Source organism: Salinarimonas soli (assembly GCF_008386575.1).
Classification (GTDB): Bacteria; Pseudomonadota; Alphaproteobacteria; order Rhizobiales; family Beijerinckiaceae; genus Salinarimonas_A; species Salinarimonas_A soli.
The window spans coordinates 1-56332 of the sequence record NZ_VUOA01000030.1 but is presented as its reverse complement, the minus strand read 5'-3'; the positions used below and the strand labels follow the sequence as shown (position 1 = coordinate 56332).

Below are 56332 nucleotides of genomic sequence, written 5' to 3'. Positions count from 1 at the left end.
GTCTGCGGCCTCGGAGCGACCCGCCATCGCGAGTTCGCCTGCGCCTCGGGCGAGATGTCGGCCCCTGCCTTCACGGCCTTTCTCGCTCAGACACTCGGCGCTGCGGCGGCTCATGCCGCTGATGGCGCGATCGCCTTCGTGTGCATGGACTGGCGGCACATGGGTGAGCTGCTGGCCGCAGGCAGCCAGGTCTTCTCCGAGCTCAAGAACCTGTGCGTGTGGAACAAGACCAACGGCGGCATGGGCACATTCTACCGCTCCAAGCACGAGCTGGTGTTCGTCTACAAGGTCGGCACGGCGCCCCACACCAACACCTTCGGCTTGGGCGACACGGGGCGGTACCGCACGAACGTGTGGGACTATGCTGGGGTGAACACCTTCCGAGCCGAGCGCGAGGCGGAGCTTGCCATGCACCCGACCGTCAAGCCCGTGGCGCTGGTGGCGGACGCGATTAAGGACTGCTCGCTGCGAGGCGAGATCGTGCTCGATCCGTTCGCGGGTTCGGGCACGACCCTGATTGCGGCCGAGCGGACGGGGCGATCAGCTCGAGTCGTAGAGCTTGACGCCGCGTACTGCGACGGGATCGTGCGCCGGTTCGAGCACCTCACGGGCAAGGCTGCGCGGCTTGCGGGCACGGGTCTCACCGTCGAGGAGGTCGAGGCGGAGCGCTCGACGGCTGATGAGGTCGCAATCGAGCGGGAGGATGCACGATGAGCCGGTCTCGTAAGGCTGATGCCTCGGGCACGTATGAGGTCGGATACGGCAAGCCGCCGCAGCACACCCGGTTCCAAAAGGGACGCTCCGGCAACCCGAAGGGCCGACGCCGGACAGAAGCGGTGGGCGATGTTCTGGAGCAGGAGCTCGGCCGTCTCATCGACGTGCGCCAGGGTGACCGCTCGGTGCAGCTCACGGCGCTTCAGGCCCTAGTGCGAACCACGATCGCATCAGCGCTGAAGGGCAACGCGCCGGCCCAGCGTGCCTTTCTCAAGCTGATCCAGGACCGCGCACGGGAGGAGCAGGTTGCGCAGGCTCAGTTTGTTCAGAGCGCGGTGGCGTTCCAGGTCGAGGCTGAGGCCGAACGTGAACGGCGGGAGGCACGCGGCGAAGCTGGGCCAAGCCCCGTCGACGCGAGCTTGGTACGGGTGGACCTTGCGACGGGTGAGGTGGAAATCGACCCTAAGCTGTTGGTACGGCGACCAGCCGAGTCCTGAGGATCAGCATCGCGACTGCCGACGAGCACGGATCGCCCATGCTCGCCACAACTCTGGAGTCAACCTATGCCCCATTACCGCTCTGGCCCTGTCTTTGTTCACGGGAGACGCCCTGCATCCCTTCGCAAGCAGGCCAGACGGCCTGTGACAGCACGAGGCAGGCTCGCCATTCTGGCTCAAACAGCTCTGCTACGGGCGCTCACCGCGCGACTCACTGCAGGCGACCTACAAGTCTCTCAGCAACCGGCACAATCTGAAAAGCGCACTGTCTACGACTTTTCGGATGAAGAGTTATTCGCGATCCTTGCTAAACAGCGGGATGGAGGTGCATAGCATTCAGCACGGCCCTTCGCCGAAGCGCCCTGCCAGACCTTCCGACCGTTTGCCTGGCAGACTGCTCTCCAGTCCCAGCCTAGGCTAGTGAAGCAGCTTGGTTCATCTTGAGCCAGTAAGCCTCGATGCGTTCGACCATCGCCAGGAGAGCCTCGGGTTTGGCCGGCTTCACCAGGTAAGAATTGGCGCCGAGATCATAAGCCCGCCCCAGGTCAGTGTCCTCTTGCGATGACGTCAGGATCACTACGGGAACACGTTTAAGTGTCGGATGCCTCTTCAGCCAATCCAAAACCTCGAAGCCGGAGCTTCGGGGCAGCTTGAGATCAAGGAGTACGACAGCAGGAAAAGAGGGTCGGGCCTCCTCGGCTAATCCCTTCAATGCGGTGAGAGCCTGGTCGCCATCCTCGGCAAACCGGATCTCGGCGGCAACCTTCGCCTTCCTGAACGCTCGTGAGAGAAGTTCACGATCGTCCGCGTTATCCTCGACGATGAGGACCAGTTTCTCGTCGCTGTCCATCCGATCACTCCTCACCTGCGCGCCCAAGTTCGATCCAAAAGCTGCTGCCTTGCCCTGGCGTAGAGTTCACCCCGGAGCGCCCACCCATCCGATCCAGGCTGCGGCGCACGATGGCGAGGCCGATACCGGTACCCGGGTAGGTCTCGGCCCCGTGGAGGCGTTCGAACGGGCGGAAGATCCGCTCCTGATGCTCGAGATCGATCCCAATTCCGTTGTCTTCGACGTGCAGCCGCACCATTGAACCATGCCGCTCGGCTCGGATGCGCACCTTAGGCTTCGCGCCAGACGCCGTGAACTTTATGGCGTTGAGAATAAGGTTCTCGACGGCTTGGCCTAGGATGGCAGCGTGTGCGGTCACCTCGGCCAGAGGTCGTTCCACGTGGACCTCTGCTCCTGCCTCGGCAAGGCGCTCAGCCGATCGTGCGAGCACACCATCGACGACGCTTTCGAGCGATACGGGGCGCAGGCGCACCTCCTCTCGGGCAAGGCGGCTGTAAGACAGGATGTCCTGGATCAGCTCCTCCATCTGGGAGGCTGCCGCGCCGATGCGCTGGGTGAACCGTTGCCCCTCCTTAGGGAGAAGTGACCCGTAATCCTCACTGAGGGCGTCAGCATAGCCGTGCATCGCGCGTAGAGGCGCTCGCAGGTCGTGCGAGATCGTATAGGCATAGGCATCGAGTTCGCGGTTCGCTTCCGTGAGTTGAAGGGTTCGCTCCTCTACTTGATGCTCCAGGTCACGCCGGAACCCTCGCTCAGCTGCAAACAGCTTGGCGTGAGTTTTCTGGCGTGCAAACCACAGCGCTGCAATGACTGCGCTACCGAGCGCAAGGAGAACCGTCAGACCGGCGTAGCGCGTCGCCCATGTGGCCCGGCTCTCGAGGGCTCCCGTCCGCGCCACCAGCCTCGCCCGCTCGGATTGCTCGAAGGCCTGAACCCTCGTGGCGATCTCCTCCATCAGCCGCTGACCCTCGTCGGTGCGCACGACCCTGAGCGCGGCGTCGAAACTCTGTCCGCGAAGCTCCACAGTGCGTGCGAGTTCCCCGAACTTGGCTTCGATGAGCGGCCGCATCTCGGCAAGGCGCTGTCGCTGATCCGGCGCGCGCACCAGGGTGTCGAGGTCCGTGAGGGTCGACCAGACGCGCGTCACGGCTTCCTCATAGGGCGCGAGATAACGCCGCTCGCCCGTCAGGATGTAGCCGCGTTGACCGGTCTCAGCGGCGGTGACCTCTGCCCTGACCTGCGCGATGTGCCGGAGAACGGTGTTAGTCTCGAAAGCGAGCAATCGACTTTCGGTCAGGCGTGAGAGGCTGAGGTTCAACAGCAAGGCGGCCGCAGTCAGGAGGGCCGCAGTCACCACAAGCGCTCCGGGGCCGACCAGCGCACGCCAGGGGGCCTGGCCAGGGAACCGGTCGCGGTCCTCGCCATTGGGGGTGACGGGCCGGGGGTTCTCTGTTCTACCCTGCGCCTGGTCCAAACCGGTGATCCCTGGTTACCGCGATGGGCAGATTGGCCCCTTGCACCGTGTCGTCAACATGGAACCCCGCCGCATCCTCCTCGTCGACGACGATCCTGACATTCGTGACCTCGTACATCGAACCATCGGGCATGAGTTCCCGGCGGCGGAGATCCGCGAGGCCACCGACGAGGGAAGCCTGAACGGTGCCCTGGCTGGGTGGGTTCCCGATGTTCTGATCACCGACTTCGATCTTCGCTGGTCCGACGGCCTCAAGGTCTTCGAGTGGGTCAAGGCGGCGGCGCCGGCGTGCTGCACCGTGATGTTCACGGGAACGGGTGACGAGGATCTTGCCGTACGGGCCATGAAGCAAGGCTTCGACGACTACATCGTCAAGCGCTCCAGCCAGCTGCGGCGCCTGGCGGCAAGCGTGCGCATCGCTTATGACCGGCACCGCGAGCGCCGGGAGCTCACCGAGAACCGCGATCTCGTCCTCAAGGAGCTCTACCACCGCCTGCACAACAACCTTCAGATCGTCGTGAGCCTCATGCGCATGACGGAGAAGGCGATGATGGATCTCGAGGCCCGCCAGCAGCTTGCGGATCTCAGGCGACGGATCCAGGCTCTGACGGCATTGCAGGAGGAGTTCTACCGCTCGCAGGACTTCCGGCGGGTTGATTTCGAAGCCTTCCTTGAGGGCTTGGCTAGAAACCTCGTTGGCTTGGCTGGGGGACGTATTGGGCTTACAACGGAGATCGCGTCTACACATTTGACAGTCGATGTGGCAGCGCCACTCGGGCTCATCGCGAACGAACTCATCACGAACGTTCTCAAACACGCCTTCCCGGAGAGCGCTACTGGCAATCTCCTCGTCAGTTTGGAGCAGCAGGCTGGCGAACTCGTTCTCACGATCAAGGATGATGGCGAAGGAAGCCGCGGCAAGCAGTCCTCGGGCGGTGGCCTCGGCGCACGCCTGATCGAGCGGCTGGCCGAGCAGATTGGTGCAGGGGTCGAGATGAATTTGAGCGATGCAGGAGTGACATGCACGGTGCGGCTTCCCTCATGACTCGCTCACTTCGCGTCCTCGTCGTCGAGGATGAGGCGCTCGTCGCAGATTACGTGGCCGACATCATCGAGGATGCAGGCCACACCGTTGCTGGCGTCGCCGCGACGGGCGAGAAGGCCATCGAGCTGCTAGAGAGCGCCTCGATCGACCTCGCCGTTCTCGACATCACGCTTCGCGGGCCGATGACCGGCATCGACGTCGCTTCGACCGCTCGTGCATGCGGAGTGCCGCACCTATTTATCACCGGCTCAGGCGATCCTTCTACGCGCGCCGCGGCCGAAGAAACTCAGCCTCTCGGGTTTCTGCTCAAGCCGTTCAGCGGCGAACGATTGATTGAAGTCCTCATGGCGGTGATAACCTCGGGGCACGAACCATTATGATACCGCCTAACGCATCCAGCTCCAGGTTCCTCGGCGGTGCTGGCGAATGCTCTGGGATCTATGGCACAGGTCGCAAGCGCCTCAGCTTCTTGCAGCGAATACCCAGGTGAGCTCCCTCTGAATTTACCTCCATTGATTAATGCCAAGTGTTGATTTTCACAACCCGGGCCCTGTCAGTTGGACGTATGCGGGTTTGTCAATGGCGACCATCATTTTCGTGATCAACTCTAGGGCAACCTGTTAACTCCTCGGGTTCAAGACTCCTGAACATCCGCCGGGATTGGGAACGTCCGTGTCCGAGCGCCTCCTCGTAGACTTCGCCGAGATCGCATCCGATTGGTTCTGGGAGATGGATGCTGACCTGCGCTTCTCCTATTTTTCGGCCCGCATCAAAGAGGTCACCGGCGTTGACCCCGAGCATGCCATTGGGAGAAGCCGCTTTGATGTCGCCGCGAATGCCGAGGATCGCGCTTTCTGGCGGTCCCATTTCGATGACCTGCTCGCTCGTCGCGCGTTCCGCGACTTCGTCTACCCGTACCAGAGCAGCGACGGCCGGACGCTCTGGTTCAAGATCTCGGGCCAACCGGTTTTTGCCCCCCTCACAGGTGCCTTCCTGGGCTATCGAGGGGTCGGCTCGGACATCACTCTAGAGCATGAGACCCGGACTGAGCTGGAGCGGACCATCGGGGCCCTGAATGCCACGAACCGCGCTTACGTCAGCGTCAATGCCGAGCACAAACGCCAGCATGCCCGCCTTCTGGAGCAGGAAACGGCTCTTCGAGACCAGACGGCTCTCCTCGAGGCAACCCTGTCCAATATGGATCAGGGTCTCATGATGTTCGATGCCGGCGGCCGGGTACTCGTTTACAATCAGCGCGTCCTCGACTTACTCGGGTTGCCCGAGGACCTCATGGCATCCAAGCCGACCTTTGCTACCATCGCCGAATTCCAGCACCGCTCCGGCAGTTTCCGAGCCGACGACGCCTTCAGCCAACACCTCGGCACGGCAGGGTTGGAGGCGGTGCAGTACGGCTCGTACGAGCGCACGTGCCCGGATGGAACGGTGCTGGAGGTCCGCACCGTGAGGCTACCCGGTGGTGGCGCCGTCCGCACCTACACCGACGTGACCACGCGCAAAAGGCAGGAACTCGCCCTGCGGGAGCGCGAGGACGAACTCACGACGCAGAACCTGCGTTTCGATGCGGCACTCAGCAACATGCCCCATGGGCTTTGCCTCTTCGATGCTGGGGGGCATCTCATCCTGTGCAATGCCGCCTACGCCCGCATGTACCGGCTTCCCGAGGCGCTGACGCGCCCGGGGACGCAGGTGCAGGACATCCTGGCGTTCCGGCGCTCGATCGCGAATGCGCCCGTCGACGCCGAGACCTATGTCGAGCAGCATGTGGCAGGCGCATTGGCGGGCACTGCCCAGAGCTTCAAGGCGACGCTTCAGGATGGCCGCATCGTCCAAGTCACCTACAACCCGATGGCGATTGGTGGATATGTTGCGACCCATGAGGACGTCACCGAAGCGATCCTGGCGGAGGCCCGGATCGCACACATGGCTCGTCACGATGCGCTCACCGGACTACCGAATCGCACTCTGCTCAGGGAGCGCATGGAGGAGGGACTTGCGCGGGTGCGACGCGGCCAGGGCCTTGCCGTTCTCTGCCTCGACCTGGATCATTTCAAGGCCGTGAACGATACGCTCGGCCATCCTGTCGGCGACTTGCTGCTCAGGGCAGCGACCAAGCGGATCAAGGAATGCGTTCGCGAGACGGACACGGTCGCTCGCCTCGGCGGTGACGAGTTCACGATCCTGCAGGCGATCGACCGCCCGGAGCAGGCCGGGTTACTGGCCCGGCGCATTATAGAAGTCCTGCGTGCTCCCTTTGGCATCGAGGGCCACCAAGTGGTGATCGGGACGAGCGTCGGTGTGACATGCGCTCCGAGTGACGGGCTTGATCCCGACGTCCTGCTCAAGAATGCCGACATGGCACTCTACCGCGCGAAGGCAGACGGGCGGGGAGCCTGTCGCTTCTTCGAGCCTGCGATGGACGCGCGCTTGCAGGAGCGGCGGCGGTTGGAACTGGATCTCCGGCGCGCCCTCGCTGCCTCGGAATTCGAGCTTTACTACCAACCGCTGGTAAACGCGCAGAGCAGCGAGATCATCGGGTTCGAGGCCCTCCTGCGCTGGAATCATCCCGAGCGAGGCCAAGTGCCGCCGGCCGAGTTCATTCCGCTCGCTGAGGAGATCGGCCTTATCATCCCCTTGGGCGAGTGGGTGCTTCGAGACGCGTGTCGGGAGGCGGCGGCTTGGCCCAGAAAACTGAAAGTTGCCGTGAATCTCTCACCAGTTCAGTTCAGAAGCCCCACCCTCCTTCATACCGCTGTATCGGCCCTCGGGATGTCCGGTCTGTCGCCGCACCGGCTAGAGCTCGAGATCACGGAGTCAGTGCTGCTGCACGATAGCGCAGCCACCCTGGCGCTCCTGCACCAGCTCCGTGCGCTCGGGGTCCGGATCGCGATGGACGACTTCGGGACGGGCTACTCGTCCCTGAGCTACCTTCGCTCATTCCCGTTCGACAAGATCAAGATCGACCGCTCGTTCGTGCGCGAACTCGGTGAGAAGTCGGACTGCCTAGCGATTGTGAAAGCCGTCGCTGGACTTGGCGCCAGTCTTGGCATCACCACGACAGCCGAGGGTGTGGAGACACCCGAGCAACTGGATCGCGTTCGCGAGCAGGGGTGCACGGAAGTGCAGGGCTACTTGTTCAGTCGCCCGCGACCGGCAAGCGAGGTACGGGCACTGATCGACTCAAGATCCACTTGGGTCGGCCAAGCCGCACGAGGTTCAGACCGACAGGGCACTCTTTAGTGAGGCGGACTGAGAGCATGGCTTGGTGCCACAATCGGGACTGACACGCGGAACACAGTACCGCGGCCGACTACGGACTTCACGCTGACCTCGTGACCGAGCATCGTCGCGGTCTGACGGACGATCGCCAGCCCCATGCCGAGCCCGTCCGACTCCTCCGGGTTGAGCTGATGGAACGCGTCGAACACACGTTCCAACTTGCCCGGCGCGATCCCGATACCTGTGTCCCACACCTCGATCAGCACTGCGCTGCCGCGGCGTCGGCACCCGACGAGGATGCGCCCACCGGAGAGTGTGTACTTGATCCCATTGCCGATCAGATTGCGCATAATCGACGCAAGCATGGCCGGATCAGTAAACCCGCACAGCGAGGTCGGGGCCAGCTTCAGCCTCATCGCTTTCAGCTGGAGGTGCGGCTCCCACTCGGCGACAACTTCCGCGATGAATGGTTGCAAAGCCACCCTCTGCCATCTCGGCGCTCCGCCTCCTAACCGAGCAGTTTGGACGAGTTGATCGAGGTCGGAGCCAAGCTTGTCACATGCGTTGAGAGCAGTTCTGACGAGCGCTGCGTGAAGCTTATTCAGAACTTTTGGCTGAGCGACCTCAAGCGCGAGGCTTATGGTTTGCAGCGGTTGCTTCAGATCGTGTCCTGCAACAGCCATGAGACGGGCGCGATCCACGCTGACCCGTTCGACTTCGGCCAGATTACGACGCAGTTCAAACAGCGCCATGGTTTGATGTGCGAGAGCCATGAGCGCTTCACCTTGCTCGGGACTCAAACGGCTTACTTTGTCGTCGAGGACGCAGAGAGTTCCGAGCGGATAGCCGTCCGAGGTTTCGAGGATGGCACCAGCATAGAAGCGTAGGCGGGGCCCGCCGGTTACGAGCGGGTTGCATGCAAAACGAGCATCCCGAGTTGCATCCGGTACCACAACGAGCCCCGATTGGAGGATTGCATGAGCACATATAGACACGTCGAGCGGTGTCTCGCGGACGCCCAAACCGACCTCTGCCTTGAACCACTGCCGTCGTTCGTCGATTAGGTTTATGACTGCGATGGGCGCGTCACAAATGTGTGCTGCCAAGCGGGTAATATTGTCAAAAACGGCTTCTTCTGGGGTGTCTAGGATCCCGTAGCGACGCAACGCAGCCAGACGTTGCTCCTCGTTTGCAGCGAGTGGTGCTTTCATTGCAGCAAATCATCCCGCGGGGCGGCTTCGAGCAGCCGTCCTCGTAGCATAACTGCAGCAGGTAGGCGGGGAAAGACGCGCGTGAAAGCCAATAGGCGGTCGCGAGTCAGCATTCCAGAACACGGGATAGGGTTAAGCCCCTAGGCCGACCATGTGGAGTTCTCTCCGTTCAACAACAAAGCGAGATGCTAGGTTTCAGAACTTCTATGAGGCTTACGACGAACCTGAGAGCCTGTTCAAGAGGATCCGATGCGCACCGGCAACCTCGATAATCGCAAGATCAAGCTGTCGCCGCGCCCTTAGATGGTCAACGCGGAGCACGTCGATTGCCTCGTCAAAAGCACGCGACTGAATCGGAAAGACGCCGGCCTCCTGCATCTCACTCCTGAGCGCAGCGCCTGTCGCGGCAGCCGCCTCGAGCGCTTCGCCCGCCTTGATAAGCTTCGCGCGCGCAGCCGCGAGCTCAAGGATCAGCTCATGATGTGCGGGAGACTTGCTCGTCACGAGCGCGACGAGAGCCCGCCTCTCGTCGACGATCGTAGGGTCGTGTGCGATGTTCGTCATCACGCGGCCCGGATACCAGAGAGGAAGCTCGACACCTCGCGGCTCAGGTTTGCGGCATTGCGCGACAGTTCGCCCGCCGCGGACAATACCTGCGTGGCGGCGCTGCCGGCCTGGGTAGCCGCCTGCTGAACCTGCCCGATGTTGTGTGTGACGTGCTCCGTCCCCTGGGCAGCCTGTGCGACGTTGCGGGCGATCTCCTGAGTGGCGACTTGCTGCTCCTCGACCGCCGCGGCGACGCTCACCGCGACATGATGCATGCTCTCGATGGACGAAGTGATCGCGCGGATCGCGTCCACCGCCTCGTTCGTGGCGCTTTGAATGTGGCCGATCTGCCCGGAAATCTCGTCCGTCGCGCGCCCGGTTTGGCTTGCGAGTTCCTTGACTTCGGCTGCAACCACGGCAAAACCCCGGCCCGCTTCGCCGGCTCGCGCGGCCTCGATTGTTGCGTTCAACGCCAGAAGGTTTGTCTGCCCGGCGATGTCGCTGATCAGCTTCACCACATCACCGATCTTCTGCGCACTCGTGGCAAGAGCTTGGACGGTTTGATTCGTCCGCCGCGCGTCTTCGACGGCGCGAGATGCAGCGCTCGTCGTCTGGGTGACCTGTGATCCGATTTCTCCTGCCGACGAGGCAAGTTCCTCGGTGGCAGTCGCAACAGCCTGGACATTCGCAGCAGTCTCCTGAGCCGACGCGGCCACCATCCCGGACTGCTGGTTGGTTTGTTCAGCCGTCGAGGACATCGAGCGCGCTGTCGCCTCCATTTCGCTCGCGGCAGCAGTGAGGTGCTCGACGAGGCCGCCCACCTTCGTCTCGAAGCTGTTGGCAAGCTCCGCCATCGCCCGGCGTTTCTCGGCAGCGGCGCGAACTTCGAGAGCTTTGGCTTCCTCCGCAAGCGCGAGGCGCTCGATCGCGTTCTGCTTGAACACCTCGACGGCTTTCGCCATGGCTCCCACTTCGTCCCGACGCTCGAGACCGTGAACCTCGACGGTAGTGTCGTTGTTGGCCAGACGATCCATGATCCGCGTCGTGCGGCTGATCGGGACCGCGATGCCGCGATACAGCGAGTAGCCGGCGAGGACGGCAAGGAGCAGCATGCCGATCAGGCTCGCAACACTGGTCGTATACGAAGATGTGAATGCGGCTTGTGCCTCTGCCTCACGCCTTTTGAGCAGATCGGCTTCAACGTTCTTGATCTCGGCAGCCTTGGCCCGGATTGCATCCATCGCGGCCTTACCGGCGCCGGACACTTCCATAGCGCGGGCCTGCTCGCGGCCGGCCTGGCTCGCCATAAGGGCGATCTCTTTTTCAGCCACGTCCTTGCGCCAGGAGACCGCATGACGGTTGAGCTCGGCCAAGCGCTCCTGCTGGGCCGGGTTGTCGGCCGTCAGGCGCTTGACCTTCGAAAACGCCGTGTCATACGCCTCCGTCCCCGCGCGGAAGGGAGCAAGGAACCGCTCCTCGCCAGACAGAAGGTAGCCGCGAAGGCCGGTCTCCTGATCCACCATGGCGGCGCCGATCTGGCTCATGCCGTCGAGAACGTCGTGCGTATGCGCCGTCCACTTGTTGGTATTCTCGATGAAGGTCAGGTTTCTGTAATTCAGCGTCGTCGCGATCCCGACGACAACGACGAGCGCCGTAAAGGCTGCAATCAGTTTCTTTGCGATCGAAAGATTCGTGAAAAAGGACATCGTAGCCTCGTGACGACGGGGGATTTTTGCTGGCGGCTGGTCTCGCCCGCAGATGAGACAAGCGACCTTGCGCCGGCATACGAGAACACAGACATCGTTAAGAAGACATTATTTCCCTCGAAGCATCGCTCATAAAATGCGCTCGTTGAGAGATGCTGAAAGGGTGGGCAGCGGCCTGAGCGTCGAACGGTCTCAGGCGGCCAGTGATGTGCAATAGACGGCGCTGGTGCTTCACCTGCTAGGAAGGATCTTGGCAACGAGACCAGCGGTCAGGATCCGATCGCCATTCTCGTCCCGCACTGTCACCAGCAAGCTCTGCTCGTCGCCGGCGGACAGGAGATCAGAGGCAATGTGGCGAAGTGCATCGACCGCCCGCGTACGAGCGGCTTGAGCGTCAGCCAGATCATGCCCGCTATCGTCTGTGTTGATGTGATCACCGTCAGCAATATCGAAGTAGAATCGTGCCACTTCACAGCTCCTCTCACCCGAAACCAACGCTATACCGCCCGCGCAATCCGCATAATGGTTTCCGCTGACGCGAGGTGGACGACGAGACGCACCCTCGGTCTTAACGCCGGATGACTGCCGGAGGTTGGGCCCCCGTCACTACTGGGCGATAGCGAGGCGACTCCGTAAATCCTTCAGCATCATGCGGCGCGATCGCCGCCCGCCATCAGCCTTCGAGCTCCCAGGCGGTCAACAAAAGGGTTGCTCGGGGCAGCTCCCGAGACGCCCTCAGGTGAGAATGGCTTGCATCAAGTGCAGGTCAAATCAACCACGCGCTTCACGCAGCTAACCGGTACCCTGCATCTGCTAGCCGAGCGCATAGAGCCTCGATTTCAGCGTCGTCAGGAGCGCGCCCGTCATTGAGCTCGACAAACTCTCGCGGCAGTGACCCGAGGTTTTCCTGAAGGAAGCGGAGGGCAGTCAGCAGGGCATCGATCTCAGACCCAGCGACCATGATGTTGACCATGAGAAAACTCCGTTTCGGTGACGGCATCGCCTCGCGGTTGAGCTCCGCGTAGGGAAGCCGGCAGTTCACCATTCTCCTCTTGATAATTCGTTTACCACTCGAAGTCGGCCTGCCGATCGACTGCGCCACTCTGCGTGTGCGAGAGGCTAGCCTGTGACAATCGTGTGAGCGCGTTCACAACCGTTCCGCTTCCCAAATCACCGGGAGCCGTGTGCCTGCTACCTGACGTATGGGCAACGAGAGTGCCATGAGGATCCTGCTCGTCGAGGACGACTTCCTGGTTCGGGACACGATCGCATACGATTTGCGGGAGCGCGGCTATGTGGTGATTGAGGCCGAGAGCGGTGACGAAGCCCTCCTCATCTGCCGAGGCGCGGAGTTCGACGTGCTCGTGACCGACATCCGGATGCCGGGTAAGCTGAACGGGTGGGACTTGGCGGAGTCCTGCCGCGAGAGCCGGCCAAATCTGCCAGTAATTTACACGACCGGCTATTCCGATGTGCCATCGCGCCATGTTCCTGGAAGCCGGTACTTCGGCAAACCGTACCAACTTGAAGCTGTCGCCAACGCGATCGTCGAGCTGACGTCACGGAGGTAACCCCGCGCCTTGAACAACCCGTGATGTCGGCAGGCAGGTGTTCCCGACGCTTAGCCGCAGCGGAACGCCAGGGCCGCCGGTTCCATCGCGCTCAAGCGGCACGGCTTGCCGAGGAGGTACCCCTGTCCTCTCTCCACGCCTAAGCTCTGGAGCGTCCGCAGTTCCTCGACAGTCTCGATCCCCTCCGCCACGATGCTGGAGTTGGTCTCACGAGCAAAGTGGATCATCGCGCTCGCCAGGGCGCGTCGCGCACTGTCCCCGTCGATGCCGCGCGTCAGGCTCATATCCATCTTGATCGCATCCGCTGCGACCTGAACAATTTGCTGCAGGCCTGAATAACCGGCGCCCGCATCATCGATTGCAATCTTGACGCCGTGGCCGCGCAAGGGGGCGAGCGCACGGTGAAACGCTGCATAGTCGCCGATCGGGGCGTGCTCCGTCACCTCGAGGGTCGTGCGGTTGAGATATTCCGGGTCGAGCACCTCGTGTAGCCGACCGCTGACGATGAGTTCTGGCGAGGCGTTGAGCGACATGTCGACCCCGGGCGGCAGCTCGCCAAAGCAAGCAACGGCAGCCCTGATCGCACCAAGCTCGAACTCGACGCCCAGACCGACATCCGCCGCATCCTGGAACCACTTGTCGGGGGACCGGTATGGGTCGGACTGCACGCGGCATAGCGCCTCAACAGCGACCGTTCGCATCGAGGCGAGATCAATGATGGGCTGGAACACCATTTCGTATCGACCGAGCCCGATGACACGCTCAACCGCGTCGCGTTTGGCCGAACGGGCCCTTCGATCCTCGATTTCCGTGTGGACTTGCTTTGTTGCGAGCCCGGCGAACACCCGCATTGTTTCCAGGTCACGCTGGTTGAGAGTGGGGTTTGGGCGCGGGCTCAAGCAGCAAAACATCCCGAATGGCTGGCCATCCGGCATTCTGATGGGAATGCTGACATGTGAGCCGATCGGCACCGCGTCGGTGATCGGCATAGCTCGTGCGAACGGCTCTAACGACGTGTCGGGGATGAGCTCCGGTAATCGGCCCTCGACGATATGGTTGCAGTAGATGTCGTCGAGGTCGTGGCTGTCGCCGACCTTGATGAGGTGCTCGAGACCCGGCGCGTCGACGCGCCGGAAGACCGACCTGCCGTCAACGAACTCTGAGAAGTAGGCAATTTCCATACCCAGATGCATCCGGATCGCGGTAAGTGCCTCCTGAATGATGTCGCCGGAGTCGGCACGCTCGATCGGCAATTTCTGTAAGATTTCAATCAAGGACGTCATGGCGCAAACCTGTTCGGACTGGGAGAGCTTGGGAAGGCGCCCCCTAACGAATGATGAATTAGGTGGTCTGAACTCAGCGACGGGGCTCCACTGAGACCGTGTGCCGCAGAATGCTTCCGGTCGAAGTGGGTTCGAATGAGTGACGGGCGGCGCACCGCTTGTTAGCGGCAGAGAGCCTCGATCGAAAAGAAGGTGATCTAAGCGCGCAGGAAGTGCTGGACTGTTCGCGAGAGCAGAGCGTGTGTGGTGTCGGACGACGCACGTAGGAAGATGCCATGCCCCAGCCAAATCGTCTCTGCCCCTGGCTACTTAATTGTTGTCAGACAGATCCGTCACGGCTCGGGGCGCTAGGGCAGCACGCTACCCCGGCTGCAAGACGGGGCTCGGCTGCTGCCGCCCGTTACCAAGTTCCGCACAAGCGCGACGGCTAACGCCCACTACTCACCCACATACACCTGACGCTCCGCCCCGTGCCGCTCACGCGCTCGGGGCTTGGGCCAGTGACAGCGCCAGCCGTCGCTAAGCTCAAGGATCCTGCCATGACTGCCTTAACCCCGCTCACCGACACACAGCTCCTGCTGCTCTCGCGCGCCTCCCAGCGTGATGACGGCCTGCTGGTCCCCGTCGACACCCTACGCGGCGGGGCTGCCCGAAGGGTCGCCTCCAAGCTGCTCATCGCGGAACTCGTGGCAGAGGTGCCGGTCGGGCCTGATAACCCGCACTGGTTCCGGGACGAGGTCGCAGGCCGCTGGGTCGGGCTGAAAGTGACCCCGGCCGGATTGCGCGCTATCGGCATAGAGGCCGCCGGGCCCGATGGCGCTGAGGCGAGCCTCACCCCGGAGCCGATCATCCCCTCTATCCCCCGGCAACCCCGCCAGTCAGCATCGCCTCGCGAGGGCACGAAACGTGCTCTGGTCATTGGGCTCCTGGAGCGACCTGCGGGCGCGACCCTCGATGAGCTCGTCGCGGCCACAGGCTGGCTGCCGCATACCACCCGCGCAGCTCTGACCGGCCTGCGTCAGAAAGGGCTCACCCTGGCCAAGAGCCGCAACGAGGCGAGCTGCACCGCATACCGGATCATCTCCGACGTCCCCTCGCCGGAACCGGCCACCACGGCTGCCGACACCCATGCCGAGGAGGTATGACGATTATGCGCGCCACAGGTCTACCGGCACCAGGGCCAAACGCAGCAGGCGGCGAGTCCTCGACCAACGAGATTATAGCGGCCGAGGTGTCCGCCCTCGGCGACCTCGACCTGCATGCCCTGCGGGTCCGCTGGCGCAAGCTGTTCCGCAAGGAGGCACCGGGCCACCTGACCCGCTCACTGCTCCTTCGTATCCTGGCCTACCGGGTCCAGGCGAACGCCTTCGGTGATCTCGACCGAGAGACACTACGCTTCCTCGACCGCATCGCACGCGGGCGCCGGGCTGGCGAGGCTACTCCCGTCCCACCGGTGGCCGAGACCCGGACCCTCAAAGCAGGCTCCCAGCTCGTGCGCGAGCACGATGGCGTCATGCATCGGGTCACGGTGGTGGAGGGCGGCTACGCCTGGGAGGGCACTACCTACGGGAGCCTGTCCGAGGTGGCCCGTGCGATCACCGGCACACGCTGGAACGGCCCGCGCTTCTTTGGCCTGCGCGACAGGCCCACTCGCACCAAGGCGGGAGGTGCGGCATGAAGGCCCACGCCCCACCCCAGCTCCGCTGCGCCATCTACACCCGCGTCTCGACCGACCATGGGCTCGAGCAGGAGTTCAACTCGCTCGACAACCAGCGCGAAGCAGCTGAAGCCTACGTCAAGAGCCAGTCGCATGAGGGCTGGCGCTGCCTGCCCGAGCGCTATGACGATGGCGGGTTCTCGGGCGGCACGATCGACAGGCCTGCCATGCAGCGTCTCTTGGCTGACATCCGGGCCCGGCGTATCGACGTGGTGGTGGTCTACAAGGTGGACCGCCTCACCCGTTCGCTGGCCGACTTCGCCAAGCTCGTCGAGCTGTTCGACGCGCATGGCGTGAGCTTCGTGTCGGTGACTCAGGCCTTCAACACGACCAACAGCATGGGGCGGCTGACCCTCAACGTGCTGCTCTCGTTCGCGCAGTTCGAGCGCGAGGTCACGGGCGAGCGCATCCGCGACAAGATCGCGGCCAGCAAGAAGAAGGGCATCTGGATGGGTGGGCATATCCCGCTCGGCTACAGGGTCGAGGCGCGCAAGCTCCTGATCGAGAGGAGCGAGGCTGCGACGGTGCGGCTCATCTTCGAGCGCTACCTTGCGCTTGGCTCCCTGCCGGCGCTGCAGCGCGAGCTGCGCGAGCGAGGCGTCCTGACCCGCCCACGTTCCAGAGCGTCAGGAGCGACGGTCGGCGGCGTGCCGTTCACCAACGGCCCGCTCGCGCATGTGCTGCGCAATCGTGTCTACGTTGGGGAGATCAACCACAAGAGCCACAGCCACAAGGGCGAGCACGAGGCGATCGTCTCGCAGGCGCTGTTCGAGGCGGTGCAGGAGAGGCTTGGCGACAACCTCAACGGCAAGCGAGGTAGGGCGCTGGCGTCGGAGGCGATCCTGATCGGCCGGGTGTTCGACGACCGGGGCAATCGGATGACGCCGACGCACGCGAACAAGGGCGGCGTTCGCTACCGCTACTATGCTTCCTGCGTGCTCGCGCAGGGGCGCAAGGAGGACGCTGGCTCGGTCGCGCGGGTTTCAGCGCCGGATATCGAGGCGCTGGTCCTCACGGCCCTGAGGCAACGCCCGGGAGCCCTCGCCCTCTCGGATCGGGAACTGATCGACACTCACGTTGAGCGAGTCATCATCGGGGAGGGCGCGATTGAGATCGACTTGGCGGACGGCTCAGACCAGCTACGCCTTTCTTGGACCCGTCCTGCGCCAGTTCGCAAACGCCAGATCATCACGTTTAACACGGGAGAGGGACGACCGCGTCCGATCCGGGCCGAGGCGCGCGAGCGGCTGGTGGGCGCGATTGCAACGGCGCGGGCTTGGCTCGCCGAGATTATAGACGGGAGTGCCGAGAGCACGGCGATCATCGCAGAACGGGAGCAGCTGAGCGAGCGCTCGGTGCGGATGACCTTAGGGCTGGCATTCCTGGCGCCGGACATCGTCCGGGCTGCGGTGGAGGGGAGGCTCCCGCGAGGGGCGGGTCTGTCGAGCATGGTTGAGATGCCGACGCTGTGGAGCGAGCAGGAGCGGATGATGGCTGAGCACTGATGACCCAGCGGGTCTGTTCGGGAGGGCTGCTCCTGACCCGTTCTTCTCCTTCGGCACGTCGGTGTCGGGGTAATCTGATTAGCCCCGAAGGACCGAGGTTGGCCGAAACCTGCCTAGCTGCTTCGGAGCGCGTCGGGCGTGGAAGCCGACCTTGCTGCGGGGCCCGTCCCGACCCTACTCGGAGCTTCGGGATGTACTGTTCTAGTGCACTGACGCGGTCGGGTGATTCACAGATTGGGTGAGGCGTGCGAGTCTGGGGAATGGCCCAGACCTCGAGCATCCTGCTCAGCGCGGCTGATCACGAGCGCCTCCTTTCCATCATCGCCGACCGCAACCGCCCGCAGAAGCACGTCGAGCGCGCTCGCATCATCCTGCACGCCGCCGACTACCTGCCGGTGCTGGAAGTCGGCAAGCGAGCGGGCGTGAGCCGCCCATCTGTGTGGCGTTGGCAACAGCGCTTTGCCGAGGAGGGGGTCGCGGCCTGCTGCACGACAAGACGCGCCCGCCAGGCCGCGCCTCCACGCTCCCGGACTAGGTTGCCCGCGTGCTGGCCATCACCTGCTCCGAGCCACCGGGCGGGGTCACGCACTGGAGCGGGCGCGCAGTGGCGGCTCTGGTCGGGCTCTCCTTGCGCACCGTCCAGCGGATCTGGGACGCTCACCGCCTGCAGCCGCACCGGGTGCGCACCTTCAAGCGCTCCAGCGACCCCGCCTTTGCCGAGAAGGTGGAGGACATCGTCGGGCTCTACATGAGCCCGCCCGCGCATGCCGTCGTGCTGTCCATTGACGAGAAGTCCCAGATCCAGGCGCTCAGCCGCACGAGACCCGGCACGCTCGTGAAGCTCGGCCGGCCTGCGACCATGACCCACGACTATGAGCGCCACGGCACCACGACGCTCTTTGCAGCGCTCAACGTGCTGGACGGGACGGTGCTGGGCCGCTGCATGCACCAGCACCAACACCAGCACCAGGAGCTTATCCGCTTTCTGAATTCCGTCGAGGGGAGCGTGCCAGCCGGCAAGGTGATCCACGCCATTCTGGACAACTATGCCGTTCACAAGCACCCGCGGGTGCGGGCTTGGCTCTCGCTCCATCCCCGTTGGGTGTTCCACTTCACCCCAACGTCCGCGTCCTGGATCAACGCCGTCGAGGGCTTCTTCCCGGCCCTGAACCGGCGGCGGCTGAAGCGGGGGCGCGGGTCCAGCCCGTAAAGTACGGGTTCTCTGTCAGCTGAGTTCCATTTGTTGTCAGAACGCGCGAATGAGAGTAAATTTCTCTGCTGCACGTCTCAATTTGCGCGCAGGCCAACATCTGTCGCACCTTCTTGGGAGCGCACAATGCCTCGTGTTCGGACAACGCGACCTAGCGACTGCTCCGCCGCGCCGGCCGTGCTTGCGGCGAGGCTCGCGATTGCCGTTGCGGCAACCCTCACCGTTTTGGCTTGCGGGTCCGCTGCCGCGCAGGCACCGATGATTAGGCCCGAGTCAGGTCCGTGGTCGGCTGGGGAGGGATTCCAGTTTGAGGAAGAGCCGAAGAAGACACGACGTGCGGCGAGTGGCATCGCTTGTCCATCAGCCGCGACGCGTGCGCGCACGTGTCTGTTTGTGTTCGACGAAGGCACGGAGGCGCGTTTCGGTATCCTCAGCGAGGGCAAGCTCACCCCAGACAGTGAGCGGGTTATGTTGATCTCAGAGGACGGCGAACTAGATGCTGAGGGCGCCGCTCTCGACGGTGACGTGTTCTACGTCATCGGCTCCCACTCCGCGAAGCGCGGAAATTGCAAGAGCAACGCTGACAGTCGCCACGTGATCAGGTTTCGACGCGACCCCGCCACCGGGCGTGGCGCTCGCGAAATTAGCGGGCAGCTCGCTGGCTATGCCTTTACCGGCAACCTGTGGAGTCTTATGGCTAAGCAGCCTGAGCTTGCGGCGTACGTGGGCGAACGCAAGTGCCTCGGGACGGAACCGCCCGACGACGAGCCTCAACTAAGGGGACAACGTGGAGCGAACATTGAGGCCGTCGCTGCTCTGGCCGGGCGGCTTTTCTTCGGGTTCCGAGGCCCAGCCATGGGCAGCCGCGCTCCGGTCTTGGCAGTTGACGCGGCGGGCCTGTTCGACGGTGGTCCAACAAACGAAAAAGTCACTATGCTTCATGTAGGACCACGGCGCGGCATCCGTGACATGCAGATTGTAAAGGACGGCCTCCTTGTTCTAGCGGGTCCCGACGATGACAAAAGCAGCGCGGGCGCGGGCTGGATCATCAGCTTGTGGGATGGATCCACAACTGCGGAGGGCACGGGGCAACCGCGCGAGCTCGCGCGGCTGAACCTCGACGGCCTCGTCCGAGATAAGTGTGACAAGGAGATTAAACCGGAGGCATTGACTGTTCTCGAGGAGACAGCCAGCCACTACCTCGTAGTAGTCCTGTCCGATGGAATGTGTGACGGGGGACCGTTGCTGTATTGGGTCCCGCGCTGAGGCGATCGCAGGCCACGGCTCACTTCCAGGTCCGACGCACCGGTACTGCGCGGAGCTCCGGGCCATCCCGGCGAGGTTGTCGGTTGCGCTCGCGATTGCAGCGAAACGAAACGCATTCACGCAGCCGGCGGCGGCTCCCGCTCAAGGCATGTAAGAGGATGCGTACCCGGCTCGCCCGTGATGTTCTGGGCATCGGTTCTCAGAGCACCCAAATTGCGCTCAATCACCGGCGCTGTGCTGCCAGCAGTCCGGGCGGAGTGTGGCAAGGCGGGCGGCGCTGGGGTCTTGCTGGAGAGGACGTGTTGTGAAACGCTCTCGTTTGTCGAATGAGCACGCGGCCTCGCGCACAGAAATTGCTGCTCGTATCGGCTTTGGGATGATCGGCTTGGGCGTCGCTATAGCTAGCTACGCTAAGTGCGCGGGTATGCGGCGTCAGCTTGGAGGCTTGACCATGTCGTTCAAAGACGACCCCATTCTGTCTACGGCCCCGCTGCCTCCCCCCGCTCAGATCCCGGTCATGGGCAGTCCTTTGAAGCGGGACATCGCCACGACGTACAATCGCGTCGGCGGTCTCATGTCAGCGCTCGCCACGAAAGCTGGCATTCCTGTCGAGGGCGCGCTCGCAGTGTGGCAGGCTGAGAGCGGCGGGTTTCCCTATACCCAAGGCCGGCCGGTGCTGCGCTTCGAGAACCACGTCTTCTTCGACGAATGGGGAGACAACAACGCCGGCGCGTTCGATCAGCATTTCCAGTTTGGAGGTCGCGCCGGCGTCCCGGGCAAGCGGTGGCAAAATCACCGCTGGCGACCCAGCCCAGGCGGTGCGTGGCAAACTTTTCATGGCAGCCAGGCGAAGGAATACAATGTCTTCCAATTCGCGCAGACCCTCGCCGGCGGCCCCGAGCCGGGGTGCCAGGCCGTGAGCTGCGGGGGTCCGCAGATCCTGGGCAGGAATCACGCCGTCGTCGGCTATGCCTCCGCTAAGGCCCTGTTCGACGCCATGGCATTGTCGGAAAGGTGGGAGGTTTGCGCGTTTTTCGATTTCTGCAGGTCGAAGCACATCATTGACGAAATTAAGAATGAGGATTGGGAAGGTTTTGCATACTACTACAATGGCGCCGGGAACTCCGTAGTCTACGGCCAAAAAATCGAGAACTACTACAACGCGGCACTCGATATGAACATTCCTGCACCGGGGGTGGCCGTTCTGGGGCTCGCCCTAGCCCCGGGCCCTGTCGCACCGCCCGCTCCACAGGCGTTGATGCCAGATGCCGGCGCGTCGGCAGCTGTAACACCCACTGCAGCGCCCGCCGCCTTTGCTGCTATGAACAACGATGATGTTATTGAGCGTGGCGATAAAGGGGCAGAGGTTAGTGCCCTGCAAAAGCGGCTCAGTGAGTTTGGGTATTACAAAGGAGCATTGGACGGCCTCTTCGGGGGTGGGACCGAGATTGCCGTGATGGACTTTCAACGGGACGCATTGATTCATGTAGACGGCCGGGCAGGCCCAGAAACCCTCGCAAAACTATCTTCCTGGACACTTTCCACGGCTGCCGATGCGAAGACACAGGGCCGGGCAGACGTGGTCTACAAAAACCAACACTCCATCCGGAATCGGCCGTGCACTGCTAATCTGGAAATGAAGTTGTCAACCGCAGTTTACGACGTGTACGGGCCTGGGTGCCAGGCGCAAATCTATAGTGGCGGACAACCGAGAAAGGGTATGCCTGGCAAACGCACTGGAAGCATCAGGCATGATGATTATGGTGAGGGTGGTCGCGCACTGGATGCCTGGATCATCAATGAAGAGGGTCGACGCCTCACAGGTCCAGAACTTGGCAAGCTCGGGCAATACTGGCTCGCTCTGAAGTATGGTGGCTGTGGTCTTGAAATGGCCGTTGGAGGCATTCATCTCGATGAGTGGGAGACACCTCCACTCGGTGGCGGAATGTACTGGACCTACCCCTATCTGAACTCCCAAGCCTGGGGAGATAAAGTGCGAAGAATGCTAGCCGACGGAAGTAAGGGCTCTAAACCGAAATTCTACAAGTTATGAGACAGTGAGTGCCGAAGGCACCTTCGGCGCGCTGAGTCTTGGGCAAATATCACCCTCGGGCTGTCCTAAGGGGTTCTCGCGCGCTCCCATTGCGAACGTCCGCTTTCGAGAACTGCGTCCAGCACTAGGGATGGCAGCCATCGGCGCAGACCGGACCGGACGCTCATGGCCGAGTGCGGGCCGGCAGCTTTCGGCATGTGCACGGCGGAAGCGGACGTTCCTCTCAAATGTCTCAAGGTCGTGATCTGGCCAGAAGCGTTTCATCTACTTGTACGCGGATCACTGGCGAAGTACGCTGCGTAGTGGCGACGCTCTCCTCGGGCACGTGCCTCTTGTCGCTCATCTCACTCTTCCACAAGCAGGCGCCTTTACATAAGCAGCGCCTCCCCTACGGGACAGGTCAGAGTGCGTTGCAGAGCGGGGCTGGCGGATTGCAGCGTTACCGGCGGCGCGCCCTGACCTGCGGCAGCTGTCCCAGTTGGTCTACGCAGAAACACGCCCGGTCGTTTCGGCGAGGTTGCAACGGAAATAGCTTTGAAACAACTTTTCGCTGGGGTGCCCTGGGCAATCACAGCCAACGGGCTGGACGAGCGAGCGAGCGAGACGAAGGGAAGGCTGGGCAGCCCGTGGTTGGTCATTCCCTTGGCGGCGTATCTTGTTACGATTGGCAAGGCAGGACTGCGCGCCGGCTTTCATGCTCCGTGGACTTGACGATCGGTCACTGCGAGGACCGCCTAATTCCTCGATCGCAAGTTTATCGAAAACAACGGGCATTCCAAAAGAGGTTGAGTGGGGGAAGGCGAGATGACGGGGTCCACGGTCGGTAGGTATAGGCTGACGCGTCGAATAATCAACGGAGATCAAAAGAAGGGCATACCTGATCTTTGGAGGGCGGAAGATCTCGGCGATATCTATTATGCCAAACTTTGGAATAGGCATTCAGAAGAGAATTTTGCCATTCAGGCGCTTTGGAACAGGGAAATTCGTGGTCTCATGCGGCTGCAGAGCTATCCCGGAGCTTCGGAGCTGTTCGTGAAGCTCCACGATCTCGACTCCGACGATCGTTACTATTACGCGATCCTGGACGGCGGCAGACGGCAGACCCTGTCGGAGATGCTGCAGAACCGCGGCAACTATCATTGGCTGCGCAACCTGTCCGAGGTCGGGCGTCGGCGTCCGTTGTGGGAAGGGCTGCTCCGCACGGCGGAGGCCCTGGCCATCCTACATCGCGAGGGCACGCTCCACCGCTCGCTGTCTCCTGCATCCGTGTTCGCAAGCCCGGATGGACAAGGCGAGTTCCGACTGAGCGGCTTCGAATGGTCCCTGCGTTTGGCTGGATCGGATGGGGGCGTGACGAAGGTCGTGCGTAAGGGGCAGATCCTGGCCCCCGAGCTTGAAAGGCCGGACGGCGAGTACTCGACTGCGACCGACTGGTACGATTTCGGTCTCGTTGCCGCTGAGCTTTTTGGGGCGCCGATCGCTACCGTCAAGAAAAGAGCAGCTTTGCCAAGCCTTATCAGTAATCTAACCAACCTTCGGGAAAGCGAGAGAGCGATAATCTGGCGACTGCTCGACAGTGATCAGGAGCAGCGTTTGGTGGACGCCGAAGAGATTGAGCAAACGCTGAGGCAGATCATCCGTGATCTTGGGACCGTAACGGCCGGATCGAGCAGGGATCTGGTTATCGCCGTCCGCCTGGGTCCGGAACGAGATCTCGCACGAACCATCGAGGTTGTCTCGGAGGGGCAGGCCAAAGCAAGCGACCCAATCGCCCAGCGGGACTGGATCCGGAGGGATCTTCAAGGCGACATCCGCGTGGTCGGTCGCAGCAAGCCGTGGCCGCATTACGTTCTCAGCGGCGACAAGCTTCAGTATCGGGTGCGCAACTGGTCAGTCGACAACTTGAACACTTGGGAAATCGGGTATTGCGATGGGATTGAAAGGACACCTCGGGTCAGCTCCGATGATCAACTCTTCAGCTCCGCACAGCGCAAGCTCGACATTCAGCTTTTTCCAAATGTCAGAAAGAACATTCGAACCGTTCGGGATCGAGCCGCGCACTGGGACAAGATATTCCCGTTGAGAAACGAAAAGGTCGAGCTCCCTGATAATCTGCGAACTGTTCACGAATTTTTTCGGATCACGCAGCAGCTCGATACTGTGCTGACCGTCGCCCAGATCTGCGCTGTCGATATCCTGGAGATCGATGTTGGCGTCAATGACACCACGGTTATGGTGACGCCTGCGCATGAGCCCGAACGCGTGGAACTGGCCCGCTTCGTCAATCTCGCTCCGCCTGCCGAGCAGGTTCAAGACTGGTTCAAGCTGGGCGCGGAAGCCGTCGTCGTCGATGACGAGGAGGACCCGGAGCAGGACCGGTATACGTTTCTGGAGCGGCGGACCATTGGCAGCGACACATCGACGATCTGGAGGTTCGTGAAGGCGGAGCAGCATCCCAGCGGTCCACGCTACCACTTCCGGACCCAGGGCACGGCCATCATACGCGAGGGTAGGGCCTACCTCGCCAGGAATCATGGAGGAACGCTCGCCCAGATCCGACGCCGGCACAAGGCCATCGAGGACATGCGGCTCTTCGAGGGCCTCCTGCGCCTGATCGCGTCCCCTCGCGAGGTCACGCGTGCGAATACCGATGTACTTCCGCTCGCGAGGGCCGACATCCCGCTGGACAACTCCAAGCTGAAAGCCCTCCAGCGACTATGGCAGACCCAGCCCTTGTTCGCCATCCAGGGACCACCTGGCACGGGCAAGACGACCCTCATCGCCGCCTTTGCTGATCGCCTCTTCAACGCCGACTCGAGTGCCCAGGTCCTCGTCACGGCTCATTCCCACCACACCGTCGACGACGTGCGCGAGAAGCTCTCGAAGCTGTTCGTCGACCATGACAACCATCACCGCCCCATTGTCCTTCGGCTTGGGGCAGACGGGAGCGATGCCGACGGTCCCGAGAGGGTTACGGATAGCCTCCTGGCGCAACTGCAGAACAGCGAACTCGCGCGACGCTCCCCTGACTACCTGCAGGACAGGTTGGCGGCAGCGGTTAATGCCGAGGGCAGCCGAACTGTGGAAGCCGATACCGACATCCGTACGATGCAGGTGCTGGTCCAGGATGCAGCCAACCTGACCTTCTCGACGCTCAATTCATCGGATCTCGCCGACTTGGCAGGGCGTGGCCGACGTTTCGACTGGTCGATCATCGAGGAAGCAGGAAAGGCGCACGGCTTCGACATGGCTACAGCGCTTCAAGAGAGCCATCGGCTTCTCCTCATCGGGGATCACGAGCAGCTTCCACCGTTCAACGTCCGGCGCTTCACTGATCTCCTCGGCGATCCGCTGAAAGTCCAGAAGGCCATCCAGGCAGGCGCGCAATTCGCGCCTGGGCTGGTCGACCCGTCGCTGGTGACCGATGACGACGCCCGCGAGCCCTTCGTCGATCGCTGCGCCAACTGGGCCGGCATGGTCAAGCTTTTTGAGACCATCTTCACGCGAAGCGCGATCGGCGGGTTTGAGGGCTCGCCGGCGGCGGTTCTCACCGACCAGCATCGCATGCATCCCGACATCGCAGAGCTGGTTGGGAAGGTCTTCTATCCTGACGAGATTGGCGGCACGATCCTGCGCTCTCCGCCGGAAACCCACCAGCGCTTTGAGGCTCCCGCACCCTTCACGATCCCTACGATGTCCTGGTTGCCGCAGCAGCGGGTCGTCTGGTGCGACGTTCCGTGGGAGCGCAAGGAGGAGTTCGCAGAAGGCGAGATTGATGGCCTCTTCATCTCGCGCCCTGAGGCCAAGTTGGTGGGCGAGGTGCTCGAGCATATTCGTCCGCGTGGCAGCGAGCGATGCGAGCTGCAGATCCTGTCGCCATACAACAGTCAGCTCGACGCGATCAGGAATGTCATCCACCGCGCACGTTCGGCCGGCAGGCTCGGGCACATGTTCCAACCGCCCTTCGACCTCGGCTCCGGAAAAAGGATGGGGGCAACCGTCGACGAGTTTCAGGGATCCGAAGCTGACGTCGTCATCGTCAGCCTGGTACGAAACAATGCTCTCGTTCCGTGGAAGAGCGTCGGATTTTTGAAAGAGAAAAACCGGATGAACGTGCTGCTGAGCCGCGCGAAACACAAACTCATCATTGTTGGTAGCTGGGATTTTTTCGAATCAAGGTGCAATGCTACGACAAGCGACTATGAGGAGCACGCCTACATTGGGCGGATGATGAAGCAGATGAGCTCAGCTCAGAAGGCAGGAATATTGTCAGTTGTTAGGTCGCCGAAATGAAGTACCTCTATGTTCCTCTGTACCGCATGGCCGTCAGTTACGTTTACAGCTTCGGCCGTCGTTGGAGCGTCATCGAGCACATGTTGCTGGTCGAAAGCACCGCAGCCAAACACTCCGCTATGGAACTCGCGAAACTAGCCGATGTGCCGCACCGGCTCGTCGTGGAGGCGCTTATCAACCTGCTCCGGGCGAACTGGGTCGAGGTTCGCAGCGAGAACGAAAAAATCTATTTCGCAGCCACTCCGGCCGGTCGGCGCCGCGCCAAGGAGAAGAGCTTACCCGAGCGATTGCAAAGGGACACTAAGTGGGACTCCGTGTGCGTCGACAGACTCACCGGCCACTGGATGCGCGCCGACGACCTCGATCTGGTCTACGAGCGGAACTTGCCCGCCGACGCCGTCAAGCTACCAGCCCTGATCCACACGTTCGAGCCGAACGACGCAGCGCTCCGCGATCTTTTCCGTCTAAACCTCGACGAAAGCTTAGAGCCCACGGCGCCGCAGTTCCGGACCCCCTCCCTGCCCTACGCTCGCGTGGGCATCGCGTTTGGGGAGGTTCAGGCCGGTCTTCCCTCAAGCGCACCGCTCGGGTTGCGAGACGTCCTCGTGCGGCACGCGTCCGGGATCACGGACGAGGGCGGGGCGACCTACGCGCCTTCGTCGCCGATCATGCAAGGGACGGCGCGAGACGAGCTGTCCGCCGACGATATTATCGTCGGCGGCCCGGCCCACCTCGAGTTGGTCCGGAACGCGCTGGAGCGCGCCAAGTCAACCGTCGTGATCCACTCGTGCTTTCTCGGTGCGGACACTCTGCGGCTATTGCTTCCCGACCTGGAGCGTGCGGCAAAGCGCAAAATAGGTATCGAGCTGCTCTGGGGCCTTCATGTCGATCCCGAGGCCGGACGGCCGCCCAGGAAGTTCTCGGACGTGGCCGCGGTGCTCGCCGAACTCCCACCCGGCGCGCGGGGAAGGGTACGGCTGTCCCCGCTTTCGTCCGGCTCCCACGCCAAGGTGTTGATCTACGACGACCGGTACACCGGGGCGTGGACCACGGTCGTCGGCAGCTGCAACTTCCTATCGTCCGAGTTCGACTGGGTCGAGGTTTCACTTAGGACGCGCAGCCCGCTGTTCGCCTCCAAGGTCGTGAGCCGCTTGCTGTCCCATCAGCTTCCCGCCGTCGGAAACTGGACCGGGACGGCTCGCCGCCTCAACGCGATCTGGTCCGAACTCAAGCATAGGGTACGAGCCCAGCCCGAGACTGGCCGTTACGGGATATCCCTCGTCGTCGACCACGATCACTACGCATGCGTGACGCTCGCGCGGGACCGCGCCGCGCGAGACATCGTGATCGCATGCGACCTCTATGGCCTGTCCGCGGAGACGTCGGTGCTCGTGCCCATGGAAACCGCTGCGGCGCGGGGCATCGACGTGCAACTCGAGTATACGCGCCCGAGCAGATTCCTACTGGAGGAGGGGCAGGAGCCCTCGCCAGCGGAAATTGGGAAGCGCCGCCTCAAGCTGAGGCGCGTCGAAGACGTCCACGCCAAGTACATCGGATGGGACGAGGACAATATCGTCATCTCCAGCTTCAATTGGATGGCGACCGCACTCGACGCGAGGCGGTCACGCGCCGCTGAGATCGGCGCGTTCGTCAATGGACCCGGCATCCGTTCTATGCTGGCCGCGAAGCTGCATGGGCAGCCTATCGTTGACCACGGTCAGGATGATGGCCCCGAGGGTCGGACGAGACCCAGCTGACTGGCCATCGACTGCCACTCGAGCGAGAGATCTGGATTCATTCGCTTAAACATGCGAGTGGAGAGTGAAAGGCCGGCTTGAGCCTTGCTCATCTCGTAGCTCACGAGCGCTGCGACCACGCGCGCCTGGAAGGTCGGGCTGGCAGCATCCTGGGTCACCTGGATGAGCGAATAGAGCTCGATGTGCAGCCGCTCGACTGTCGATCGCAGCCATTCCATGCGCACCCAACGGGATACCAGCTGCTCGCTGAAAAGTACTTGTGCCGCAATTGCCATGAGATCCAGATCCGTCGCCCGATACAGCACGGCCCAGAGCCAGATGGATAGGTATAGAACTATGCGGGATCGCTCGAAATACAACATCCTGCTCACTATCGCTTTGGTGAACAGGGTGTTCTCCAAGACCGAGGCGCCGATGCGCAGAAACGGGTCGCCGACGGGCGTGTTGTAGTATCCCTTGGAAGGTGAGGGTACGAGAGGGACGGAGAACGCGTTCGACATGAAGTCGGCAACCCGCATAGCATGCGCGCGAGCAGCAAAGTACGTACGAACGGTGATGCCGCTCAGGAAAAAGCCGACCACTAAAAGGGCAAAGGTCGCTTGAGCGGCTTGATAAATTTTGGGAGAGACGACCTTATCAATCTGAAGAACAGCAACTGATAAGGCGGCTGCCAGGTAGAACATGGCATCCGAGAGATTTTCGGCATTTCTCAGCGGGTTGTAGTATTCCGGGCCGATCGGATCTTTGCGGATCAAGGTCAGTCTCCGTTTGGTGGCATGCTACGCAGGATAGATGGGTCGGCCGTTGCTGCTTGATCGCCGACGAGGGCGACGTGTGACAGTGAGGCGTGAGCTCGCAACGATCAAGCCGAACCCGATGCTGCGGCCCGCCGTCGACGGCGCGGCCCACGGATCGCGTTCGTACCAGCGCGTGGGGTGCGCTGCTCGCCCCGGCTGCGGATCGGCCCAAGGTTTTGACGGCGATCGGCGCGGAGCGCCTGAACGGGTTAAGTGCGATAGAGTCAAAGCGGCACGCCTGTCGCCAACTCAGCGCCAGTCTCGAGCGCGGAAAAAGTCGACCTTGCACATTCGACTCGGAATGTCCGCTATCCGGAAAAGGCTTACCAGTTTCAATGACAGGGATGGGCGCGGAACGGACGTTTTTGGCCGGAAACGGCCCGGCTGCTTCTGGGTAGGGCCAAAGCGAAGCGGGCCTTCATGAGGTGGAGGGCGATCTTGTTGACGGGTTGCCCTACACTCTTGCAACGTTCTCTATGTGTTCCCACTTGGGTGGGCTGTTTGCAGGTTTGGGGCATCGGATGAGGCAGCTTGAGGTCGAGAACCAACTCCGCGACGTGGTCAGCCGGATCGTCGTTCAGGTCGAGCTGGCGACCAGCCAGGGGCGGACTGATATGAATCTGGCGCTGGAGGATGCCTTTATCCCCATTTTGAAGTCGGTCTACAATCTCCCGCACCTCGTCAATCTGAATCGCAAGCAGAAGAACTTCCCCGGAATCGACCTCGGTGACGACCACGACCGCGTGGCGTTCCAGGTAACGTCGACAACGACGCTCGAGAAGGTGAAGTCCACCGTCCGGCAGTTCATGGACCGGGCCTACTACAACACGTTCGACGAACTCTTCATCCTCATGTTCTCAAGAAAGCAGTCGTCCTATAGTCAGGCATCGGTCAACGAGCTCCTGACCGACCAGTTCGCCTTTAATTGCAAGAAGCACATCATCGATCTCAGTGACCTGCTCGGTCAAGTGTCCGGCCTGCGGCTCGCGGCTCAGGAACGAGTGTTGTCCGAGTTCCAGCGCATCCTGGGCGAGGTTGATGCTCACGTCAGTTTCAGCTCGGAGGGCATCGCTGCGCCAAGTGCGATCACGTCTAACCTTCAGCAAATTCGGCTTCCCGAGGCCGTTTACGTGGCGGAACTGACGATTGATGACAAGGCCGTAATCGCAAAGGCGAAGGCGGAACTCAGCTACAAGGGTATGGCTCGAGGCCGGAAGTCGGTTGTCAAGATGGCGCTGCTCTTGAACAGCGTGGAGACAGACGCGTGGGTTTGCTATGACAACAAGCTCTTCTCGTTCCATGACATCGAGCGATGCGGCCTTATCAGCGTGGTCGACAGAGGCTCCGTGGAGCGGCTGGAGGTTTCGGATCTAGCCGGCTCCCCCGAACTGGACAACGTGAACATCCTAAAGCAGCTTCTCTCCGCGCAAACGCGCGAGCGGCTCAAACAGCACCGTGTGCGTATGCACGCGAAGGAAGGATTTTTTTTCTTCGGGCCCACTTCGGAAGGGCAGTTAGAGCGTAAGGAGACTTGGGTTGGCAAGAAGACCGCGATCCGTCGCGTTTACGAGGTCAGGCATCAGCGCAAGGACCCGTCCAAGGTCGCCCATCACCAGCATCTGTCGTTCGACCTGACATTCACGAAGCTGGGGGATGCTTGGTACGCGCAGATCGTGCCGGGCTGGTTTTACTCCTACAACGGCTACGTCAAGTCGAACTGGCACGACGATCTCCTGTCGCAGCAGAAGCGCCTCGAGCACAATTCCAGTGTCCGAAACACCGTCCGCTTCATCGCGTATTTCCTGTCCAGCGCCACCAAAGGCGACGATAAGGATGACGGGCTCCGCTTCCTGTCCCTCGTCGAGTTCGATGCGCGGGAAATCGACGAGGCGGAGCCGGACGACGACGAGGACCTTACCCGTCTGGCGGAAGGAAGCGCGGCATGAAGGTCACAACGCTCGCCGAGCCACTGCTGGAGTTTGGAACGGGCACGCACATCTGTCCTCGCACCGGGATCGAGCACCTGGGCGTTTACGACAAGCGGGACGAGCTACGTCGGACCGAACTACGAATTGGCGTGGTCGGCCGCGGGGAGGGCGTCGATCTTCTCGACGATTGGCTGGAGAAGTGCCAGAACGGGATCGAGCGTAAGCAGGAGTCCAAGCTGCTAAATCTCTTCCGCGGCTTCGGCGGCATCAACCAGCAATATGGCTTCCTGACTAGGCTCATAAATTCTCCGCAATATACTCGAACCCTGAAAAAGTCGGAGATCTCAGCAATCGTACAGCTCGCGTCCCGCCCGGAGCGGGTTGAGCGAGCTGTCGAGCTCTACTACGAACAGATCCGCTTCCTCGCCGAGAACAGATCTGTTGACGTGATCGTCTGCGTCATGCCCAACGAGATGTTCGAATCGGTTACAACTTCGGCGAGCGACGACGATCCGGAAGAGAGCGAGCTCGAGCACAACTTCAGGCGCATTCTGAAGGCCAAGTGCATGCACCTCGGCACCCCACTGCAGTTGGTGCAAGAGAGGACCATCCTCATCACCAAGCAAGCGGGCGACCAGCAAGACCCGGCCACAAAGGCGTGGAATTTTTGCACGGCGCTCTACTACAAAGGTAACAGAACGATCCCGTGGCGGCTCGTCGAGGATACGGCGAAGCTGCGGTCGTGTTATATCGGCGTAGGTTTCTACAAAAGTCGTGACGGGGAGACGGTGTCTTCAAGCTTGGCCCAAGTTTTCGACGAGTTCGGGCACGGGATCATCCTTCGCGGTACGCCGGTGTCGATCGACAAGAAGAACCGTCACCCGTACTTGAGCGAGGATCAGGCCTACGAACTTCTGCGCGACGCTCTGGACGAGTACGACCGTGCTCTCGAGCACATGCCGGCACGGATCGTGATCCACAAGTCTAGCCACTTTCGGGAGAGTGAACGGAAGGGATTCCTACGAGCGCTCAACGAAAAGGGCATCCGCTCGAAGGACTTTGTTGCGATTACAAGTACCGACATAAGGCTGTTCAGTGACAAAGACTATCCACCCAAGCGAGGAACGCTTCTAACGATCTCCGAAACCGAGGGCGTGCTATACACGCGCGGCACGGTGGATTTCTACAAGACATATCCCGGCATGTACGTACCCAACCCGCTGAAGATTACAGTGTACGAGCAAGACTCGTCGATCGAGAGCCTGTGCGTTGAGGTTCTTGGGTTGACGAAGATGAATTGGAATAACACGCAAATGGACGGCCGGCTACCGATCACGCTGGAATGCGCCAGCAAAATTGGAGACATCATGAAATATGTCAGCCCAACGGAAAAGCCGCAGGTTAGCTACAGCTTTTACATGTAGAAATTTCGCGAGCTCAGCGGTACCGCTGGAGTTGCAGCCGATGGCACTGCCTTCGTTTGCACTATCAGCTCCCCGGCAATCGTTAAGAATTGCGGAGGTCCCCGGGGCCGAACGTCTGTGGCGGCTGCTGAACATAAACTCACGGCAGCTTCTAAGGATCGGCGGCTTCGTCGTTGAACGGCAACGATGGGCGCGAAGCCGGAGGTCCGCTTCTCGGCTAAAACCTTTGGTCTGCCGCTGGCGCCAAGCGGGCGCCTGAGTTCGACGGAGCCGAATCGCTCCACAGCATCACAATCGCTGCAAACCAGTCTCCGCCGATAGCAAAGCGGGTGTGCGGAAACGCGAGCGTAATGAAGGGAGACAGAGGCTCAAAGTCTCCGCTGAGTCTGTTAGACCGCTCGCAATGGAGACGGCCTAGCGGGAGAACGGGAGTAGCTAAGTGACTGTGAACTCGCGTCTTTTAACTGCAGCGGCAGAAGGAGCGGTTCGCAGCAAAGCGTTTGGTGGAGCCAGGCGGAATCGAACCGCCGACCTCTTGAATGCCATTCAAGCGCTCTCCCAACTGAGCTATGGCCCCACTCTGTGCCCCGGGCTTGGGGACCCGGGGAAGTCGTCCGCCGCAGCGGTGGCGCCTCTGTAGCGACCCTTGATCCGGAGATCAAGCCTCTTCGTCGTCCTCGATGTCGCCGTCGATCAGATCGGAGACGTCGTCGTCGCCCTCCTCCTCTTCCTCGAGGAAGGTGTCGTCGGGGCCCTCGTCCTCGACGTCGAGCACGTCGTCGCCCGTGGTCTCGGCGCCGGTCTCGGCCGCCTCGGCGTCCTCCAGGGACACGAGCTCGACATCGCCCGTCGCCGCCTCGGGCTCGTCGTCGACGACGGGGGCGGGACGGCGGGCCGCCACGGCCGCGGGGATGCGGCCCATGGGGAGCGCCGCGGCCTGGTAGACCGTGCCGCATTTCGGGCACACGATCGGATCCCGGCCGAGGTCGTAGAATTTCGCGCCGCAGCTCATGCACTGCCGCTTCAAGCCGAGTTCCGGTCTGGCCACGGATCCACCTTATCGACTGAATTTTCGGGGTCGCTCCCGTTAGTCGCGAGGCGCGCCCTTGTCAAACGGGATTTGGCACGCTCTCCGCTCCGGGGCAGCCGCAGGCGCGAGGCGCTTTCCCCGTTTCCGCGCGCAGGACTCCGTCGGATCCGCACCGACCCGGGATCCGGTCCGGCTGTGCTCGGCCCCGTCGGCGGGACGGGGGCGCCTGGCCGTCGATATGAGATCGCCCCGGCCCAGCCCCGTGACGCCCCGGACCCGGCGTGCTAACGACCCGCCGCAGCCGAAAAACCACCCGAGCCCTCCGATGTCCTCGCCCCATCCCGATCCCCTCCCCGTGGCCGCCGCCCCGTCGGGCCCCTTGAGCGGGCGCCTCAGGGTGCCGGGCGACAAGTCGATCTCGCACCGGGCGATGATCTTCGGGCTCCTCGCCATCGGCGAGACGCGGGTCGAGGGCCTCCTGGAGGGCGACGACGTGCTGCGCACCGCCGCCGCCTGCCGGGCGCTCGGCGCCGCGATCGACCGCGAGGCGCCCGGGCGCTGGCGGGTGCGGGGCGTGGGCATCGGCGGCCTCGTCGCCCCCGACGGCGTGCTCGATTTCGGCAATGCCGGCACGGGCTCGCGCCTCATGATGGGCGTCGCCGGCAGCCACCCGATCGAGGCGACGTTCGACGGCGACGCGAGCCTGCGCAAGCGCCCCATGCGCCGCATCCTCGATCCGCTCGCCCGCATGGGCACGGTCGTGGTGGCGCAGGCCGAGGGCGGGCGCGTGCCCCTCACCCTGCGCGGGCCCGCCGAGACGATCCCGATCGCCTACGAGCCCCCCGCGGCCTCGGCCCAGATCAAGTCGGCGGTCCTGCTCGCGGGGCTCAACGCCCCGGGCCTCACCACCGTGGTGGAGCGCGAGGCGACGCGCGACCACACCGAGCGCATGCTGCGCCATTTCGGGGCGAGCGTCGTCGTCGAGCCCCACGGCGAGGACGGGCGCCGCATCACCCTCCAGGGCCAGCCCACCTTGCGCGGCGCCCCCGTGATCGTGCCCTCCGACCCGTCCTCGGCGGCGTTCCCCATCGTGGCGGCGCTCCTCGTTCCGGGCTCGGAGGTGGTGGTGGAGGGCGTGATGATGAACCCGCTGCGCACGGGCCTCGTCACCACGCTTCTCGAGATGGGCGCCGAGATCGAGCGGGTGAACGAGCGCGACGAGGGCGGCGAGAGCGTGGCGGACCTGAGGGTGCGGGCAAGCCGGCTGCGCGGCGTCGACGTGCCCGCGGCCCGCGCCCCCGCCATGATCGACGAGTATCCCATCCTCGCGGTCGCCGCCGCCTTCGCGGAGGGCACCACCCGCATGCGCGGGCTGCACGAGCTGCGCGTGAAGGAATCCGACCGCCTCGCCGCCGTCGCGGCGGGCCTCGCGGCGGCGGGCATCCGCCACCAGATCGAGGGGGACGACCTCCTGGTGCATGGCGACGGCACGGCGCCGCGGGGCGGGGGCGTGGCGGCGACCCATCTCGACCACCGCATCGCCATGGCCTTCCTGGTGCTGGGGCTTGCGGCCCGCGACGGGATGGGGGTCGACGACGGCGCCATGATCGCGACGAGCTTTCCCACCTTCCTTCCCCTCATGCGGTCGCTCGGCGCCCGCTTCTCGGGCGAGGGCGCATGATCATCGCCATCGACGGGCCCGCGGCCTCCGGCAAGGGCACCCTCGCCAAGCGGCTCGCCGCCCATTACGGCCGGCCGCATCTCGACACGGGCCTGCTCTATCGCGGCGTGGCGCGGGTGCTCCTCGACCGGGGCGAGCCGCTCGACGATCCCGCCCTCGCGGCCGCCGTGGCCGGCGCCCTCGACATGGGGGCGCTCGACGAATCGCGGCTTCGCGGGCGCGAGATGGGCGAGGCCGCCTCCCTCGTCTCCGCCTTCCCGGCCGTGCGCGGGGCGCTCCTCGATCTGCAGCGGCGCTTCGCCGGCCAGCCCGGCGGCGCCGTGCTCGACGGGCGCGACATCGGCTCGGTCGTCTGCCCGGACGCGCACGCCAAGCTCTTCGTCACGGCCTCGCCGGAGGAGCGCGCGGCGCGCCGCCACCGGGAGCTCGCCTCCCGCGGCGATCCCACCCCCTACGAGGCGGTGCTCGCCGACATCCGCCGCCGCGACGAGCGCGACTCGACGCGCAGCACCGCCCCCCTGGTGGTGCCCCCCGGCGGCCGGGTCCTCGACACCACGGCGCTCGACCCCGACGGCGCCTTCGCGGCGGCGGTGGCCCTCGTCGACGCGTCGCTTGCGGGCTCCTGACCCGGCGGAACCCGATTCCATCGAGGCGGTTCTCTCACGGCTCTCCGGAGAGACCGCCATGCTTCCACGCCTCGCCGCCTGCGCGTTGCTCGGCCTTGCCCTCCATGCGGCTCCCGCGCGGGCCGAGACGGAGGTGGACGTGGCCCTCGTCCTCGCCGTCGACATCTCCTATTCCATGGATCAGGACGAGCAGGTCCTCCAGCGCCAGGGCTTCATCGACGCCCTGCGCTCGCCCCTGGTGCACGACGCGATCCGCCGCGGTATGCTGGGGCGCATCGCGGTGGTCTATGCCGAGTGGGCCGGCACCTGGGATCAGCGGGTGGTCGTCCCCTGGTCGGTGATCGACGGCCCCGAGGCCGCCATGGCCTTCGCCGACAAGCTCATGGAGGAGCCCACCCGCCGCGCCACCCGCACCTCGATCTCGGGCGCCATCGACATGGGGGTGGGGCTCCTGCGCGACAGCGGGATGACCGCGATGCGCCAGGTGATCGACATCTCCGGCGACGGGCCCAACAACCAGGGCCGCCCCGTGACGGAGGCCCGCGACGAGGCGGTGGCCCAGGGCATCACCATCAACGGCCTGCCGATCATGCTCAAGCAGCCCGGCTACCTCGACATCGCCGACCTCGACGCCTATTTCCGCGCCTGCGTGATCGGGGGCGTCGGCGCCTTCGTGGTCCCGGCCCGGGACAAGGGGCAGTTCCCCGAGGCGATCAAGACGAAGATCGTCATGGAAGTCTCGGGCCTGACGCCGCCCGAGCCGCTGATCCGCTTCGCCGCCGCGCCCTCCCCGCCCGATTGCCGCTCGGGCGAGAGCCAGTGGCGCGGGGGCTCGGGGAACTGAGGGGCCGGAGACCGGGAGCCTAGTCCCGGCGCCACTCGCCCTCGCCGCCGACATCGGCGAAGCCCCATTCCTTCACGTCGATCTCGTAGTCGATGCGGGAGAACATCCGGCCGCGGCACACCTTCATGTCCGGGGGCGGCATCTCGAGCTGGGCGGTGAGGCGGTCGCGCAGCTCGTCCATCACCCAGCGGGGGACATGGTCGCGCTCGGAGGGGTAGATCCAGCGGAAGTTCAGGAGGTGCATGAGCAGCACCTCCCAGTGCACCTCCATGTAGGCGAGCAGCCGCTGCCAGTCGATCTGGTCGTGGGCCTTGAGGATTGTGTGGGCCACGTCCGCGCCGTCGTAGCGGTGGCGCAGCTGGATGAAGCATTTCGACCAGACGAGCTCGGTGGGCCCCACGATCCGCACGGGGGTGCCGAACACCTCGATCTGGCGCGCATGCTCGAACCAGGCGTCCGAGACCGGCATGGTGCCGTTCGAGGAGGCGAAGATCACGTCGAAGAAGTGCTTGCCCTTGTGGACCTTGCCGAGCCAGCGCTCGTCCTCCACGGAGATCGCGTGGCCCGTGCTCTTGAAGTGCGCGAGGATCCGCGGGTAGTCCCCCGCCTTGCAGAAGATGTCGAGGTCCTTGGTCTCGCGGGTGATGCCCGTATAGGCCGAGAGCGCGTAGGTGCCCGCGAGCAGGAACGGGATGTTGAGGCCCGACAATTCCCGCAGCGCCTCCGCGTAGAAGCCCTCCGCGGTGGGATCCTTGAGGGTGGGCTCGGCCGCGGCCTCGAAGACCGGGACGCTGGTGGCCAGGGGGCTCTGGGGAGGGGCGGTCGCCATCGTCTCGTGCTCTGGGGAGACCGGCATGCGGTCGTGAGGCCACAACCGGGACCGGCGCGCCAAAGTTCCGCCCGAAGCCTGGCCTCGCGGAGCCGGGCCGGATGTGGCCGGAACGGGGCATCTTCGATCCTTCGACCGATTGCAGCCCTTCGCCGCATGCGCTACACGCGGATCAACGTAGTCGAGGACACCAGGACATGGCTGCCATGGCGCAGATCGACCCAGGCCCCCAGGGGACCTACCACCCGGACATGGACGAGAAGACCCACGAGGCCACCTATAACGGCTTCACCCATTTCACGATGATCGCGACGACGGTGGTGCTGTGCCACGTGCTGGTGCTCGCCATCGGCGGCATCAAGGGCGGCTGGACGACCTCCATCGTGGGCGTGATCATGAGCCTCGCCGCGGGCGCGGTCGGCGCGCTCGTGCCCTCGATCGGCTGGCGGGCCCCCGCCGCGGTCGCGGCGCTCCTCGTCGTCCTCCTCATCCTCTACTGACCTCCCCGCCCGCCGGCTCCCCTGCGGGGGCGCCGGGGGTCCCCTCCGCCCCGCCGCAGAAGGGTCGTCCGGCATGCGCATCGCCGTCCCCGCCGAAACCGACACCCAGGAGTCGCGTGTCGCCGCGACCCCGGAGACCGTGAAGAAGCTCGTGGGGCTCGGCGCGACGGTCGCGGTCCAGGCCGGCGCCGGCCTCGCCTCGGGCGTGCTCGACGCCGACTACGAGGCGGCCGGCGCGGCGGTGGCGAAAAGCGCCGAGGAAGCGGTCAAGGACGCGGACGTGGTGCTCGGCGTGCGCCGTCCCGACCCCGCGACCCTGAAGGGCGTGAAGCCCGGCGCCCTCGTCGTCGCGATGATGGACCCTTACGGCAACGAGGCGGCCCTCCAGGGCCTCGCCTCCACCGGGGTCACGGCGGTCGCCATGGAGCTGATGCCCCGCATCACCCGGGCCCAGGTGATGGACGTGCTCTCGAGCCAGGCGAACCTCGCGGGTTACCGCGCCGTGATCGACGCCTCGTCCGAATATGGCCGCGCCTTCCCGATGATGATGACGGCGGCCGGCACCGTGCCGGCGGCGCGGGTCTTCGTCATGGGCGCGGGCGTGGCGGGCCTCCAAGCCATCGCCACGGCCCGGCGTCTCGGCGCCGTGGTGTCGGCCACCGACGTGCGCCCCGCCGCCAAGGAGCAGGTCGCCTCGCTCGGGGGCAAGTTCGTCGCCGTCGAGGACGAGGAGTTCCGGCAGGCCGAGACCACGGCGGGCTACGCCAAGGCGATGTCGGCCGAGTACCAGGCCAAGCAGGCTGCCCTCGTGGCCTCCCACATCGCCAAGCAGGACATCATCATCACCACGGCGCTCATCCCGGGCCGCCCCGCCCCCCGCCTCGTCACCCGCGAGATGGTGGAATCCATGAAGCCCGGCTCCGTGATCGTCGACCTCGCTGTGGAGCGCGGCGGCAACGTCGAGCTTGCCAAGCCCGGCGAGACGGTGGTCCACAACGGCGTGAAGATCGTGGGCAACCTCAACGTGCCCGGCCGCATCGCGGCCTCGGCATCGAGCCTCTACGCCAAGAACCTCTACGCCTTCCTCGAGACGCTCATCGACAAGGGCACCAAGGCGCTAGCCGTGAACCACGATGACGAGCTCGTGAAGGCCACCTGCCTCACCCGCGACGGCGCGATCGTCCACCCGAACTTCAAGCCCGCCGCCTGACGGCCGCAACGGGGAGTCCCATGGCGAGCACCACCATCAGCAACGCGGTCACCACCCTCACGCCCGAGCAGGCGCTCGCGGCGGCGCGGGCCCAGGCCGAGGCCGCCCGCATCGCGGCGGACAATGCCCAGGCCTATGCCGACGCGGTCGCGGCCTCGCTCGCCGCGGCGACCGGCGGCGCCGTCGATCCCACGGTCTTCCGCCTCGCGATCTTCGTGCTCGCGATCTTCGTGGGCTATTACGTGGTCTGGCAGGTCACGCCGGCGCTCCACACCCCGCTCATGTCGGTCACCAACGCGATCTCCTCCGTGATCGTGGTGGGCGCGCTGCTGGCGGTGGGCGTCGCAACGCTCGACACGGGCGACGCGGGCGCGGCCTGGGCCGCCCGCATCTTCGGCTTCATCGCCCTGGTGCTCGCCAGCGTGAACATCTTCGGCGGCTTCCTGGTCACCCAGCGCATGCTCGCCATGTACAAGAAGAAGGCCTGAGGGGCGATGGCCCCCAGCCCCACCCGCCGTCCCTCCCGCAGCACCGCCCCGCCGTTCCGGCGCCCAATCAGCCTTTGAAGGGGTTCGAGGCATGTCAGCCAACCTTGCCGCCGTCCTCTACCTCGTCTCCGGGGTGCTGTTCATCCTGTCGCTGCGGGGCCTGTCCCATCCCACGACCTCGCGCCAGGGCAACACCTTCGGCATGGTCGGCATGGGTCTGGCGATCCTGACGACCCTGTTCTACGCGCCGCCCTCCGGCTTCGGCGGCTGGTTCCTCCTGATCCTCGGGCTCGGCATCGGCGGCGCCATCGGCGCCTGGCGGGCCCGCACGGTCGCCATGACGGCCATGCCCCAGCTCGTGGCCTTCTTCCACGCGCTGGTCGGCCTCTCGGCGGTGCTCGTCGCGGCGGCCGCGCTCTATGCGCCCCAGGCATTCGGGGTGGGCGCGCCCGGCGCCATCAAGGGCGCGAGCCTGTTCGAGATGGGGCTCGGCGCCGCGATCGGCGCCATCACTTTCACGGGCTCGATCATCGCCTTCCTGAAGCTCGACGGGCGGATGTCGGGCAAGCCGATCATGCTGCCGCAGCGCCACGCCATCAATATCGGCCTCGGCCTCCTGCTCCTCGTCCTGCTCGTCGCCTTCATGCGCACCGAGAGCGCCTTCGCGTTCTGGATGATCGTGCTGGTCTCCTTCGCGCTGGGCGTGACGCTCATCATCCCCATCGGCGGCGCCGACATGCCCGTCGTGGTGTCGATGCTTAACTCCTATTCGGGCTGGGCGGCCGCCGGCATCGGCTTCACGCTGGGCAACCTCGCGCTCATCATCACGGGCGCGCTGGTCGGCTCGTCGGGCGCGATCCTGTCCTACATCATGTGCAAGGCGATGAACCGGAGCTTCATCTCCGTGATCCTCGGCGGCTTCGGCGGGGACGCGGCGGCGGGCAGCGGCGCGGTCGAGACCCGGCCCGTGAAGCACGGCTCGGCGGACGACGCCGCCTTCATCATGAAGAACGCCGCCAAGGTGATCATCGTCCCGGGCTACGGCATGGCGGTCGCCCAGGCCCAGCACGCGCTGCGCGAGATGGCCGACAAGCTGAAGGAAGAGGGCGTGGAGGTGAAGTACGCCATCCACCCCGTCGCCGGCCGCATGCCGGGCCATATGAACGTGCTGCTGGCGGAAGCCAACGTGCCCTATGACGAGGTCTTCGAGCTCGAGGACATCAACGGCGAGTTCGCCCAGGCCGACGTTGCCTTCGTCATCGGCGCCAACGACGTCACCAACCCCGCGGCCAAGACCGACCCGCAATCGCCGATCTTCGGCATGCCGATCCTCGACGTCGAGAAGGCGAAGACCGTGCTCTTCATCAAGCGCGGCATGGGCTCAGGGTACGCGGGCGTCGAGAACGAGCTATTCTTCCGCGACAACACGATGATGCTCTTCGGCGACGCCAAGAAGGTCACCGACGAGATCCTGAAGAACCTGTGACGGCAGCTCCCCTCTCCCATGAGGAGAGGGGAGCCCATCGCGACGCTTGACGCAGGCGCCCCAAGGCCCGATCTGCCCTGCGCCACCCTCGCGTCCCGAGACCCCATGCCCCCTTCCCCCTCCCCCGGCCGGCTGACCGTCGTGCGCAACGTCGCGGACCTGCGCGCGCTGGTTCGCGCCTGGCGGGCCGCGGGGGAGACCGTCGGCCTCGTGCCCACGATGGGAGCGCTGCACGAGGGGCACCTCACGCTGGTGCGCGCCGCCCTCGGGCAGTGCGACCGCGCGGTGGCCACCATCTTCGTCAACCCGAAGCAGTTCGGCCCCAACGAGGACTACGCGGCCTATCCCCGGGGCGAGGGGCGCGACATCGCCATGCTGGAGAGCGCGGGCGCGGCGGCCCTGTTCGCGCCGGGCGTCGAGGAGATGTACCCGCCGGGCTTCGCCACGGCCGTGCGCGTCGACGGCTCGCTGACCGCGCACCTGTGCGGCCCCTGGCGCCCGGGCCATTTCGAGGGCGTCGCGACGGTGGTGGCGAAGCTCCTGCTCCAGGCCCTGCCCGACCGGGCCTATTTCGGCGAGAAGGACTTTCAGCAGCTCCAGGTCATCCGCCGCATGGCCCGCGACCTCGACATCCCCGTCGCGATCGAGGGCGTCGAGACGGTGCGGGAGGCGGACGGCCTCGCCCTGTCGTCCCGCAACGCCTACCTCTCGCCGGAGGAACGGCGGATCGCCGCGACCCTGCCGGCGGTGCTCCGCGACATCGCCCGCGACGCGCCGGGCTGCGACGGCCTCGACGCCCTGACGCAGGCGGGCGAGGCGCGGCTCCTGGAGGCGGGCTTCGACCGGGTCGAGTACCTGACCGTGAACGAAGCCGGGACCCTCGCGCCCGCGTCACGGGGCAGCCACGCGGCACGCGTCTTCGCCGCGGCCCGCCTCGGGCGCACGCGGCTGATCGACAACTGGCCCGTGACGGGTCACGGGGCATGAGGCTCGTGCTGATTCTCGCAGGGATCGTCGTCGCCCTCTACGGGCTCGTCGCCGGGGCGCTGTTCCTCGGCCAGCGGGCGCTCCTCTTTCCCGCCTCCCAGGTGCCCGCGAGCGCCGCGCAGGCGGGCCTGGAGGGCGTGCAGGACGTGGTGCTCGTCACGCCGGACGGCGAGCGGCTCGCCGCGTGGTGGCGTCCGCCCCAGCCCGGGCGGGCCGTGATCCTCTATGTCCACGGCAACGGCGGCGGGCTCATGGACCGGCGCTCGCGGGTGCGGGCGCTCATGGAAGACGGGCGCGGGATCCTCGCGCTGAGCTACAGGGGCTATTCGGGCTCGACGGGCTCGCCCTCCGAGCTGGGCCTGAGGACCGACGCGCGCACCGCTCACGACTGGGTGGCGCAAGGCTACGAGGCGGGCCGCCTGGTGCTCTACGGCGAGTCCCTCGGCTCGGGCGTCGCCGTGCGCCTGGCCGCCGAGCGGCCGGTGGGCGGCGTGATCCTTGATGCGCCCTTCACCTCCACGGCCGACGTGGCGCGGCGGCTCTATTGGTGGCTTCCCGTGGGGCTTCTCATGCGCGACCAGTTCCCCTCCATCGACGTCATCGGCCGCGTGAAGGCGCCGATCCTGATCCTGCACGGCGAGCGGGACAGGGTGACCCCGATCGCGCTCGGCGAGCGGCTGTTCGCGGCGGCGAACGAGCCCAAGCGCATGGTGCGCCTGCCCGGCGGGCATGAGGACAACCTGGAGGCCGGGCGGCCCGCCTGGACCGCCTTCATCGCCGGCATTGAGGCGGATTTCGCCCCGCCGCTCCCCGCACCCGCCCCGCAGGCCCAGGAGGCCCCGCGATGAGCACGGGCGCCCTCGTCCTGCGGACGGCCACGCCCGCCGACCGGGAGGCCGCGATCGACCTGATCCAGAGCCTGAACCGGTTCGAGAACCGCCTCACCGGCGACCGCCTCGAGACCCGGGCCGCGGCGGACGCATCCTTCACCCGGCTCATGGAGCGCATCGCCGCCCGCCGGGGCCGCCTGGTCCTCGCCGAGGAGGACGGGCGGATCGTCGGCCTGATGGGCTTCACGATCGAGCAGGACGAGCCCTTCGTGCGCGAGGAATTGCGCCGTTACGGCACCGTGACGGATCTCGTGGTGGCGGAGGGCTGGCGCGGCCGGGGCATCGGCCGCCGGCTCCTGGAAGAGGCCGAGCGGCTCGCGCGCGCCGAGGGCCTGGGGCGCCTGTCCATCGGCGTCCTCGACGCCAACGACGCCGCGGCCCGGATCTACGGCGCCTTCGGCTTCAAGGATTACGTGCGGCTGATGACCAAGGACCTGCGCTAGGGCGGCCGCGCCGGCGGGGCGCGGCCGGGCCGGAGGGCCTAGCGGAAGACCGAGGCGAGCCCGCCGCCGCCACCGCCGCCCTGCACGCGCGACAGGCCCTGGCGCGCCGCCGCGTTGTTGGGGTCGATGGCGAGGGCGCCCTGATAGCTCTCGGCGGCCTGGGGCCGGCGGTTGGAGCGCTCGAAGGCGACGCCGCGCCAGGTCCAGGCCTCGGCGTTGCGGGCGTCCACGTTGAGCGCCGCGTTCAGGTCCTCGATCGCCTTGTCGAACTCGCCCGTCGCCACGAGGCTCTGGCCGCGGCCCGCGTAAGGCGCGCCCGCGAAGCCGTTGCGGTCGATGGCGGCGCCGAAATCGAGGATGGCCTCGCGGTGGCGGCCCAGGCGCTGGTAGACGAGGCCGCGGGAATGGTAGGCCTCCGCCGATTCCGGGTTGAGGCGGATCGCCTGGGTGAGGTCGGCGAGCGCGCCCTCGGTGTTGCCCTGGACGCGCTGCAGGTTCGCCCGGCCGATATAGGCCGCCGTGTAGCTCGGGTCGGCGCTGATGGCGCGGCTGAAATCGGCGAGCGCCTGGTCGTTCTTGTTGGTCTGGCGCATGACGAGCGCGCGGTTGGCGTAGGCCGGCGCGTAGTTCGGGTCGAGCTGGATCGCCTTGTTGAAGTCGGCGAGCGCGTCGGTGTAGCGGCCGATGCGGGCATAGGCCGCGCCGCGGGTGTTGACCGCGCTCGGATCCGTGGGATTGCGCTGGATCACCTCGGTGAGCGAGGCCAGGTTGGCGCCGCTCGCCTCCTTGTTCTCCTCCTCGACCACCGCGACCTGCTGGGTGGGCGGGGTCACGCGGCTCACCGTCTCGCAGGCGGCGAGCGACAGGGCCACGAGGGCGCAGACGGGCGCGATCCGCAGCATGGATCTCTCGGTCATCGGTTCCTCTTCTCCCCGTCCCGGGCCGCCCTCAAGCGGGGCCGTGCCGGGTTCCCGAAATGCACTCGGCGCCCCGCTTTCGCAGACGGGCGCCGACCGAACGTGTAAAGCATCGTGGTTGACGAAGCTTGAATGTGACGGCGCCCCGCGCCCGCGGCCCTAGCGCGCGGGCTTGGGCTTTGCAGGCAGCAAGCCCTCGCGCTGGAGCGCCTTGCGCGCCAGCTTGCGGGCCCGCCGGACCGCCTCGGCCCGCTCGCGCGCCTTGCGCTCTGAGGGCTTCTCGAAGTGGTCCCGGAGCTTCATCTCGCGGAAGACGCCCTCGCGCTGAAGCTTCTTCTTGAGAGCCCGCAGCGCCTGATCGACGTTGTTGTCCCGGACAAGAATCTGCACGCGTCTGCGTCCTTCGTTGATGATGCACCTGGCTTGCGACTACAATGGGGCACGGTTCGAGCCGCGCCTCCCCTTGAGCGCGGGCTCGTTACCAGACCTGTTTTTTCTTGTCCATACGGCTGCGCCTGGCGCGCCGCAGCTCCCGGTCCCGCATCCCCGCACGCACGCCCCGCCGAGCAGGCTCTCGACGAGGCGGAGCCGCCTGGTTGGACCCGCCTTCAGCCCTCCGGGAACACCCGGGTGACGTGCCCCATCTTGCGGCCGGGGCGGGCCTCGGCCTTGCCGTAGAGGTGGAGCGCCGCGTGAGGGTCGGCGAGGATCCCGGCCCAGGCCTCGATGTCGGCGCCAATGAGGTTCGTCATCTCGACGCGCCCGAGCCGCTCGGTGGAGCCCAGGGGCCAGCCGCAGACGGCGCGGACATGCTGCTCGAACTGCGAGGTGCGGGCGCCCTCGACGGTCCAGTGCCCGGAATTGTGCACCCGCGGGGCGATCTCGTTCACCACGAGGCGCTCGCCGCCGGCCTCCTCGACGAGGAACATCTCGACCGCGAGGACGCCCACGTAATCGAGGGCGTCGGCGATGGCGCGGGCCATGGCGAGGGCCGCCTCCGCGGTCGCGGGGCTCAGCCCGGCCGGAACGCGGGTGACGCCGAGGATATGATCGCGGTGCTCGTTGTGGCAGGGGTCGTAGGCCGCGAACGCCCCGTCGACGCCGCGGGCCGCCACCACCGACACCTCGCGGGCGAAGGGCACGAAGCCCTCCAGGATCGCGGGGGCGCTGGCGATGGCGGCAAGCGCGTCGGTGGGGTCCGTGCCGGGGCGGATCATCGCCTGGCCCTTGCCGTCATAGCCGAAGCGGCGGGTCTTCAGCACGGCGGGACGGCCGAGATCGGCCAGCGCCGCCTCGAGATCGGCAAGCCCATCCACCGCCCGGTAGGGGGCCGTGGGCAGCCCCAGGCCGTTGAGGAAGTCCTTCTCGGCGAGGCGGTCCTGCGTGGTGGCGAGGGCAAGCGCGCTGGGGCGCAGCTTCGCCACCGCCGCCACGGTCTCGGCGGCGCGCGCCGGGATGCTCTCGAACTCGAAGGTCACCACGTCGACCGCCCGCGCGAACCCCGCGAGCGCCGCCTCGTCGTCGTAGGGGGCGAGGGTGCAGGCGCCGGCCACGACGGCGGCGGGGCTGTCGGCGTCGGGGGTGTAGATGTGCACCTTGAGGCCGAGCCGCGCGGCGGCGAGCGCCAGCATGCGCCCCAGCTGGCCGCCGCCGAGGATCCCGAGGGTCTGGCCGGGGCGGATCACGGGGCATCCTCGGACGGGCGCTCGGCCACCGCGTCCGTCTGGCGCGCCCGCCAGGCGTCGAGGCGCTCCGCGAGGGCCTCGTCGGTGAGGGCGAGCACCGCGGCGGCGAGAAGCGCGGCGTTGACGGCACCGGCGCGCCCGATGGCGAGCGTGCCCACGGGGATGCCGGCGGGCATCTGGACGATCGAGAGGAGCGAGTCCTGGCCCGAGAGGGCGTGCGACTGGACCGGGACTCCGAAGACGGGCAGCGGCGTCATCGCGGCCGCCATCCCCGGCAGGTGCGCGGCCCCGCCCGCGCCCGCGATCACCACCTTGAACCCGGCGGCCCGGGCGCCCTTGGCGAAGCCCACGAGACGGTCGGGGGTGCGATGGGCCGAGACGATGCGGGCGTCGTAGCCCACGCCGAGGGCGTCGAGGGTCGTGGCCGCGTGGCGCATGGTGGCCCAGTCGGACTGGCTGCCCATGATGATCGCCACGGGTGTCGTCGCTGCCGTCATCGATCATCTCCGTCGACGCCCGCGGGGATAGCGAAGGCGGGCGCCCGCGGCAAGCGCCGCCGCACGGCCGGGCTTGCTCCCGGAGGGGTTTTCGGGCCAGCATCGCGCGCCGAGGCCTCAGCGGAGACTGCATGCCCCATACGAGACGGCGGTCCTACGAGACCGGCCACCGCCCGAAATTCCTCGTCGTCGTCGACGGGACGCCCGAATGCGAGCGGGCGGCGCGGTTCGCGGCCCGGCGCGTGGCCCGCACGGGCGCGATCCTCACCATGCTCGCCGTGATCAACCCGCCCGACGCCTTCGAATGGCTCGGGGTGGGCGACGTGATGCAGGCGGAAGCCGAGGCCGAGGCGGCGCAGACGCTGGAGAGCGCGGCGGCGCGGGCCCGGGCGGCGGCGGGCGTGGAGCCCGAGCGCGTCACCCGCATCGGCTCGCCGGAGGAGGAGATCCTGAAGCTCATCGACGAGGACGCGGACGTGTCCTACCTCGTGCTCGCGGCAGGCGCGGGGAAGGAAGGGCCGGGCCCGCTGGTCTCGAACGTCGCGGGCAAGGCCGCGAGCACCTATCCGGTGCCCGTGATCATCGTGCCGGGCAGCCTCACGGACGAGGAGATCGACGCAATCGCGGGTTGATCGCCAGGGCTAATCTCCCCCTCCTCATGCTGAGGAGCCTACGTCAGCAGACGTCTCGAAGCACGCAGCACGCTCCCACAGCCGTCCGGAGACCGCTGGAACGCCCTTCGAGGCCCACCTGCGGTGGGCTCCTCAGGACGAGGATGGTCGGTCGGGGAAGCACCTTCGTCTGGGCGAGCCCCTCAGGGCTGGCAGGCGCCGCAATAGAACGTCGAGCGGCCCGACTGGACCATGCGCCGAACGGGCGCGGCGCAGTGCTGGCACGGCTCGCCCTCGCGGTCGTAGACCCGGAAGCGGTGCTGGAAATAGCCAAGCGATCCGTCCGTCTGGGCGTGGTCCCGCAAGGTGGAGCCGCCGGCCTCGATCGCCTCCAGGAGAACGTCCCGGATCACGCCCGCGAGGCGCTCGGCCGCGGGGGTGGGCGCACCGTCGGGCCTGGCGAGCGTGCCGGCCTGCGCCGCCGGGTTCAGCCCCGCGCGGAACAGGGCCTCGCAGACATAGATGTTGCCCAGGCCCGCGATGAGCCGCTGGTCGAGGAGCGCAGCCTTCAGCGGCGTGCGCTTGCCCGCGAACATCCCGGCGATCGCCTCTCCCGAGAGGGCGCTGCCCAGCGGCTCGATCCCCATCCCGGCGAAGTGGCGGCACGCGGCGAGCTCGCTCCCGGGCACGAGGTCCATGAAGCCGAAGCGGCGCGCGTCGTTGTAGGTGACCGTGGCGCCGGTCGAGAGGTGGAACACCACGTGGTCGTGGGCGCTCTCGTTCCCATGCTCGTAGTGGAACTCGCCGAGCCCCACCGCCTCTCCCCCCGCTTCCACGCGAAAACGCCCGGACATGCCCAGATGCATGATCAGCGCCTCGCCGGAATCGAGCCCCGCCACGAGATATTTCGCCCGCCGCGACAGGCTCTCGACCCGCCGGCCCGTGAGGCGGGCGGCGAAGCGCTCGGGGAAGGGGAAGCGCAGGTCCGGCCGGCGCTGCTCCACGCGGGCGAGCCGCGCCCCCACCATGGCGGGCTCCAGGCCGCGGCGGACGGTCTCGACTTCGGGGAGTTCGGGCATGCGGACGCTGGGGCTCTGAGGGCTCGGGCGGAGGGCATCCCCTGTCACATAGCCATGCCCCCGCGCATCCGCTATGGATCGCGTCGCTTCGACCCAAGGGGAGGCCCCGATGTCCCGCGACGCCCACGAGCCCACCCATTTCGGCGCGAGCACCGTGCCCCTCGGCGAGAAGCAGGGCAAGGTCGACGCGGTGTTCCACTCCGTGGCCCGGCGCTACGACCTCATGAACGACCTCATGTCGGCGGGCCTGCACCGGGCGTGGAAGAGCGCGCTCGTCACGAGCCTCAATCCCTCCCGCACCCGCCCCTTCCGCCACCTCGACGTCGCGGGCGGCACGGGGGACGTGGCGTTCCGGGTACTGGAGGCGGGCGGGCCCCAGACCCGGGTGACGGTGCTCGACATCAACGGGTCGATGCTGGAGGTCGGGCGCGAGCGGGCGGGGGAGCGCTTCGGCGACCGGATCAGCTTCGTCGAGGCCAACGCCGAGAGCCTGCCCCTCGCCGACCGCAGCTATGACGGCTACACGATCGCTTTCGGCATCCGCAACGTGCCCCGCATCGATCTGGCGCTGAAGGAGGCCCACCGGGTGCTCCGCCCGGGCGGGCGCTTCCTGTGCCTGGAGTTCTCCAAGGTGGACGTGCCCGGCATGGACCGGATCTACGACGCCTATTCCTTCAACGTCATCCCCCGCATCGGTCGCGTGGTGACGGGGGACGCGGAATCCTACCAGTACCTGGTCGAATCGATCCGCCGCTTTCCTCCGCCGCTCGCCTTCGCCCGGATGATCGAGGAGGCGGGCTTCCGGCGCGTGACCCACCGGCCCATGACCGGGGGCGTGGTGGCCCTGCACTCCGCCTGGAAGATCTGACGTGATCGGCGCCCTCGTCCATCTTGGCCGCAACCTGCGGGCGGGCTTCGTGCTGGCCCGCGAGGGCGCCCTCTCCCTCGTCGACCCGACCGCCCTGCCCCCGTCGGGGCGCGTCCTGCTGCGGCTGGCGCGGGTCGTGGAGCGCCCGGGGGCGAACCGCGAGGGGCGCCTCGCCGCCGCCCTGACCCGGCTCGGGCCGTCCTACGTGAAGTTCGGCCAGTTCCTGGCGACCCGGCCCGACCTCATCGGCATGGCCGCCGCGCGCGACCTGGAGAGCCTTCAGGACCGCATGGCGCCCTTCCCCCAGGACGAGGCCATCCGTGTGATCGAGGCCGAGCTCGGGCGGCCCGTGAGGGAGCTCTTCGCCGTCTTCGGCGAGCCCGTCGCCGCCGCCTCGATCGCGCAGGTGCACCGCGCCACGATCCGCACGCCCGAGGGCGAGCGGGAGGTGGCCGTGAAGGTGGTGCGGCCGGGGGTGCGAGGGCGCTTCAACCGCGACCTCCAGGCCATGCGCTTCGCCGCCCGCACCGCCGAGCGCCTGGTACCCGACACCCGGCGCCTGCGCCTCGTGGAAGTGGTCGAGACCCTCGCGCGCTCGGTCACCATGGAGATGGACCTGCGGCTGGAGGCGGCCGCCATGTCGGAATTCGCCGAGAACACGAAGGAGGACGCCGATTTCCGGGTCCCGACCCTCGAATGGGATCTCACCTCCCGCGGCGTCCTCACCTCGGAATGGATCGACGGAATCAAGCTCAACCGCTCGGAGGCCATCGACGCGGCCGGCCTCGACCGGGTCGCCCTGTCGCGGACCGTGATCCAGTCCTTCCTGCGCCACGCGATCCGGGACGGCTTCTTCCACGCCGACATGCATCCCGGAAACCTGTTCGTCGACGCCGGGGGCCGCCTCGTGGCGGTGGATTTCGGCATCGCGGGGCGGCTCGGCATGAAGGAACGCCGGTTCCTCGCCGAGATCCTCATCGGCTTCATCCGCCGGGACTACCGCCGCGTCGCGCAGGTTCATTTCGAGGCGGGCTACGTGCCGCCGCACCATTCCGTCGACGATTTCGCCCAGGCCATCCGCGCAATCGGCGAGCCGATCCACCAGCGCCGCGCCGACGAGATCTCCATGGCCCGCGTGCTCACCCTCCTGTTCGAGGTGACGGCCCTGTTCGACATGCGCACGCGCACCGAGCTCGTGATGCTCCAGAAGACCATGGTGGTGGTGGAGGGCGTCGCCCGGGGCCTCGATCCCCATCTCGACATGTGGTCCACCTCCGAGCCCGTGGTGCGGGCCTGGATCGAGCGCAATCTCGGGCCGATCGGCCGGGTCGAGGACGCGGGCCGGGGCCTGTGGACGCTCGCGGGCGTCATCGCGGACCTGCCGGAGATGGCGCAGCGGGGCGAGCGGCTGCTGGAGAAGCTGGAGCGCATCGCCGACCGTGGCGTGGGCGTCGCGCCAGAGGCCATCGAGCGGGCGGGCGACGCCGCGACCCGGCGCGGGGTCCTCACCGAGCTCGCGATCTGGATCATCGCCCTGTCGCTCCTCTACACGGCGCTGTTCGGCTGACTGCGCGATCGCTCCATGCGAAGGGGATTTCGTCGGCGGACCTGGACGGGGTAAGACTTGCCTTGGGGACCCGGCGAGGTCGGGCCCGGGCGAGCGGTCGGAGGCGGCATGCGGGCGTGGTCATTCAGCGAGGCCGAGGCTGACCCCGATCGGATCATGGACGCGGCCTTGAGCGGCGGGCAGCAGCGGATCGTCACCCGGGACGGACGGGTCGTGATCATGGTGTCAGAGGGCGAGTTCCAGTCCGCCCAGGCCTCCCGCAAGGCGAGCGCAAGCCCCATCGACCGGACGGCACGACCGTCACGTCCGGCCCCATCCCAGTCCGAGTAGTCACCGCCATGTCCCTTCAGGCCAAACGCATCCTCCTCGTCATCGGCGGCGGCATCGCGGCCTTCAAGGCGCTCGACCTCATCCGGCGCTTGCGGGAGCGCGGCGCCTCCGTGCGCTGCATCCTGACGCGCTCGGGCGAGCAGTTCGTCACCCCGCTCTCGGTGGGAGGCCTGTCGGGGGACAAGGTCTATTCCGACCTGTTCTCGCTCACCGACGAGGCCGAGATGGGGCATATCGAGCTCTCCCGCGACGCCGACCTCCTCGTCGTGGCCCCGGCCACCGCCGACCTCCTGGCCCGCATGGCCCACGGCCACGCCGCCGACCTCGCCTCGACGGCCCTGCTCGCGACCGACAAGCGGGTGCTCGTGGCGCCCGCCATGAACGTGCGCATGTGGCTGCACCCGGCGACCCAGCGCAACGTGGCGCAGCTCAAGGCGGACGGGGTCGCCTTCGTGGGTCCCGCCGACGGCGCCATGGCTTGCGGCGAGTTCGGCCCCGGGCGCCTCGCCGAGCCCCTCGAGATCGTGGCGGCGATCGAGGCCATGCTGGAGGGCGACACCCTCATCCCGCTCCCCGTGGCGCCGGACGGCGCCTTGCGCGGGCGCCACGTCCTCGTGACCTCGGGGCCGACCCACGAGCCCATCGACCCCGTGCGCTATGTCGCGAACCGCTCGTCCGGCCGGCAGGGCCATGCCATCGCGGCCGCCGCCCGTCGCGCCGGCGCGCGGGTGACCCTGGTGAGCGGCCCAGTGGCCCTGCCAGACCCGCCGGGCGTCCACGTGGTCCACATCGAGACCGCCCGCGAGATGCTCGCGGCGGTGGAGGCGGCGCTGCCCGCCGACATCGGGATCTTCGCCGCCGCCGTGGCCGACTGGCGCCCGGTGGGCGAGGCGGAGCAGAAGATCAAGAAGGACGGCTCCGCTCCGGCCCCTTTAAGCCTCGTCGAGAACCCCGACATCCTCGCCACGATCGCCCGGGGTCACGGCCGGCGTCCGCCCCTCGTGGTGGGCTTCGCGGCCGAGACGGAGCGGGTGGTCGAGCATGCGAGGGCGAAGCTCGCCCGCAAGGGCTGCGACCTCATCGTCGCCAACGACGTCTCCCCGGGCAGCGGCGTCATGGGGGGCGCCCGCAACAGCGTGCATCTCGTGACGGCGGACGGCGTCGAGAGCTGGCCGACGCTGGACAAGGACGAGGTGGCGCGCCGCCTCGTCGAGCGTCTAGCCGAGCTGGTCGACCGCTCATGATCGACATCCCCGTCCGCCGCCTCCCCCACGCTCTCGATCTTCCGCTTCCCGCTTACGCAACGTCAGGCGCGGCGGGCCTCGATCTTCTGGCAGCGATTCCGAAAAACAGCACGATCGTCCTGGAAAAATTGGCGCGGACCCTTGTCCCCACGGGATTTGCGCTCCACCTACCTTCGCAATACGAGGCTCAGGTTCGTCCGCGATCGGGGCTGGCGGCTCGGCACGGGATCACCGTGCTCAACGCGCCAGGGACGATCGATGCGGATTACCGCGGCGAGGTGCAGGTCCTCCTCGTCAATCTCGGGAGCGATCCGTTCACGATCACCCGAGGCATGAGGATCGCGCAGCTCGTCGTCGCCCCGGTGGTCGGGGCAAGGCTCGTCGAGACGGAGGACCTCGGCGCCACGGAGCGCGGCGCGGGCGGCTTCGGATCGACGGGCGTCTGACGCGCCTGGCCGAAAACGAGGGGCTTGCACCATGATTCTTCTGTCGCGCCGCAGCCTGCTGTCGATCGCCGCCGTGGTCGACATCGCTCTCCACGCCAGACCCCTGCCCGTGGCCGCCAAGATCTTGGCCGAGCGGCACAACCTGCCCCCGCGCCACCTGGAAACCGTGCTCCAGGCCCTCGTGCGCCACGGCATCCTGAAGGGCGTGCGCGGCCCCCGCGGCGGCTACGAGCTCGCCCGCGAGCGCCGGCGCGTCACGGCGGGCGACGTGGTGCGCGCCGCCATGACCGTGACCGGCGAGGACGGCCTGCCGCCCATGCCCGACAGCCGCCTCGTGGACGACGTGGTGGGCCCCGCGGTGAAGACGGCCTCGGAGGCCTTTCTCGCCCAGCTCGACGCGATCACCATCGACGACCTGTGCCGGAAGGCGGAGCGCAACGCCGCTCTCGGCGGAGACGACCGGACGCTGGATTTCGCGATCTAAGGATGTGAAATAATGCGTCAGGTCGACTTCGTACGTGGAATTTGCTAAGCCCCTGCGGACGTCACCTTCGGAGACCAACATGGCCGAACCCCTTCGCAAGCCGGTCGCGCAGCCCGCCGGGACGCCCGGCCGCGGCCGCGTCTACGACGCGATCAGCCAGACCATCGGCGACACCCCGCTCGTGCGCCTCAACCGGCTGCCGAAGGAGCGTGGCGTCGGGGCCGAGATCCTGCTGAAGCTGGAGTTCTTCAACCCCATCGCGAGCGTGAAGGACCGCATCGGCGTCAACATGATCGAGGCGCTGGAGACGAGCGGCCGCATCAAGCCCGGTGACACCCTCATCGAGCCCACCTCGGGCAACACGGGCATCGCCCTCGCCTTCGTGGCGGCGGAGCGGGGCTACCGCCTCATCCTCGTCATGCCCGAGACCATGTCGCTGGAGCGCCGCAAGATGCTCGCGTTCCTGGGCGCCGAGCTCGTCCTCACCCCCGGCCCCATGGGGATGAAGGGCGCGGTGGCCAAGGCCGAGGAGCTCAACCGCGAGATCGCGGGCTCCGTCATCCCGCAGCAGTTCCAGAACCCTGCCAACCCCGAGATCCACCGCCGCACCACGGCGGAGGAGATCTGGAACGATACCGGCGGCGACATCGACGTCCTCGTCTCGGCGGTGGGCACCGGCGGCACCATCACGGGCTGCGGCAGCGTGCTGAAAAGCCGCAAGCCCGGGATCCACGTGGTGGCGGTGGAGCCCGAGGACTCGCCGGTCCTGTCGGGCGGCCAGCCCGGCCCGCACAAGATCCAGGGCATCGGCGCAGGGTTCGTGCCCGACGTTCTCGACCGCTCGGTGATCGACGAGGTAGTGACGGTCGGCAACCAGACCGCCTTCGACACCGCCCGCGCGCTCGCGCGCCTCGAGGGCATCCCCGGCGGCATCTCGACGGGCGCCAACGTGGCGGCGGCGCTCGAGATCGGCGCGCGGCCCGAGATGCAGGGCAAGCGCATCGTCACCTTCGCCTGCTCCTTCGCCGAGCGCTACATCTCTAGCGCCCTGTTCGAGGGGCTGTGACGCTCAATCCGTGAGCGCCGCGGTGCTCCCTCCCCCCTTGCGGGGGAGGGCTGGGGNNGGGGGGTGACGGCGGTGTCCTATCCGGAGAGGTCGCACTCCGAACGGGTGCGCCCTGTTCTGCTCCGACACCGCCGTCACCCCCACCCCAACCCCTCCCCGCAAGGGGGAGGGGAGCAGCGCACCTCCTCCCGGGGCCGATCGCCCCGAGGCGGGCCGTGCAACCCTTCCCCGGCCCCATGGTTCTCCCTCCTACGAGATAGGAGGACGCCATGGCGACCGACGACAAGCGCCCGTCCCTGCGGGACATGGATGCGGCCGAGATCCGCAACCGCCAGCGCTCGAGCGAGAACACCCACGCGGACGGGGTGGACGAGGGCCCCGAGGCCAACGCCACCATGCGCCGGATCTGGAGCGATCCCGGCGGCGAGGCCTATAACCTGCGCAACGCGATGATCGGCGCCGGTGGCAAGGCCGACGATCACGGCGAGCTCACCGCCGCCGAGACGCCCGAGACCACCCGCCACCTGAGCGACGCGAGCCTGTCCCCGAAGGAGGAGCGGCCCCACGACGCCCCCGAGACCTTGGGCCAGCCCGATCGCGGCAGCGCGGGCCAGGCGGGACGCGACGACGCGCCCGACAAGGGGGCCTGACCGATGCCCGAGGAGAACCATCCGGGCCGCCGCGGGCCGCTGGAGGGCGATCCGGCCAACGACCCGCTGCCCGGGTCGAAGAGCGTACGCGAGGCCGAGCGCCGGGGCACGGCCCCGAAACCCTCCGACGAGCTGCCCCCGGCCGGCCCCCACGACCGCCCCGACCTCGTGAACCCGGACTCGACCCCGGGCACCGGCGTCCTGCAGGAGCCGGGCGCCGCAGGCGACATCGACAACACCAGCAGCTGAGGAGCCCCCATGACCCAAGCCCCTTCGAAGGACGGCAAGACGCCGAAGTCGCAGGCGACCGAGGACGACATCGCCGCCCCCCGTCTCACCCCGCAGGGGCGCACGGGCGATGGCCCCGAGGGCGAGGACTCCACCGATCCGATGGGGTCCGGCGCAAAGACGGGGCAGCCGGACAAGGCGGAGGGGTAAAGGCGGGTTCTACCCTCCCCGGCTCGGCCAAGGGAGGTCCGGCCGGGGAGGCGCGTGCGATCCCCTAGCGCGCCACCCGCACCAGGGCCTTGCCGAAATTGCGCCCCTTGAGGAGACCGATCAGCGCCTCGGGCGCGTTCTCCAAGCCCTCCGTCACGTCCTCGCGGTGCTTGACCCGGCCTTCGCGCAGCCAGGCGCCGACCTCCTGGCGGAACGCCTCCTCCTGCGCGTTGAAGTCCCAGACGATGAAGCCGCGCAAGGTCAGGCGGCGCACGAGGATCGCGCGCATCAGGGCCGGCGTCCGGTCGGGGCCAGGCGGCAGCTCGGTCATGTTGTAGGCTGCCACCAGGCCGCAGACGGGCACCCGGGCGAAATCGTTGAGGAGCGGCAGCACCGCGTCCCACACCGTCCCGCCGACATTCTCGAAATAGACGTCGATCCCCTTCGGGCAGGCCGCCGCGAGCTTTCCGGCCATGTCGGGATCGCGGTGGTCGACCGCGGCGTCGAAGCCGAGCTCGTCCACGAGGTAGCGGCCCTTCTCCGCCCCGCCCGCGATGCCCACCGCCCGGCAGCCGCGGAGCCGGGCGATCTGGCCCACGAGCGACCCCACGGGCCCGGCGGCGGCCGCGACCACGACGGTCTCGCCGGGCTTCGGCTGCCCGATATTGTGCAGGCCCGTCCAGGCGGTCATGCCCGGCATGCCGAGGATGCCCAGCGCGGTCTGGACCGGCGCCTCGGCGGGGTCGAGCTTGCGCAAGCCCGCGGCGTCCGCCATCGCGTGGGTCTGCCAGCCGAAATAGCCCATCACGATGTCGCCTGGCGCCAGCCCCGGCGCGTTCGAGGCCAGCACCTCGCCGACCCCGCCGCCCGCCATCACCTCGCCGATGCCGACGGGTTTCACGTAGGAACGCGCCGCGCTCATGCGCCCGCGCATGTAGGGATCGAGGGACAGCCATTGGACCCGGACCAGCACCTGACCGGGGCCAGGCGCGTCGACGGGCGCGGTCTCGGCCCGGAAGTTTTCGGGGCGTGGCTCGCCCTCGGGGCGGGAGGCGAGAACGATTCGGCGGTTCGTCTCGGGCATGGGGCGCTCCAGGCTGCGTGGCCGGGCATGATCGACAGGCCGTGCCGCTGCGTCAACGCGGGTCGGGGGCTTGGGCGCACCGCTCGGGAGGCGCGCTCATCAGGACGGCAAGCGCCGCAGTGCTCCCTCCCCCTTTGCGGGGGAGGGCTGGGGGGGGGGGTGACGGCGGAGGCGGAGCAGAAAAGTCCACAACCGTTCGCGCAGCGACCTCTCCGGACACGGCACAGCCGTCACCCCCACTCCCGGCCCCTCCCCGCAAGGGGGGGGG

General features: G+C 66.2%; 52 protein-coding genes, 1 tRNA gene and 1 pseudogene (1 of these 54 cut by a window edge). 37 read left to right on the top strand and 17 right to left on the bottom strand.

The window, feature by feature from the left end; genetic code table 11:
• Positions 1 to 714, top strand: partial view of a site-specific DNA-methyltransferase gene (locus tag F0L46_RS17180; RefSeq protein WP_149819782.1) — the 3' portion only. It extends 630 nt beyond the left edge of the window; the window shows 714 of its 1344 coding nt (coding positions 631-1344); its start codon lies off the left edge, out of view; it ends in the stop codon at positions 712 to 714.
• Positions 711 to 1211: a DUF5681 domain-containing protein gene (locus F0L46_RS17175; protein WP_149819780.1), complete on the top strand. Its 501-nt coding sequence runs from the start codon at positions 711 to 713 to the stop codon at positions 1209 to 1211. The genes F0L46_RS17180 and F0L46_RS17175 overlap by 4 nt, the downstream gene beginning before the upstream one ends.
• Positions 1212 to 1623: 412 nt before the next feature.
• On the opposite strand, the gene F0L46_RS17170 is transcribed toward F0L46_RS17175, so the two are convergent.
• Positions 1624 to 2061, bottom strand: coding sequence for a response regulator (locus tag F0L46_RS17170; protein WP_149819778.1), 438 nt, complete (start codon positions 2059 to 2061; stop codon positions 1624 to 1626).
• A 4-nt stretch (positions 2062 to 2065) separates the two neighbouring features.
• Positions 2066 to 3415, bottom strand: a complete 1350-nt coding sequence (locus F0L46_RS17165; protein ID WP_188312020.1) for a sensor histidine kinase — start codon at positions 3413 to 3415, stop codon at positions 2066 to 2068.
• 160 nt (positions 3416 to 3575) lie between these two features.
• Here F0L46_RS17165 and F0L46_RS17160 point away from each other — a divergent pair, with 160 nt between their 5' ends.
• The 3 genes from F0L46_RS17160 to F0L46_RS17150 all read left to right on the top strand — a co-directional run bounded on the left by F0L46_RS17160 (position 3576) and on the right by F0L46_RS17150 (position 7838).
• Positions 3576 to 4580, top strand: a complete 1005-nt coding sequence (locus F0L46_RS17160; RefSeq protein ID WP_188312019.1) for a sensor histidine kinase — start codon at positions 3576 to 3578, stop codon at positions 4578 to 4580.
• Complete coding sequence (locus tag F0L46_RS17155; protein ID WP_149819772.1) at positions 4556 to 4960, top strand: response regulator; 405 nt, start codon at positions 4556 to 4558, stop codon at positions 4958 to 4960. Before F0L46_RS17160 ends, F0L46_RS17155 begins: the two co-directional genes overlap by 25 nt.
• Positions 4961 to 5252: 292 nt before the next feature.
• The gene (locus F0L46_RS17150; protein ID WP_188312018.1) at positions 5253 to 7838 is read left to right on the top strand and encodes a sensor domain-containing protein; all 2586 of its coding nucleotides are present in this window, start codon (positions 5253 to 5255) and stop codon (positions 7836 to 7838) included.
• Here F0L46_RS17150 and F0L46_RS17145 read toward each other — a convergent pair.
• The 4 genes from F0L46_RS17145 to F0L46_RS17130 form a co-directional block, all read right to left on the bottom strand.
• Positions 7835 to 9028 carry a GAF domain-containing sensor histidine kinase gene (locus tag F0L46_RS17145; RefSeq protein ID WP_149819768.1) on the bottom strand — a complete coding sequence of 398 codons (1194 nt, stop codon included), beginning with the start codon at positions 9026 to 9028 and terminating at the stop codon, positions 7835 to 7837. The two genes, F0L46_RS17150 and F0L46_RS17145, sit on opposite strands and share 4 nt — an antisense overlap.
• Positions 9029 to 9241: 213 nt before the next feature.
• Entirely contained in the window at positions 9242 to 9592 is a 351-nt protein-coding gene (locus F0L46_RS17140) for a hypothetical protein (RefSeq protein WP_149819766.1), read from the bottom strand.
• Entirely contained in the window at positions 9592 to 11280 is a 1689-nt protein-coding gene (locus tag F0L46_RS17135) for a methyl-accepting chemotaxis protein (RefSeq protein WP_149819764.1), read from the bottom strand. Before F0L46_RS17135 ends, F0L46_RS17140 begins: the two co-directional genes overlap by 1 nt.
• Before the next feature lie 231 nt (positions 11281 to 11511).
• Positions 11512 to 11748: a DUF6894 family protein gene (locus F0L46_RS17130; protein ID WP_149819762.1), complete on the bottom strand. Its 237-nt coding sequence runs from the start codon at positions 11746 to 11748 to the stop codon at positions 11512 to 11514.
• Between the two features lie 752 nt (positions 11749 to 12500).
• Here F0L46_RS17130 and F0L46_RS17125 point away from each other — a divergent pair.
• A complete protein-coding gene (locus tag F0L46_RS17125; protein WP_240540038.1) occupies positions 12501 to 12851 on the top strand; it encodes a response regulator in 351 nt (116 codons plus the stop codon).
• A 50-nt stretch (positions 12852 to 12901) separates the two neighbouring features.
• Here the strand turns inward: F0L46_RS17125 and F0L46_RS17120 are convergent, their stop codons facing one another.
• Positions 12902 to 14134 carry a sensor domain-containing phosphodiesterase gene (locus tag F0L46_RS17120; protein WP_149819758.1) on the bottom strand — a complete coding sequence of 411 codons (1233 nt, stop codon included), beginning with the start codon at positions 14132 to 14134 and terminating at the stop codon, positions 12902 to 12904.
• A 539-nt stretch (positions 14135 to 14673) separates the two neighbouring features.
• Here F0L46_RS17120 and F0L46_RS17115 point away from each other — a divergent pair.
• The 8 genes and pseudogenes from F0L46_RS17115 to F0L46_RS17080 all read left to right on the top strand — a co-directional run bounded on the left by F0L46_RS17115 (position 14674) and on the right by F0L46_RS17080 (position 27935).
• The gene (locus F0L46_RS17115; protein ID WP_149819756.1) at positions 14674 to 15279 is read left to right on the top strand and encodes a DUF3489 domain-containing protein; all 606 of its coding nucleotides are present in this window, start codon (positions 14674 to 14676) and stop codon (positions 15277 to 15279) included.
• An 86-nt stretch (positions 15280 to 15365) separates the two neighbouring features.
• Positions 15366 to 15812, top strand: coding sequence for a DUF2924 domain-containing protein (locus F0L46_RS17110; protein WP_240540037.1), 447 nt, complete (start codon positions 15366 to 15368; stop codon positions 15810 to 15812).
• On the top strand, positions 15809 to 17356 hold the full coding sequence (locus tag F0L46_RS17105) for a recombinase family protein (protein ID WP_149819752.1): 1548 nt from the start codon (positions 15809 to 15811) through the stop codon (positions 17354 to 17356). Before F0L46_RS17110 ends, F0L46_RS17105 begins: the two co-directional genes overlap by 4 nt.
• 260 nt (positions 17357 to 17616) lie before the next feature.
• Positions 17617 to 18548 (top strand): annotated as a pseudogene (locus F0L46_RS17100) (IS630 family transposase); the annotation flags it as partial.
• Positions 18549 to 18959: 411 nt separating this feature from the next.
• Entirely contained in the window at positions 18960 to 19832 is an 873-nt protein-coding gene (locus F0L46_RS17095; protein WP_188312017.1) for a DUF3616 domain-containing protein, read from the top strand.
• Positions 19833 to 20283: 451 nt separating this feature from the next.
• Positions 20284 to 21885, top strand: coding sequence for an N-acetylmuramidase domain-containing protein (locus F0L46_RS17090; protein WP_188312016.1), 1602 nt, complete (start codon positions 20284 to 20286; stop codon positions 21883 to 21885).
• A 993-nt stretch (positions 21886 to 22878) separates the two neighbouring features.
• The gene (locus F0L46_RS17085; RefSeq protein WP_240540036.1) at positions 22879 to 26178 is read left to right on the top strand and encodes an AAA domain-containing protein; all 3300 of its coding nucleotides are present in this window, start codon (positions 22879 to 22881) and stop codon (positions 26176 to 26178) included.
• Entirely contained in the window at positions 26175 to 27935 is a 1761-nt protein-coding gene (locus F0L46_RS17080; protein WP_149819745.1) for a phospholipase D-like domain-containing protein, read from the top strand. Before F0L46_RS17085 ends, F0L46_RS17080 begins: the two co-directional genes overlap by 4 nt.
• Here the strand turns inward: F0L46_RS17080 and F0L46_RS17075 are convergent.
• Positions 27896 to 28690, bottom strand: coding sequence for a hypothetical protein (locus F0L46_RS17075; RefSeq protein ID WP_149819743.1), 795 nt, complete (start codon positions 28688 to 28690; stop codon positions 27896 to 27898). The two genes, F0L46_RS17080 and F0L46_RS17075, sit on opposite strands and share 40 nt — an antisense overlap.
• Before the next feature lie 563 nt (positions 28691 to 29253).
• On the opposite strand from F0L46_RS17075, the gene F0L46_RS17070 reads away from it, so the two are divergent.
• Entirely contained in the window at positions 29254 to 30678 is a 1425-nt protein-coding gene (locus F0L46_RS17070) for an SMEK domain-containing protein (RefSeq protein WP_149819741.1), read from the top strand.
• Positions 30675 to 32084 carry an argonaute/piwi family protein gene (locus F0L46_RS17065; RefSeq protein ID WP_149819739.1) on the top strand — a complete coding sequence of 470 codons (1410 nt, stop codon included), beginning with the start codon at positions 30675 to 30677 and terminating at the stop codon, positions 32082 to 32084. Before F0L46_RS17070 ends, F0L46_RS17065 begins: the two co-directional genes overlap by 4 nt.
• Before the next feature lie 501 nt (positions 32085 to 32585).
• On the opposite strand, the gene F0L46_RS17060 is transcribed toward F0L46_RS17065, so the two are convergent.
• Both F0L46_RS17060 and F0L46_RS17055 read right to left on the bottom strand, forming a co-directional pair.
• Positions 32586 to 32661, bottom strand: a tRNA-Ala gene (locus F0L46_RS17060).
• Between the two features lie 81 nt (positions 32662 to 32742).
• Positions 32743 to 33132, bottom strand: a complete 390-nt coding sequence (locus F0L46_RS17055; protein WP_149819737.1) for a TIGR02300 family protein — start codon at positions 33130 to 33132, stop codon at positions 32743 to 32745.
• 307 nt (positions 33133 to 33439) lie between these two features.
• Between F0L46_RS17055 and aroA the strand changes: the two genes are divergently transcribed.
• The 3 genes from aroA to F0L46_RS17040 are packed head-to-tail and all read left to right on the top strand — an operon-like array spanning position 33440 to position 36265.
• The gene (aroA, locus tag F0L46_RS17050) at positions 33440 to 34795 is read left to right on the top strand and encodes a 3-phosphoshikimate 1-carboxyvinyltransferase (RefSeq protein WP_149819735.1); all 1356 of its coding nucleotides are present in this window, start codon (positions 33440 to 33442) and stop codon (positions 34793 to 34795) included.
• A complete protein-coding gene (cmk, locus tag F0L46_RS17045; RefSeq protein ID WP_149819733.1) occupies positions 34792 to 35421 on the top strand; it encodes a (d)CMP kinase in 630 nt (209 codons plus the stop codon). Before aroA ends, cmk begins: the two co-directional genes overlap by 4 nt.
• A 58-nt stretch (positions 35422 to 35479) precedes the next feature.
• Positions 35480 to 36265: a DUF1194 domain-containing protein gene (locus F0L46_RS17040; RefSeq protein ID WP_149819731.1), complete on the top strand. Its 786-nt coding sequence runs from the start codon at positions 35480 to 35482 to the stop codon at positions 36263 to 36265.
• A gap of 19 nt (positions 36266 to 36284) precedes the next feature.
• Here F0L46_RS17040 and F0L46_RS17035 read toward each other — a convergent pair whose 3' ends face one another.
• A complete protein-coding gene (locus tag F0L46_RS17035) occupies positions 36285 to 37094 on the bottom strand; it encodes a nucleotidyltransferase family protein (RefSeq protein WP_149819729.1) in 810 nt (269 codons plus the stop codon).
• Between the two features lie 197 nt (positions 37095 to 37291).
• On the opposite strand from F0L46_RS17035, the gene F0L46_RS17030 reads away from it, so the two are divergent.
• From F0L46_RS17030 to F0L46_RS17000, 7 genes are all read left to right on the top strand, one after another.
• Positions 37292 to 37594: an aa3-type cytochrome c oxidase subunit IV gene (locus tag F0L46_RS17030; protein ID WP_438646689.1), complete on the top strand. Its 303-nt coding sequence runs from the start codon at positions 37292 to 37294 to the stop codon at positions 37592 to 37594.
• A 73-nt stretch (positions 37595 to 37667) separates the two neighbouring features.
• A complete protein-coding gene (locus tag F0L46_RS17025) occupies positions 37668 to 38804 on the top strand; it encodes a Re/Si-specific NAD(P)(+) transhydrogenase subunit alpha (RefSeq protein WP_149819727.1) in 1137 nt (378 codons plus the stop codon).
• 20 nt (positions 38805 to 38824) lie between these two features.
• Entirely contained in the window at positions 38825 to 39292 is a 468-nt protein-coding gene (locus tag F0L46_RS17020) for an NAD(P) transhydrogenase subunit alpha part 2 (RefSeq protein ID WP_149819725.1), read from the top strand.
• Positions 39293 to 39383: 91 nt separating this feature from the next.
• Positions 39384 to 40778 carry an NAD(P)(+) transhydrogenase (Re/Si-specific) subunit beta gene (locus F0L46_RS17015; RefSeq protein WP_149819723.1) on the top strand — a complete coding sequence of 465 codons (1395 nt, stop codon included), beginning with the start codon at positions 39384 to 39386 and terminating at the stop codon, positions 40776 to 40778.
• Positions 40779 to 40883: 105 nt separating this feature from the next.
• The gene (gene panC, locus F0L46_RS17010) at positions 40884 to 41765 is read left to right on the top strand and encodes a pantoate--beta-alanine ligase (RefSeq protein WP_149819721.1); all 882 of its coding nucleotides are present in this window, start codon (positions 40884 to 40886) and stop codon (positions 41763 to 41765) included.
• Positions 41762 to 42613, top strand: coding sequence for an alpha/beta hydrolase (locus F0L46_RS17005; RefSeq protein ID WP_149819719.1), 852 nt, complete (start codon positions 41762 to 41764; stop codon positions 42611 to 42613). The genes panC and F0L46_RS17005 overlap by 4 nt, the downstream gene beginning before the upstream one ends.
• Positions 42610 to 43098 (top strand): GNAT family N-acetyltransferase, encoded by a 489-nt coding sequence (locus tag F0L46_RS17000; protein WP_149819717.1) that lies wholly within the window; start codon positions 42610 to 42612, stop codon positions 43096 to 43098. The genes F0L46_RS17005 and F0L46_RS17000 overlap by 4 nt, the downstream gene beginning before the upstream one ends.
• A gap of 38 nt (positions 43099 to 43136) precedes the next feature.
• Here F0L46_RS17000 and F0L46_RS16995 read toward each other — a convergent pair whose 3' ends face one another.
• The 4 genes from F0L46_RS16995 to purE form a co-directional block, all read right to left on the bottom strand.
• Positions 43137 to 44015: a tetratricopeptide repeat protein gene (locus tag F0L46_RS16995; protein WP_149819715.1), complete on the bottom strand. Its 879-nt coding sequence runs from the start codon at positions 44013 to 44015 to the stop codon at positions 43137 to 43139.
• Positions 44016 to 44174: 159 nt separating this feature from the next.
• Complete coding sequence (gene rpsU, locus F0L46_RS16990; RefSeq protein ID WP_149819713.1) at positions 44175 to 44405, bottom strand: 30S ribosomal protein S21; 231 nt, start codon at positions 44403 to 44405, stop codon at positions 44175 to 44177.
• 218 nt (positions 44406 to 44623) lie between these two features.
• Positions 44624 to 45700, bottom strand: a complete 1077-nt coding sequence (locus F0L46_RS26910; RefSeq protein WP_276315596.1) for a 5-(carboxyamino)imidazole ribonucleotide synthase — start codon at positions 45698 to 45700, stop codon at positions 44624 to 44626.
• Positions 45697 to 46197, bottom strand: coding sequence for a 5-(carboxyamino)imidazole ribonucleotide mutase (purE, locus tag F0L46_RS26905; protein WP_240540035.1), 501 nt, complete (start codon positions 46195 to 46197; stop codon positions 45697 to 45699). Before purE ends, F0L46_RS26910 begins: the two co-directional genes overlap by 4 nt.
• 131 nt (positions 46198 to 46328) lie before the next feature.
• Between purE and F0L46_RS16980 the strand changes: the two genes are divergently transcribed.
• Entirely contained in the window at positions 46329 to 46829 is a 501-nt protein-coding gene (locus tag F0L46_RS16980) for a universal stress protein (protein ID WP_149819709.1), read from the top strand.
• A gap of 182 nt (positions 46830 to 47011) precedes the next feature.
• Here F0L46_RS16980 and mutM read toward each other — a convergent pair whose 3' ends face one another.
• Complete coding sequence (mutM, locus tag F0L46_RS16975; protein WP_149819707.1) at positions 47012 to 47887, bottom strand: bifunctional DNA-formamidopyrimidine glycosylase/DNA-(apurinic or apyrimidinic site) lyase; 876 nt, start codon at positions 47885 to 47887, stop codon at positions 47012 to 47014.
• A 109-nt stretch (positions 47888 to 47996) separates the two neighbouring features.
• Here mutM and ubiE point away from each other — a divergent pair, with 109 nt between their 5' ends.
• From ubiE to F0L46_RS16925, 10 genes are all read left to right on the top strand, one after another.
• Positions 47997 to 48755, top strand: coding sequence for a bifunctional demethylmenaquinone methyltransferase/2-methoxy-6-polyprenyl-1,4-benzoquinol methylase UbiE (gene ubiE / locus F0L46_RS16970; protein ID WP_240540034.1), 759 nt, complete (start codon positions 47997 to 47999; stop codon positions 48753 to 48755).
• Position 48756: 1 nt separating this feature from the next.
• Positions 48757 to 50322 (top strand): 2-polyprenylphenol 6-hydroxylase, encoded by a 1566-nt coding sequence (gene ubiB, locus F0L46_RS16965; RefSeq protein WP_149819703.1) that lies wholly within the window; start codon positions 48757 to 48759, stop codon positions 50320 to 50322.
• A gap of 108 nt (positions 50323 to 50430) precedes the next feature.
• On the top strand, positions 50431 to 50652 hold the full coding sequence (locus tag F0L46_RS16960; protein ID WP_149819701.1) for a type II toxin-antitoxin system Phd/YefM family antitoxin: 222 nt from the start codon (positions 50431 to 50433) through the stop codon (positions 50650 to 50652).
• Between the two features lie 8 nt (positions 50653 to 50660).
• On the top strand, positions 50661 to 51896 hold the full coding sequence (coaBC, locus tag F0L46_RS16955; RefSeq protein ID WP_149819699.1) for a bifunctional phosphopantothenoylcysteine decarboxylase/phosphopantothenate--cysteine ligase CoaBC: 1236 nt from the start codon (positions 50661 to 50663) through the stop codon (positions 51894 to 51896).
• Entirely contained in the window at positions 51893 to 52342 is a 450-nt protein-coding gene (gene dut, locus F0L46_RS16950; RefSeq protein ID WP_188312015.1) for a dUTP diphosphatase, read from the top strand. The genes coaBC and dut overlap by 4 nt, the downstream gene beginning before the upstream one ends.
• A gap of 31 nt (positions 52343 to 52373) precedes the next feature.
• Positions 52374 to 52826: an RrF2 family transcriptional regulator gene (locus F0L46_RS16945; protein WP_149819697.1), complete on the top strand. Its 453-nt coding sequence runs from the start codon at positions 52374 to 52376 to the stop codon at positions 52824 to 52826.
• Positions 52827 to 52905: 79 nt separating this feature from the next.
• Positions 52906 to 53892 (top strand): cysteine synthase A, encoded by a 987-nt coding sequence (gene cysK, locus F0L46_RS16940; RefSeq protein WP_149819695.1) that lies wholly within the window; start codon positions 52906 to 52908, stop codon positions 53890 to 53892.
• A gap of 269 nt (positions 53893 to 54161) precedes the next feature.
• On the top strand, positions 54162 to 54542 hold the full coding sequence (locus F0L46_RS16935; RefSeq protein ID WP_149819693.1) for a hypothetical protein: 381 nt from the start codon (positions 54162 to 54164) through the stop codon (positions 54540 to 54542).
• A gap of 3 nt (positions 54543 to 54545) precedes the next feature.
• Positions 54546 to 54791 carry a hypothetical protein gene (locus tag F0L46_RS16930; protein ID WP_149819691.1) on the top strand — a complete coding sequence of 82 codons (246 nt, stop codon included), beginning with the start codon at positions 54546 to 54548 and terminating at the stop codon, positions 54789 to 54791.
• Positions 54792 to 54800: 9 nt separating this feature from the next.
• The gene (locus tag F0L46_RS16925) at positions 54801 to 54980 is read left to right on the top strand and encodes a hypothetical protein (protein ID WP_149819689.1); all 180 of its coding nucleotides are present in this window, start codon (positions 54801 to 54803) and stop codon (positions 54978 to 54980) included.
• A gap of 64 nt (positions 54981 to 55044) precedes the next feature.
• On the opposite strand, the gene curA is transcribed toward F0L46_RS16925, so the two are convergent.
• Positions 55045 to 56064, bottom strand: a complete 1020-nt coding sequence (gene curA / locus F0L46_RS16920; protein WP_149819687.1) for an NADPH-dependent curcumin/dihydrocurcumin reductase — start codon at positions 56062 to 56064, stop codon at positions 55045 to 55047.
• Positions 56065 to 56332: the final 268 nt, after the last annotated feature.

Excerpts from the sequence above, each read along its gene's own strand:
- F0L46_RS17030 (WP_438646689.1), top strand. The coding sequence starts at position 37,292 with ATGGCTGCCATGGCGCAGATCGACCCAGGCCCCCAGGGGACCTACCAC.
- dut (WP_188312015.1), top strand. The coding sequence starts at position 51,893 with ATGATCGACATCCCCGTCCGCCGCCTCCCCCACGCTCTCGATCTTCCG.
- F0L46_RS17120 (WP_149819758.1), bottom strand. The coding sequence starts at position 14,134 with ATGACGTCCTTGATTGAAATCTTACAGAAATTGCCGATCGAGCGTGCC.
- F0L46_RS16960 (WP_149819701.1), top strand. The coding sequence starts at position 50,431 with ATGCGGGCGTGGTCATTCAGCGAGGCCGAGGCTGACCCCGATCGGATC.
- F0L46_RS17140 (WP_149819766.1), bottom strand. The coding sequence starts at position 9,592 with ATGACGAACATCGCACACGACCCTACGATCGTCGACGAGAGGCGGGCT.
- F0L46_RS16935 (WP_149819693.1), top strand. The coding sequence starts at position 54,162 with ATGGCGACCGACGACAAGCGCCCGTCCCTGCGGGACATGGATGCGGCC.
- F0L46_RS17065 (WP_149819739.1), top strand. The coding sequence starts at position 30,675 with ATGAAGGTCACAACGCTCGCCGAGCCACTGCTGGAGTTTGGAACGGGC.
- F0L46_RS17115 (WP_149819756.1), top strand. The coding sequence starts at position 14,674 with ATGACTGCCTTAACCCCGCTCACCGACACACAGCTCCTGCTGCTCTCG.
- F0L46_RS16980 (WP_149819709.1), top strand. The coding sequence starts at position 46,329 with ATGCCCCATACGAGACGGCGGTCCTACGAGACCGGCCACCGCCCGAAA.
- F0L46_RS17070 (WP_149819741.1), top strand. The coding sequence starts at position 29,254 with ATGAGGCAGCTTGAGGTCGAGAACCAACTCCGCGACGTGGTCAGCCGG.
- F0L46_RS16995 (WP_149819715.1), bottom strand. The coding sequence starts at position 44,015 with ATGACCGAGAGATCCATGCTGCGGATCGCGCCCGTCTGCGCCCTCGTG.
- F0L46_RS16945 (WP_149819697.1), top strand. The coding sequence starts at position 52,374 with ATGATTCTTCTGTCGCGCCGCAGCCTGCTGTCGATCGCCGCCGTGGTC.
- F0L46_RS17020 (WP_149819725.1), top strand. The coding sequence starts at position 38,825 with ATGGCGAGCACCACCATCAGCAACGCGGTCACCACCCTCACGCCCGAG.
- F0L46_RS16930 (WP_149819691.1), top strand. The coding sequence starts at position 54,546 with ATGCCCGAGGAGAACCATCCGGGCCGCCGCGGGCCGCTGGAGGGCGAT.
- F0L46_RS17090 (WP_188312016.1), top strand. The coding sequence starts at position 20,284 with ATGTCGTTCAAAGACGACCCCATTCTGTCTACGGCCCCGCTGCCTCCC.
- F0L46_RS17105 (WP_149819752.1), top strand. The coding sequence starts at position 15,809 with ATGAAGGCCCACGCCCCACCCCAGCTCCGCTGCGCCATCTACACCCGC.
- purE (WP_240540035.1), bottom strand. The coding sequence starts at position 46,197 with ATGACGGCAGCGACGACACCCGTGGCGATCATCATGGGCAGCCAGTCC.
- F0L46_RS17000 (WP_149819717.1), top strand. The coding sequence starts at position 42,610 with ATGAGCACGGGCGCCCTCGTCCTGCGGACGGCCACGCCCGCCGACCGG.
- panC (WP_149819721.1), top strand. The coding sequence starts at position 40,884 with ATGCCCCCTTCCCCCTCCCCCGGCCGGCTGACCGTCGTGCGCAACGTC.
- F0L46_RS17005 (WP_149819719.1), top strand. The coding sequence starts at position 41,762 with ATGAGGCTCGTGCTGATTCTCGCAGGGATCGTCGTCGCCCTCTACGGG.
- F0L46_RS17175 (WP_149819780.1), top strand. The coding sequence starts at position 711 with ATGAGCCGGTCTCGTAAGGCTGATGCCTCGGGCACGTATGAGGTCGGA.
- F0L46_RS17080 (WP_149819745.1), top strand. The coding sequence starts at position 26,175 with ATGAAGTACCTCTATGTTCCTCTGTACCGCATGGCCGTCAGTTACGTT.
- F0L46_RS17035 (WP_149819729.1), bottom strand. The coding sequence starts at position 37,094 with ATGGCGACCGCCCCTCCCCAGAGCCCCCTGGCCACCAGCGTCCCGGTC.
- F0L46_RS17015 (WP_149819723.1), top strand. The coding sequence starts at position 39,384 with ATGTCAGCCAACCTTGCCGCCGTCCTCTACCTCGTCTCCGGGGTGCTG.
- curA (WP_149819687.1), bottom strand. The coding sequence starts at position 56,064 with ATGCCCGAGACGAACCGCCGAATCGTTCTCGCCTCCCGCCCCGAGGGC.
- mutM (WP_149819707.1), bottom strand. The coding sequence starts at position 47,887 with ATGCCCGAACTCCCCGAAGTCGAGACCGTCCGCCGCGGCCTGGAGCCC.
- cysK (WP_149819695.1), top strand. The coding sequence starts at position 52,906 with ATGGCCGAACCCCTTCGCAAGCCGGTCGCGCAGCCCGCCGGGACGCCC.
- F0L46_RS17040 (WP_149819731.1), top strand. The coding sequence starts at position 35,480 with ATGCTTCCACGCCTCGCCGCCTGCGCGTTGCTCGGCCTTGCCCTCCAT.
- F0L46_RS17025 (WP_149819727.1), top strand. The coding sequence starts at position 37,668 with ATGCGCATCGCCGTCCCCGCCGAAACCGACACCCAGGAGTCGCGTGTC.
- F0L46_RS17155 (WP_149819772.1), top strand. The coding sequence starts at position 4,556 with ATGCACGGTGCGGCTTCCCTCATGACTCGCTCACTTCGCGTCCTCGTC.
- aroA (WP_149819735.1), top strand. The coding sequence starts at position 33,440 with ATGTCCTCGCCCCATCCCGATCCCCTCCCCGTGGCCGCCGCCCCGTCG.
- F0L46_RS17145 (WP_149819768.1), bottom strand. The coding sequence starts at position 9,028 with ATGAAAGCACCACTCGCTGCAAACGAGGAGCAACGTCTGGCTGCGTTG.
- coaBC (WP_149819699.1), top strand. The coding sequence starts at position 50,661 with ATGTCCCTTCAGGCCAAACGCATCCTCCTCGTCATCGGCGGCGGCATC.
- cmk (WP_149819733.1), top strand. The coding sequence starts at position 34,792 with ATGATCATCGCCATCGACGGGCCCGCGGCCTCCGGCAAGGGCACCCTC.
- F0L46_RS17085 (WP_240540036.1), top strand. The coding sequence starts at position 22,879 with ATGCGGCTGCAGAGCTATCCCGGAGCTTCGGAGCTGTTCGTGAAGCTC.
- F0L46_RS16925 (WP_149819689.1), top strand. The coding sequence starts at position 54,801 with ATGACCCAAGCCCCTTCGAAGGACGGCAAGACGCCGAAGTCGCAGGCG.
- F0L46_RS17170 (WP_149819778.1), bottom strand. The coding sequence starts at position 2,061 with ATGGACAGCGACGAGAAACTGGTCCTCATCGTCGAGGATAACGCGGAC.
- ubiE (WP_240540034.1), top strand. The coding sequence starts at position 47,997 with ATGTCCCGCGACGCCCACGAGCCCACCCATTTCGGCGCGAGCACCGTG.
- F0L46_RS17125 (WP_240540038.1), top strand. The coding sequence starts at position 12,501 with ATGAGGATCCTGCTCGTCGAGGACGACTTCCTGGTTCGGGACACGATC.
- F0L46_RS17135 (WP_149819764.1), bottom strand. The coding sequence starts at position 11,280 with ATGTCCTTTTTCACGAATCTTTCGATCGCAAAGAAACTGATTGCAGCC.